The organism is Arthrobacter sp. ISL-28, assembly GCF_018613875.1.
Taxonomy (GTDB): Bacteria; Actinomycetota; Actinomycetes; order Actinomycetales; family Micrococcaceae; genus Arthrobacter.
On record NZ_JAGGPJ010000014.1, the window covers coordinates 56956 to 114102 of the forward strand.

Sequence of the window (57147 nt, forward strand, 5' to 3'; positions counted from 1 at the left end):
ACAGGCCAGTACTGTATGACGGCGTGCCATACTCGGTCCGTGACGACCTCCTATTCGTTCCGCGCCGAACTGTGGCACAACCCCGGGGAAGCCGGCTGGCATTTCATCACGCTGCCGGCCGAGATCGCCGAGGAAATCAGGGAAGAAACTGTCCTGTTCCGGACCGGCTTCGGTTCGGTGAAGGTGACAGCCGACATCGGCGGACATTCCTGGCAGACATCGATCTTCCCCGACAGCAAGAGCAGGTCCTACCTCTTGCCCGTCAAGAAGGCTGTCCGGACCGCGGCGCGCGTCAGCGCCGGAGACGAGGTGGAAGTCCGGCTCGCCCTGCAAAGCGACGCCTGACCGGCCGGCCGGCGGGACGCGCAGGTCCTCCAACCTGCCTGCCTGGCAGTTGGCGACCTTCGGGCCTAGATCAGCTTGAGCGCCTGTTCCAGATCCGCGATCAGGTCGTCCGGATCCTCCAGCCCGACCGATAGCCGCACGACGCCGTCGCTGAGCCCGATGGCCGCCCGGCCTTCGGGGCCCATGGCGCGGTGGGTCGTGGTGGCCGGGTGGGTGATGAGGGACTTGGCGTCCCCCAGGTTGTTGGAGATGTCGATGATCTTCAGCGCATCCAGCAGCGCAAAGGCGGCGTCCTTGCCCGACTGGCCCGCCGTCGTCGCGAGTTCCAGCGTGAGCACCGTCCCGCCGGCCTTCATCTGCTTCGCGGCGAGCTCGTACTGCGGGTGGGACTTCAGCAGCGGGTATTTGACCCAGCTGATGGCGGGCTGGTCCTCAAGCCATTCCGCGAGGCGCAGCGCGGTGGCCGAGGAGTGGTTCACCCGCAGCGCCATGGTCTCCAGGCCCTTGGTGAGCACCCAGGCGTTGAACGCGGAGAGCGACGGCCCGGTGTGCCGCATCAGCTGCTTGACGGGTCCGTCGATGAATTCCTTGGTGCCGAGGATGGCGCCGCCCAGCACCCGGCCCTGGCCGTCAATGTGTTTGGTTCCGGAGTAGACCACCACGTCCGCACCCAGATCACCGCAGCGCTGCAGCAGCGGGGTGGCAAAGACGTTGTCGACGACGACGGTCGCACCGGCAGCATGGGCCAGTTCACTGACCGCGGCAATATCAACGATTTCCTGCATCGGGTTGGACGGCGACTCGAAGAATACGGCAGTGGTGGGCTGGGCGAGCGCGGCGCGCCACTGCTCCAGGTCCGGCCCGTCCACGAACACCGTCTCCACGCCCCAGCGCGGCAGGATTTCATTCAGGATCACGAAGCAGGAGCCGAACAGCGAGCGGGCAGCCACCACACGGTCCCCGGCGGCCAGCAGCGCACCCAGGGCGGTGAACACCGCGGACATGCCGGACGCCGTTGCAAAGCACGCCTCGGTCCCCTCGAGCAGGCGGAGCCGCTCCTGGAACGTCGCCACGGACGGGTTGCCGTAACGGGAGTAGACGAAGCGTTCGTCCTCGCCGGTGAAGGCGCGCTCGGCCGCGGCGGCGGACTCGTACACGAAGCCGGAGTTCAGGAAGACCGGCTCGGTGGTTTCCCGGAAGTTGGTGCGGTCCAGCCCGCCGCGGACCGCCTGGGTCTCGGGGCTCCAGCCGGCGGCGTCTTGATTGAAAGTCACTTAGTTATTTCCCAGGTTTGTTGGCAGGCCGCGGTTCTTCCAGCCGTTGACGGTGCGTTCGCCGTAACGGTCCGGTTCGCCTTCGAAGCCTTCGAGGATGTTGTAGGACGTGAAGCCCGCCTGGGTCGCTGCAACGGCGGCGGCGACGGAACGCTGCCCGGAGCGGCACAGGAAAACGAGTTCGGCTCCGGTGTCCTCCGGTGCCTGCTGCTTCAGCTGCTCGATGAATTCGGGGTTGGCGATACCGCCGGGGAAGGTCCACTGGATGAACAGGGGGTCGTTCTCGGTGGCCTTGGTGTCCGGGATGCCGATATGGGCCCACTCGCCCTCGGTGCGGACGTCCACCAGGATGGCACCCTCTTCGAGCTTGGCCCACGCCTCCTGCGGCGTGAGGTCTCCCGCGTAGCTCATGCGTGCCCCTCGAATGCTTCGGCGTTGAGGTCCTCGTCCGAGTCCAGGTTGACCACGGCCGTTGCCACGGCCGCGTCAGCGGTGGCGACGGCGACGGGCAGGACCACGGCCTGAGCCACAATCACGTCCCTGCCGTTAAAGGCCGCTGCCGGGTTGCCGTGCAGCACGTACCCTTCGGCCAGGGCCGTGGAAATGCGCTCACAGAAGTCGCGGTTGTCCGGCCCAGTGATCAGGCGGTAGGCGAGTTTTTCCTCAGGTTTATCCTGCTGGGACGGCAGGGTGTCGCTGGCGGGGGTGTCCGACATGACGGATCTCCTTCTCTCACGCTTGCAGCTCGAAGTGGTCGATATGCCGAGTATTCACCTGAGGCACCCCGCCGCGAAAGGGAGGGTTGCCGACCGGCCAGTCAGGGCTTGGCGCCGGATCTCATTACTCCCCAAAAACGTAACACCGACGGCGGCGGCACGCACCGCCGCCGCCGTCATCTTGCGTAACGCGCGAAGCCCGCCCCGTCGGTTACAAAGCCCCCGGCCTGGTGCATAATGACGGGAGATGAACCACCGTAACGCCGGATGAAACCAGGCTACTGTGAACGATTCGAGCGCTAATACAGTCGGTCCCATGCTGCACTTTGGTTGGTTCGTGGGACACGGGTTCGGAGTCCAGGGGTGGGGGACCCCGGGCTACGGGATCGGTTACGACTGGAAGAAACCCGCGCTGTACCAGCATGCCGTGCGGGAGTTCGAGCGGGCAGGCCTTGACCTGTTCATCATCGAGGATTCGCTCACCGTTCCGGATACCTACGGCGGAAGCGCCGAAGTCTCGCTGGCGCAGGCGTCGTTCGCGCCGAAGCATGACCCGCTGGCCCTCGTGCCGTACCTGCTGTCCGCCACGGAGCATCTGGGCATCGTGCCCACGGTCAGCGCCTCCTTTTACCCGCCGTTCACCGCTGCCCGACTGCTGGCCACACTCCAGCACTTTTCCAACGGCCAGCTCGGCTGGAACGTGGTGACCTCCGGCAGTGACCTCGCCGCGCAGAACTACGGGCTTGACCAGCAGATCGAGCACGACCTCCGCTACGAGAAGGCGGAAGAGTTTGTGCACGTGGTGCGCAAGCTCTGGCGCAGCTGGGACCGGGACGCCATTCTGGAGGACGCCCAGGCCGGCGTCTTCGCTGACCACACCAAGGTCCGCCCCATCCACCACAGCGGCGAGTTCTTCAAGGTCCGCGGTCCGCTCAACACCGCGCCGCTGCCGGAGGAGCCCGTGCTGGTGCAGGCCGGGGCGTCACCGCGCGGCAAGTCGTTCGCCGGTGGGAACGCGGACGTCGCGATTGCGCTGGCCCGGGGCGCGGACGGCATGAAGGCCTACCGCGACTCCATCCGCGCCGAGGCCGCCAAGGCCGGCCGGAACCCCGGCGACGTCAAGGTGCTGTTCGTGCTCAAGCCCACTGTGGTGGGTTCCCCGGCGGAGGCCGAGGAGCTGCGGGCCGCGCGGAAGGAACTGACGCAGCGCGACATCGACAGCCAGCTCAATTCGATCTCGTATCTCTCGGTCATCGACTTCAAGCAGTTCGACCTGGACGAGCCCCTGCCGGAGCTCAGCACCAATAGCAACCAGGGCACGCTCGAACACTTTTCCAAGGCGGCGCCCCCCGGCTCGACCCTTCGCGAGATCCTGCGGGCCCGCAGCGGCGGCGCCGGGGACAGCATCATCGGCACCGCGGAGGAGATCGCCGACTACCTCGAGGCAACTGGAGCCGCCGTGGGCGGGGACGGCTTCCTGTTCTCCGGCTTCGTGGACCCTGCGACCGTGCACGGGGTGCTGGACAAACTGGCGCCGGTGCTCCGCCGACGCGGCCTGTTGCGGACAAGCTACGGCGACGGCGGCTTCCGCCGGAACCTACTGGACTTCTAGTGCCATGGCCGTGGTCAGAGCGTCAGGGGACCTGTTGCCCGGCGTCCGGCGGGCCACCTTCCTGATCGGCACGGCGCACCTCCGGGCCGCCGACGTGGCGAAGGTCGCCGCCGATCCGTCCGTTGAAGTCCTCCTGAGTGTGGAAGCACTCGAGCTGATGGGCCGCTCCCGCGAAGTGGTCCAGGCGGCCATCGACTCCGGCCACCGGGTGTACGGGCTCAACACGCTGCTCGGCTCTGGCCGGGACACCGCTGTGCAGGAAGAGTCCATCCTTGATTACCAGGTCCAGGTGGTCCGCTACCATCACAGCGGAGTGGGGGCGCTGCTTGCCCCGGAGGAAGTCCGGGCCCTCATCTTGGCGCGGCTCATCGGCTTCACGCGAGGCGGCTCGGGTGTCCGCCCCGAAACCGCGCGGTTCTATGCCGAACTGCTCAACCGGGGAGTGGTTCCGGCCGTCCCGCGCGACGGTTCCGTCGGCTCCTCCGACCTGACGCAACTGGCTGCCGTGGCGGCCGTCGCCATCGGGGAAGGCCAGGCCCTGGATCCCGACGGAAACGTGATATCCGGGGCCGCGGCGCTTGCAGAGGCCGGCCTCGAACCTCTGGTGCTTGCTCCCGGCGAGGCCCTGGCGCTGGTCAGCGCCAACTCCTATTCCATCGGCGCCGGCGCGCTCGAACTCGGCCGACTCCTGCGGCTGGCCGACCTCGCGGACACCGCGCTCGCCTTGTCGCTGGAGGCGACCGGAAGGTACGACGGCGGCGGCAACCTCAGCCCGTTTTCGCCGGCGGTGCAATCGGCCAAGGCGGTGGAGGGCCAGCGAATCTCGGCCGCCAATGTCCGGCGCCTGGTGCATGACGGCTGGCTGGAGGACCCGCAGCGTGAAGTGTCAGTGCAGGATGCCTTGTCCTTCCGCGCCGCGCCGCAGACGCACGGCGCCTTCCGGGCGCAGGTGGCCGCCCTCGCCGAAGCGCTCGAAGTGGAGCTCAACGGCCGCGGGGACAACCCGCTGACGGACCTGGTCTCCGGCCGGATGCTCTCCGGCGGGAACTTCCAGCCCATGCAGCTGGCCCTGGCCTTCGAGGCGCTGCGGCTGGGCCTGGCGCACATGGGCATCAGCAGCGAACGGCGGATCGCCAAGCTGTACCCGCCGCAGCGGCTCATCCGGCAGCTGAACCTGGAGGCAGCCCGGAGCGGGACGCCCCTGGCGGCCGAGGAGCTGCCGGGCCTGCTCTGGTACTCGGCCGCGGGACTGCTGGCCGAACTGAAATTCCTTGCAGCGCCGGCAACGCTGGGCGCGCCCACCCTGTCGGCCGACGTGGAGGACCACTCGACGCTGGCTCCGCTGGCGCTCCAGCAGCTGGAGCGGTCGGCACGCGCCGCCGAAAAGCTGCTCACGATCGAGGCGCTGACGGCCGCCTACCTGCTGGCACAGGCGCAGGAGGCGCAAGCCGGCGGAAGCGACTCGGCAGCGGAGGCGCGGCCCCTGGGCAAGGGGACCGGCGCCGTCGTCGTCCGTCTGTCCGGGCTCCTGTCCGAGCACCTGCCGGCGGCAGCGCTGGTTGAGCGGGGACGGGACATGCTGCGGGAACTGCTCCCGGACCTGCCGGAGCTTCGCCTGCCACCACCGGGCGACGGAGACGATTCAGGAGGAGAAGCATGAGCACCATGACAGGCAGGCACGGTCCGCCACGGCATGCGGGACCTGTGGTGGATCTGGGAGCAGACGCCGGAGCGGTGCTGGCGCGGGTGGGCCGAACGCCGCTGGCGCCCTTGGAGGTGCTGAGCAGGGGACTGGGCAGCACCGTTTTCGTGAAGCTGGAATCGGAGAATCCGGGCGGCTCCATCAAGGACCGGACAGCGCTGAGCATGGTCCGCGCGGCCGAGCTGAGCGGGGAGCTGCAGCCCGGCGGCACGATTGTGGAGAGCACATCCGGGAACACCGGGATCGGGCTGGCGCTGATTGGCGCGCTGACCGGACATCCGGTCGTGGTGGTGACCGGTGATTCCATCTCCTCGGAGAAACTGGCAGCGCTGCAGCGCTACGGTGCCCAGGTGGTGTTCACGGACTGGACTGCACCGTCGGACTCCCCGACGAACGCCAGGGCGGTGGCCGCACGCATCACGGCGGAAATCCCGGGAGCGTGGCGGCCGCTGCAGTTCGACAATCCGGCCAACCCGAGGGCGCATTACGAAGGGACGGCACCGGAAATCTGGGAGCAGACGGCCGGGAGGATCACGCACTTCGTGGCAGGGGTCGGCACCGGCGGGACCATCACCGGAAATGGGCGGTATCTGAAGGAGAAGTCGGCTGGCCACGTAGAAGTGATCGGTGCCGATCCTTACGGCTCGGTTTACAGTGGCGGGCACCCTGGCCAGATCCTGGTGGACGGTGTGGGTAACTCCTGGCCCAGGCCCGACTGGCCGAAGGTGTTCGATCCCGGCCTGCTGGACCGCTTCCTCCGGATCCCCAACGACGAGGTGTACACCACCGTGCACAGGCTCCTCAACGAGGAGGGGCTGTCGCTCGGGCCGTCGTCAGGGCTCACGGTGGCGGCGGCACTCCGTGTGGCCCGGGCAGCGCCGCACGGATCGGTGGTGGTGGCCATCGCGCCGGACACCGGCGCGAACTACATGAGCAAGGCCTTCAACCCTGTGTGGCTGGCCGACAACCGCATCCGCCTGGCCGCGGACCTGGCCGAAGACTAGGTCTGCTGTCAGGAAGCGGGGCCGCTTGCCGCGGTCTCACTTTCGGACCGGATCCAGGCGTTCCAGTCCAGCGGATGCACCGAGGGGCGGCCCAGGAGGTAACCTTGGGCTGCCGTCATGCCGAGGGCCGTCACTGCCGCGAGTTCCGCGTCGGTTTCCACGCCTTCCGCGGCGAGTTCCGCGTCGATGGAGCGGGCAAGCTCGGCCATGGCGGCGACGCGGAGAAGCTGTCCCTCGGAGGTATCGATGTCCTCGATGAACCGGCGGTCCAGCTTGATGACGTCAGGGCGCAAAACGAGGACCTGGTCCATGGATGTAAACCCTGCGCCGCCGCCGTCGACGGCAAGGCGCAGTCCGCGCTGGCGCAGCGGAGCCAGGCCCGCCGCCAGCGAATCGTACTGGTCAAGGGGGACCTGTCCGGTCAGCTCGATGATGATCCGGTCCATGGCCAACTGCGAGTGCTCCAGCAGACCCTGGATCCGGGGATCCAGGCAGGTGGCCGGCGTGAGGTTCAAGGCGATGAAGAGGTGTTCGGGGACGGACTGTGCCGCCGTGAGCGCCCGGAGCAGGGCGGCGATTTCGAGGTCGGCGCCCAGGCCTACGGATTCTGCTTCGCTGAACCAGTGATCGGCGCTCGCGCCGTCGTCGCTCACGAACCGGGTGAGGGCCTCGACGCCGATCAGATGACCCTCCGGAAGCTGCCGGACCGGCTGGAACGCTGTCATCAGCATCTTGTCGCCTAGCACGGCTTCGATCTTGTTCCGGCTGCGCCTCGTGAAGGGAACCGGGGCGGGCATGGCCACGGGGCGGGCGGGCGAGGGCTCCTTAGCTCCACCCTCCGCATTGGCGTGCGCCGTGGTCACAGTGAGGTGTTCCAGGAGGGCGCGCTCAGGATCGTCGGGATGCGCAAGCACCAGGTCACGCAGGCGCGCCCTGGTCCATTCGCTTTCCGGGTCAGACTCCGCCAGCAGCACATCGATAATTTCCTGGGCCTGCCAGCGCACGCTTATTTCACCCACGTCCCCTGGCAACGCTGCCTGGGCCCCCAAGCCCTCGGATAGTGAGTTTGTCAATGCTGGAAGGGAGGGTTCATCCCTGGACATCGGCTATTCCTTTGTGGCTACTCGCTCCGGCTGAGCCCGGAACCCGGCAATGCTCCGCGGGCATCCCCTCAGGATGTTGCGGCCCAAGCCGTTCAAGAAGAGTACAACGGCGATGGCCAACTTGTCTGTTATTTTCGGAATCCACCTTTCCGGTGCAACTTTATGCGGATGATCAGGGCAGCGGCCTTCGATCAAGGTTCCTCGTGGCCGGGCCCTGGATGACGGTGCCGTCAGCGGCGAACCGGGAACCGTGGCAGGGGCAGTCCCAGCTCACGTCGTCCGTATTGAATCCGACCGTGCAGCCGAGGTGGGTGCAGATGGCCGAGAAGGCCTGAACATTCCCGTTGGGGTCGGTGTAGACGGCTGTCGGCCCGCCGTCCAGGGCGACCACCGTCCCTGCTCCGGGCGCCGGGATCGTGAGGCTGCCCGGGCCTCCTGGCTCTGGCCCCGCACTGGCCTGCGCAGGAGCGGCTTCCTTGATGACATCCCGTGCCCGGACAGAGCCGCGCTCGGTGTCCATCATGACTGGGCCGCCGCTGTCCCGGAGGCCCACGGCACGGGTCTCCTCGAACACGAAGCTGCCGTCCCCGTCCACGGCGCCGGCCAGGCCTTGGAGGCATTTAAGTGCGTGGAGCTGCGCCTGGCCGTCGAAGCGGACGGCGCCCCGTACCGGAAAGGGCAACGGAACGTCGATGGTAAACGAAGAGGGCAGGCCGAGCCTCGCAGCGAGGTCCGCTTCGGTCCTGACTCGATCCAGGGCGGCCTGCGACTCTGCGTAGGTGTAGTTGGCCACTCGCCGGAAGCCGCAATCGATGCGTTCCTCTGACACTGTGCGGGCTATGTGCTCGAGCGCGGCCTGATTGGCCTGCCCGTATGTCCGCGCCGTAGCGTTTCCGTGGCTTTCGGCGAGTTCGGAGTACACAAGCCGGTGCAGTGACGTGACCTTGCCGGTGGTGTGCCCGTGACTCCGGTGCCGACGCGCGCTGCCTCTATCACCGCCGCGTTTGAGGGCCAACGCCGCAGTCAGCCCTGCAATGCCGCCGCCGATCACCACAACATCGACCTCGACGTCGGCATCCAACTGCGGATAGCCAGTGGTTCCGGCAGTCGCCACCCAGAGGGACACCGGCTTCCCTTCGGCCGCTCAGTCACGGCCCCACGTTTCCTCGGGCCGAATCTGCCGGCGAGGACACTCACTTGTATGACAAGTCCGGCTCATTGCCGCTGTCGTCCTGCACCCAGGTGGTGAAGTCCGCCAGCGACATGAAGCAGTAGTAATCGCAGTACCGCAGGTTCTTTTTCTCCGCCTTGCTCATGACAGTTATTCGTCACCCGAGGCAGCAAGGATGGCGGCCGCATACCAGCATGGTCAATGACAACCAGGGTTATCCGGTCCATGAGCTCCTCCTGGGCCAGACGAACCTCTAACTGGCTCGGGAAGGAACGGGCGCTCGAAGCTATGCGTTGGCCTGACGCGAGCGCGGCACTGCAACGGCCGGGCCAACAGACCGGCGGACGTTTACTCGACCCAGGCGAACAGCTCGCTGAGCTCGGCCGTCAGCTGCTTCCGGAGCGCCGGGGTGCCGATCTCTTTCCCGTCGATGTGGTTCACCGGAGCCAGCAGCCGGATGCTGGAAATCAGCCACACGGCGTCGGCGTCGAACAGATCCTGCGGTTCCAGCGGACCGTAACCCAGCTCCCACCCGGCCGCCTTGGCAGCGGCGAACAGCGCGCCCTGGGAGGTGCCGGCGAGGATGCCGCTGTCCAGCTGCGGGGTAATGAGCCTCTTGACCGTTTGGCCGGTGTCGGACTCTTCCACCTGTGCGAGCAGAACTGTCGACGTCGGGCCCTCCAGCACCCGGCCGTCGGACGATGTATAGATGACGTCGTCCGCGCCCAGTTTATGGGCGTGACGGAGGGTGGCCATGTTGACGGCATAGGAGAGCGTCTTGGCCCCGAGCAGCAGCCACGGGGCGCGCTCGGCAGCGTCGCTGTCATAGCCCCGGTCCAGCAGGATGACGTCAATGCCGGTTTCGCGCTGCCGCCGGGCCGCCGCCCCGACGGGCGAGACCTGGACCCAGCAGGTGGGGGAGGAGGCGCCCTCGACGCCGCGGGTCACGAGGAGCTTGACCACCGCTTCGTCCTCTTCGGGGGACGCCGGCGGGTTGTCCGAGCGGAACGCCGCGACGCCCGTTTCGATGGCCCGGCGCCACGCCTCCTGGTCCGGAATTTCCAGGTCCAGGGCGCGGGCCGAACCCTCCAGCCGGTCCAGATGCGCCTGGACCTTACGGGTCCGGCCGGCCACGGCGAGCATCGACTCGAAAACACCGTCGCCGCGGGTGGCGCCCTGGTCGGTGGCCATGAGTTGCGGCTGCGTGGGGTCGGCAATCCGGCCGTATTCATAGTCCGGGTCGAGGAACACCAGCACGGTGGCGGAGGCAGGAGAAGTCATGCCTCAAGCTTAGTGCGACCCGTCCCCGATAGGCTGTGCTGGACCGTCCCTTCCGGAATGCCTCCGAGGGAAAGAAGTACGGGGGGTTTCACCTGTGTTGTGGCCATTTCCGCTTGCCGGACCCTTGCCGTCCTGGCTGATCCTGCTGCTCAGCGCCGCGGACCTCATCATCAGGGTGCTCGCCGTGGGCATCATTCCCGGCAACCGCCGGCCCACCACTGCGATGGCCTGGCTCCTGGGCATCTTCTTCGTACCGTCCGTCGGGCTGATCCTGTTCCTGCTCTTCGGTAACTTCCGGCTTTCCCGGCGCCGCAGGGAACAGCAGCAGGAGGTCAGCGAAAGGGTGAGGGCTCGCACCTCGGTATTGACCGGCGTCGGCAGCGAATACCGCGGGCCTGAATGGGTCACGTCCGCTGCCGAACTTAACCGCCGCCTCGGCTCGATTCCCATGGTGGACGGCAATTCCGTGGAGCTCATCCCCGGATACCCGGACTCCATCCGTGCCATGACCGAGGACGTCAGGAAAGCCAAAAGGTTCATCAACGCCGAGTTTTACATCATGAGCACGGACCACGTGACCGATGAGCTGTTCACGGCCCTGGAAGAGGCCGCCAACCGCGGCGTGGAAGTCCGCGTGCTGTTCGACCATATCGGCACGCTGCGGATCAAGGGTTACCACCGGCTCCTGAAACGCCTCAAGGCCAGCAGGATCCAGTGGCGGCGGATGCTCCCGTTGCTGCCGATCCATGGCCAGTGGCGCCGGCCGGATCTCCGTAACCACCGCAAGATCATGGTGATCGACGGCGAGGTGGCGTTCACGGGGTCGCAGAACCTGATCGAGCCGTCCTACAACAACCCCAAGCACCGCCGGGTGGGGCGTGAATGGGTGGAGCTGATGGCCCGGCTGCGCGGCCCCATCGTCCCCACACTCAACGTGGTCTTCGCCACCGACTGGCTCAGCGAGACGGACGAATCCCTGGAAGCCCAGCTGCAGGCCCAGATGGAGCTTCCGGCCGACACCTCGCCCGGCAACGTCACCGCCCAGGTGGTTCCCAGCGGGCCCGGGTTCAGCACCGAAAACAACCTCCGGCTGTTCAACACGCTCATCTACTCCGCCCAGCACCGGATCTCGATCTGCAGCCCGTACTTCGTGCCGGACGATTCCCTGCTGTATGCGATCACCACCGCGGCGCAGCGGGGCGTCGATGTCGAGCTCTTCGTTTCCGAAAAGGGCGACCAGTTCCTGGTCCACCATGCGCAGCAGTCCTACTACCGGGCGCTGCTTGAAGCTGGGGTGCGGATCTACCTCTACAAGGCGCCGTTCGTGCTGCATGCCAAGCACTTCACGATCGACGATGAAGTGGCAGTCCTCGGTTCCAGCAACATGGACATGCGCTCGTTCTCACTGAACATGGAGGTCTCCGTTATGCTGCTCGGCGCGGAGATCGTGGAAAGCATGCGCGCGGTGGAGGACACGTACCGCGACATCTCCCACGAACTCAAACTCGAGGACTGGATGCGCCGGCCGCTCGCCGCGAGATACGTGGACAACGTGGCTAGGCTGACGGCCACGCTTCAGTAGCCCCAGGCCAACCCGGCGCCCACACCTGAGCGCGAACTGGCAGCTGATGCCCTCAAACGGCGGATTTGCGGGGGTTAGCTGCCAGTTCGCGCAGGGAATTCCGAGCCCAGCGTGGACAGTACCCCGAACGCCTTGGTGCGGATTTCCTCGTATTCCTCCTGCGCCGCTGAATCGGCCGTGATGGCGCCCCCGACGCCGAGACTGAGTTTCACCGTCGGACCGCCGGCCTCTCCCGGCGCGGCATCCCCGGCAGGGTCCGCGGCGCCGGCGTCGTTGCCCGCCACCTCGTCGGGCGCCTGGATCACGAGGGTGCGGATGGCGACCGCCAGATCCGTGGCCCCGTTAAGGGAGAGGTACCCGATCGCCCCGGAGTAGACCCCGCGCGGCCCACCCTCCAGCCGGTCCAGGATGGCCATGGTGCTGATCTTGGGCGCGCCGGTCATGGAGCCGGCAGGAAAGCAGGCGGCCACGGCTTCGGCCCGGGGCGACCCTGGCGGGAGCTGGGCGTCGATGGTGCTCACGAGCTGGTGGACCGTGGCGTAGCTTTCGATCTCGCACAGCCGGCTGACGATCACCGAACCGGGCTCGGCGAAGTGGCTGAGATCATTCCGGAGCAGGTCGACGATCATGATGTTCTCCGCCCGGTCCTTCAGCGACGTTGCCAGATCATGCCGCAGCGCCGCGTCCAGCTGCGGATCGGCAGCCCGGCGCCGGGTGCCCTTGATCGGCTCGGCGCGCATCGCGCCGTCGGACGCTATCCGCAGAAAGCGCTCCGGCGACGTGCTGGCCACCGTCAGCCCGCCGAACCGCAGGTAGCTCGCGAACGGCGCCGGATTCCGTTTGCGCAGGGCAAGGTACGTGGGCCACGGGGCGAACGCCCCAGCCGGGACCTCCGCGGTGAGCGTGGTGGTGAGGCAGACCTCGTACGAGTTCCCCTCGGCGATCTCGTGCTGGGCTTCGGCGATCTTACGCTTGTAGCTCGCCTCGGAGTCGCGGCTGGTGAATGCCGGGACGTGTCCGACGGCGCTGCTGCCGCCGGCTTCGGCATCAGGGGCACCCTGCGGGCCGGTGCCGGTGCCGCCGCGGATTTCGGTCGCTGCCATCACGGCGTCCCGCGCGCTGGCGAGCCAGCCCCGCGCGTCGGGGGCGTCGAGGGCCAGCAGCCAGGCCGTGCCCTCGGCGTGATCCAGGACGACCGCCCGGCCGGCGAAGATCAGCGCCGCATCCGGGGTGTCTGCCGAGACGTCCGAACCGCCGGTTTCGCGCTTGAGCTCATAGCCAAGGTAGCCAAGCCAGCCCAGGGTGAAGTCGCAGGGGTAGCCTTCGGGGCCGCGGACGGCCTTCCGTCCCCATACGGTCTCCAGCCAGCGAAAGAAGGTGCCGGGCACTTCCACGGTGGCGCAGCCGGCGGTGATCCGGTTGGTCCCCGAGCGGTGCCGGACCAATTGCCCGAACGTGCCGCCGTCGTCCGCCAGAATGCTGAAGCGGCTGCGCTCTCTGGCGAGTGCTCCGGCGACGCTTCCCTGAGGCGCGGGCGGGACCAACGAGGAGTCCAGCCAGACGGCATTCGCGGACGACCCGTACAGGGACCCGAAGAGGGCTGCGGCGTCCGGCCGGGCCTCGATCCGCTCGGCCACGAGCCGGAGGCCGCGGCGTGCGGACAGCTCAGGAACCAGCACGGTGGCGAGGGCCGGGAGGTAGGTGAGTGCCTGCAGGACGTCAGCCGGCGCGGAGTCGTCGGCGCGGTTCAGGACCCGGATGTCCGCGTGTTCCAGCACGTTGTCGGAGGCGAGGAACTCCGTTTCCTGCGCGGCCCACTGGTCCCAATAAGGTTCGTAGGTCTGGCCGTCGCGCGCCAAGGCCCGGGAGCGGCGTTCGTGTTCGGGCGAGTCGGCCCAGATGACGGCGTCCAGCAGCGGCCGCGCCGCCGCCGCGGCGGCCCCCACCCCTTCCACGATGACGATCTCGGCGGGAAGCGTCACCCGGACGTCGCCGTCGTAATGCTTTTCCCAATCCCAGCTGACCCACGTGGCCGGCTCTCCCCGCCGCAGGGGTGCCAGCACTGTGCCGACATATCGCTCGACTCCGGCGGTGAGCCCGTTCCAGCCCGGATAGATATCCTCAAGATGGAAAAGCGCGACCTTGTGGTGGTTCCGAAGCCGGGCCGCGAGCTCTATGGCCAATGTGGTTTTGCCTGCGCCCGACCGCCCGTCAATGGCGATGATCACAGGTGCGGGGGTCATGAAATAGAGCGTACCTGCTGGCTGTCCTGAAGCTTGAGCCGGGCGTCATCCGCAATGGCCGCACGGACAAACTGAACGATGCCCGGAACAGCCGCCTGGACTTGCTCCCACACAGTCTCAAAGTCGTTGTGGTCCCCGTACCAGGGATCCTCGATGCCCTGGTCCAGGGGGTCCTTCGATTCGAGGGCAGGATCAAAACTGCGCAGCATGCGGATTCTTGCCCTCGTCTCATGATCAGGAGCCGACGCCCGGAGCCAGCCATAGTGGTCCACATCCAAGGCCAGGATCAGGTGACGTTCCGAATACCACTCCGGCCGCCATTCCCGGGCGATGTGCCGGTCGGAGAGGAGATTGTGGGCCGTCAGTTTCCGCGCCGCCCGGGGGTCTATGGGCCGCCCCGCCTCATAGGCGGTGGTTCCGGCGGAGTCGACGATGACGGCGTCTGCCAGCCCCGCCGCTGTGAAGGCTTCCGCCAGTATCAGCTCTGCCATCGGGGACCGGCAAATGTTGCCGGTGCAGACCGCGATGATCCGGTAGGGGCTCGACGTTGAGGACATATTGCCAAGCATGGAGGACGCTAACACTGCTTGGCTAGTAAGCAGTCTTATTGTTCGCAACATTTCGTCGGATTGCGTGGGGCGGGGGTCCCGGGAAGGGGTAGCTCAACCGTAAGAGGTTGCTCAGTGGCCTTCAGTCAGGGACCTTTTGGTCAGTGGGTCTTTGTCAGTGGATCAGTGCCAGCAGGATGCCCACGGCCACGAACAGGACGCCGAAGACCCTGTTGAGGATGGTCTGTCCGTGCGTGTTGTGCGTGAAGCGCTGGAATGACTTCGCTGCCGCGGCGAAGAAGAACCACATGACCAGGATGTCTATCAGCACCACGGTGCCGGTGAGGACCATGTACTGCGGCACCAGAGGCTGTTCCGGCCGGATGAACTGCGGCATGAACGCCAGGAAGAACACGATGGCCTTGGGGTTGAGCAGGTTGACCCAGAGGCCCCGGCGGAACATGGACGAGGCGGGCTCGTTCCTGAGCGCCGCTGCCTTCTCCTGGTCCAGGTCCGGCTTGTGCAGGAACTGCCTGATGCCGAGATAGACGAGGTAGGCGGCGCCGGCGTACCGGATGACGTTGAAAGCCACGGGCGATCCCGCCACCAGCACCCCGACGCCGAGCGCCACGATCACGACATGGACGATCAGTGCCGCCTGCTGGCCGAGGATTCCCCAGATGGAGCGCCGGAACCCGGAAGTCAGCGAATTGCTCATGGTGTTGATGGCGCCCGCGCCCGGGGTGAAGCTGATGAGGACGCCGGCACCAGCAAGGGCCAGCCACAGGGAGAATTGCACCAACCAAGCTTAGTGCGAATCGAGCTTGGTGCGGGATGGCCGGGCCGCCCGGTCCGGCGAAGGCTCAGGCCCGGGCGATGATTTCGCCGTTGGGGATGAGGAACCAGCCGTCGTCGGTGGAGCCCCAGCGGTGCCAGCCCGCGGAGATACGCGTGAGGTCGGCCTCCTGCGCGAAGCCGTACTCGAGGGCCTGCTCAGCAAAGGCCGAGTGCAGCACCCGTTCACCCCACACCCGGGCCTGCCAGCGCCGTTGTTGGCCGGTGGCGTAAAGCCAGTTACTGCTGCTGGGGGCCACATCGGTAAATCCGGCGGCCTGTGCCCAGGACACCAGGCGGCGTCCGGCGTCGGGTTCGGCCCCGTTCCGGCGGGCAATCCGCTGGTAGAGATCCATCCACTCATCGAGTTCGGGGATGGGCGGGTACCAGCTCATGCCATGGAAATCGGCGTCGCGCACGGCCACGATGCCGCCCGGCTTGGCCACCCGCCGCATTTCCCGGAGCGCTTCTACTGGATCGGTCAGATGCTGCAGCACCTGATGCGCGTGAACGACGTCGAAGGTGTCGTCCTCGAAGTCGAGGTCGTAGATGTTGCCTGCCACGAACTCGACGTTCCCGACGCCCCGGTCGGCTGCCAGCTCCCGGGCGTGCGCGATGACGTCGGGGGAGCGGTCCAGCCCGGTCACGCTCCCGGGGGCCACCAGCACGGCGAAGTCGCACGTGATGCTTCCCGGACCGCAGCCCACATCCAGCACGCTGACCCCGGGAGTGAGATGCGGGATGACGAAGGCCGCGGAATTTTCCGCCGTCCGCGAGGCATGGGCGCGGACCACCGATTCGTGGTGGCCGTGCGTGTACACATCGTCTGGCTGCTGGGCACTCATAGGGAAACGCTACTCCTCCTTCTTCAAATCAAAACGGAATACGCACCGATCCCCCAAGTAGGTGGCAGTAGGTGCCGTTCTGGGCCTCAGCACAGGTCCGGTCCCAAGGGCGCATGGGGCGCTCAGGATCCGGAGGCTGCTGCGGACGTCTCCGACCTCCACCACTCCACCGTCGTCCGGGCCGCGGCGGCCAGCGGCGTCGGGCCCAAGGCCAGTGCCGCCTCGCTGGCTGCGGAGCCCATCACGAACGGCCGCTGAAACTGGTAGAGCATCTTGGAGGATGGCCGACCCTCAGAAGCCCCAGACGCCCCGCGAGCGGGCCCGCACCCGGACCATACAGCAGATTATCCAGCTGGGCCGGGAGCATCTTGCCATGCATGGAGCGGCCGCACTCTCGCTGCGTGCCGTCGCCCGCGACCTCGGCGTGGTTTCCTCCGCCGTATACCGCTATGTTGAGAGTCGGGACGAGCTCCTGACGCTTCTGCTCATCGATGCCTACGGTGAACTGGGCGATCATGTGGACGCCGCCGTTGAATCCCTCCCCGCCGGCGACTTCCGGGGCCGCTTCACTGCCCTGGCGCACGCCGTCGGGAACTGGGCGCTGAGTGAGCCGTCGCGGTACGCGCTCCTGTTTGGGAGCCCGGTGCCCGGATATCAAGCGCTGGCAGAGCGGACCACCGTCCCCGGCACGCGGGTGGTCTACTGCCTGATGGAAATCCTCGACGCCGCCTATCGGGCCGGGAAGTTAACAGAACCTGAGTCCGCTGCGGTTGCTCCCGCCTTGGCGGCCGACCTGGCTGTGATCCGAGACGGGCTTGGGTTGGCTGTTCCCGATGAACTTCTGGCCCGGGGCGCCCTGGTATGGACGTCGATCTTCGGAGCCATCAGTTTCGAGGTCTTCGGACAGTAAGGCGCCGACACCTTTTCAGCCCGTCACGAACTGTTCCAGCATCACGTGGACATCCTGGCGGGCGTCGCCGGATTCGACTGACCGGGCCAAGGGGTGGCCCGGCACCGCAGGTACCTGGCCGGATTCCTGACCCCGCCATCGCCCGCATCCCAGGGCACCCTGTTGCCGCCCGCCCCCGCTGAGTAGACTGCCAGTGCGTCCGGCCGGGCGCGCTCAGTCCTCCCAAGGAGTGATCAAGCGATGACCGAAAACAGCGAGTCCACCGCCGCAGGAAAGGCCCACACCAGCAGCAGGAACCCGGCGCTGGAAGGCGACAGCGGACAATACGTGGAAGGCGACTATGGCGATGCCGGCGTGGTGGGCGACGAAGCTGCCGCCGCCGACGAGGGCGAATACGCGGAGGGTGACTACGGCAATGCCGGTGCCGTCAGGGCTGCATCCGATGAGGTCGAGGAGGGTGAATATCCCGAGGGTGATTACGGCAAGGCCGGAACCGCGGGCCAGGAACGTCCCGGTGGCGAAGGGGGCGAATATCCCGAGGGCAATTACGGCGCTACCGGAACGGCCCGGGAATCTGAGGCTGCCGATGACCTCAAGGACGAACTGGCGGACGGCCAGATCAACGCGCCCAGGAAGGACGACGGCGGCACCTCTTCCGGCGGGTAGGAGCCTCCGGGATAGACGGCGCGTGTGAAAGAACCTTCGGCAGGTTCACGAACAGCGAAACTGTGCTCGCGCCGTCGTCGTGGCCTCCGGTCTTCCGCGAACCTCCGCGGATCACCGGGGGCCATTGTTCGCGGTCCTGTCCTCCAAAAATTCAAACTTGAGCGTACCTGACTCAACTATGGATTGACTTAAGCCGCGGGTTGAGTAAAGTTGAGTGTAGATCGCTCAAGGAGTGGGCGAGCCTCGATCTCGACACGTTCGATCAGCGGGTTGCAGCCTCGATCAGCAGCCTGATGCCGGGTGATGTCCAGGACCGGGGCCACACAGTTTCCAAGGAAAGAAGGAAGCAACACATGTCACGTGCAGTAGGTATTGACCTCGGAACCACCAACTCCGTCGTCTCCGTTCTCGAAGGTGGCGAGCCCACCGTTATTGCCAACGCTGAGGGCGGCCGCACCACGCCGTCCGTCGTTGCGTTCTCTAAGTCCGGCGAAGTCCTGGTCGGCGAGATCGCCAAGCGCCAGGCCGTCAACAACATCGAGCGCACCGTCGCCTCCGTCAAGCGCCACATGGGCACCGACTGGAGCGTCGCGATCGACGACAAGAAGTACACCCCGCAGGAAATCTCGGCGCGTATCCTCATGAAGCTGAAGAACGACGCCGAGTCCTACCTCGGGGAAAAGGTCACCGACGCGGTGATCACCGTCCCGGCCTACTTCAACGACGCCGAGCGCCAGGCCACCAAGGAAGCCGGCGAAATCGCGGGCCTCAACGTCCTCCGCATCGTCAACGAGCCCACGGCGGCCGCTCTGGCCTACGGCCTGGACAAGGGCAAGGAAGACGAACTCATCCTGGTCTTCGACCTCGGTGGCGGTACGTTCGACGTCTCCCTGCTGGAAGTCGGCAAGGACGAAGACGACTTCTCCACCATCCAGGTCCGCGCCACCGCCGGTGACAACCGCCTCGGCGGCGACGACTGGGACAACCGCGTTGTGGAGTACCTGCTCAAGCAGCTCAAGGTCAAGGGCATCGACCTGTCCAAGGACAAGATTGCCCTGCAGCGCCTGCGTGAAGCCGCTGAGCAGGCCAAGAAGGAACTTTCTTCCTCCACCAGCACCAACATTTCACTGCAGTACCTCTCCGTCACCCCGGACGGCCCGGTCCACCTGGACGAACAGCTGACCCGCGCCAAGTTCCAGGACCTCACCAAGGACCTGCTGGACCGCACCAAGAAGCCGTTCCACGATGTCATCACGGAAACCGGCATCAAGCTTTCCGACATCGACCACATCGTGCTCGTGGGCGGTTCCACCCGCATGCCCGCCGTTTACGAACTGGTCAAGGAACTCGCCGGCGGCAAGGAGCCCAACAAGGGCGTCAACCCGGATGAGGTTGTGGCCGTTGGCGCCGCGCTGCAGGCAGGCGTGCTGAAGGGCGAGCGCAAGGACGTCCTCCTGATCGACGTCACCCCGCTGTCCCTCGGCATCGAGACCAAGGGCGGTGTCATGACGCACCTGATCGAGCGCAACACGGCTATCCCCACCAAGCGGTCCGAGACCTTCACCACGGCTGACGACAACCAGCCGTCCGTGGCCATCCAGGTCTTCCAGGGCGAGCGTGAGTTTACCCGCGACAACAAGCCGCTGGGCACGTTCGAACTGACCGGCATCGCTCCGGCTCCGCGCGGCGTCCCGCAGATCGAGGTCACCTTCGACATCGACGCCAACGGCATCGTGCACGTCTCTGCGAAGGACAAGGGCACCGGCAAGGAACAGTCCATGACCATCACTGGCGGCACCGCGCTCTCCAAGGAAGACATCGACCGCATGGTCCGTGACGCCGAGGAGCACGCAGCCGAGGACAAGGCCCGCCGCGAGGCGACCGACACCCGCAACACCGCCGAGCAGCTCGCCTACTCGGTGGACAAGCTGATCGCGGACAATAAGGACAAGCTGCCCGAAGAGGTCAAGACCGAAGTCCAGGCCGACGTCGACGCCCTCAAGAAGGCTCTCGAAGGTACCGATGACGCAGCCGTGAAGACCGCGTTTGAGAAGCTGCAGGCTTCCCAGACCAAGCTCGGCGAAGCCATCTACGCCCAGGCCGGTTCCCCGGACGGCGCTACCGGCGCTGCAGGTGCCGAAGGGGCCGCCAGCGGCGCCGGGGGCAAGGCTGACGAGGACATCGTTGACGCCGAGATCGTTGATGAAGAAGAGAAGAAGTAACTATGCCTCATCACGGTAACGAAGAGGAGAGCTCTTCCCGCGATCAGGGAAATAAGCGCGACGAACCGGTCATCCGGGACCACCGCAAGGTGGACCCGGTGACCGGGGAGGCCCGCCACCCCGAAAGCGAGAAGCATGCCGCCCCGGCAGCCGACGCCTCCGTGGATTCCGACGGCGACGCCCTCGCCCAGGCGGAGGAAATCCTCAACCAGGTGGAGGTGCCGGCCGAGGAATCGGTGGCCCAGGGAACCGAGGCAGCCGCTGCGGCGGAGTTGAAGAACGACTTGCTTCGCCTTCAGGCGGAGTACGTCAACTACCGCAAGCGTGTTGAACGCGACCGCGCCGTGGCAGGGGAAATGGCCGTCATTGGCGTCCTGAACTCGCTGCTTCCGGTGCTGGACGACGTCGACGCCGCCCGCCAGCATGGTGACCTCGTGGACGGCCCGTTCGCTGCAATCGCCGCCAAGCTGGAGAACGCGCTGAAGACGTACGGCCTGGTCCGGATCGATGAGACCGGCGTGGAGTTCGACCCCACGATCCACGAGGCCCTCATCCAGCAGCCCGGCGAGGACATCGAGGTTGACACCGTCAGTCAGGTGCTCCGCTCCGGCTACAAGTCCGGCGAGCGAGTCCTCCGCGCAGCGCAGGTTATCGTGGCTGTTCCGGCCTAGTCACCGTACGCCTCCGCGAATGAGGGGGCCCGCCCCTACGCTGGGCGGCTCAGGATCTTCGATCCTTAGCCGCCCAGCTCCGGCAGCGGATATTGGCCTTCCCAACACTCGCAAGCTCGTGTCGGGGCCCTCGGCCAGATCCTTAGCCACTCCCGGCCCCCTCATCCGCTCCGGCGGCGGTAGTCTCGCCTTAACGCTTTTGTACTTTGAAAGGAAACGCCATTGGCTAGCCAGGACTGGGTGGACAAGGACTTTTACGCGATCCTTGGCATCGCCAAGGACGCTTCCGACGCTGACATCAAGAAGGCCTACCGGAAGCTCGCGCGGCAGCACCACCCGGATACGAACTCAGGCAACAGCGCTTCGGAGAAGAAGTTCAAGGACATCTCCGAGGCGTATTCCGTGCTGTCCGACCCCGACGAGCGCCAGCAGTACGACGCCATTCGGGCCATGGGCGGCGGAGCCCGCTTTGCTCCCCACGGCGCCGGAAGCACGGCGAACGGCGGATTCGAGGACCTTTTCGGCGGGCTCTTCACCGGCGGCGGCGGCCGTCATTCCGGCGGCTTCAGCACCGCCGGCGGCATCCCTCCGGAGTTTGCCGACCTGTTCGGCGGCGGCTTCGGCGGCGGCCCCGCAGGCTACCAGCGCGCTCCGCAGAAAGGCGCTGACCGCACGGCGACCACCAGCATCTCCTTCGCCGGTTCCATCCGCGGCACCACCATCGGCCTGCGCGAGCCGGACGGCGAAGTCATCGACGTCCGGGTTCCGGCCGGCATCAAGGACGGCCAGAAGGTCCGCGTCCGCGGCAAGGGCCAGTACGGTCCCGCGGGCAACGGCGACCTCATGGTGACGGTCAACGTCAAACCCCACGACTTTTACACGCGCGACGGCGACAACCTCCGCATCCATGTGCCGGTCACCTTCCCGGAAGCTGCATTGGGCGCCGACATCGAAGTGCCCACGATCGACGGCGACCATGTCCGCGTCCGTGTTCCTGCGGGGACGCCCTCTGGGCGTACCCTCCGGGTCAAGGGCCGGGGCGTGAAGACGTCCAAGGGTGCCGGTGATCTGCTGGTGACGATCGACGTCGCGGTTCCGAAGAACCTGAACAAGGATGCCGAGGAGGCTGTGAAGGCGTTTGCCTCCGCCACCGCCGGTGCGAATGTCCGCGAGGGCCTGGCCGCCAAGGCCCGGCTCTAGAAACGGGCGTCAGCCGTGGATATTAACTTCGATCAGCCGATCTTCGTCATTTCGGTGGCAGCGGAGCTGGCCGATATGCACCCCCAGACACTGCGGCAGTACGACCGGCTGGGCATCGTTTCGCCCAGCCGCGCGCCGGGCAAGTCGCGCCGGTACTCGCAGCGTGATGTGAACATGCTGCGCGAGGTGCAGCGCCTGTCCCACGAGGGCGTCTCGCTCGAAGGCATCAAGCGCATCCTCGACCTGGAGAGCCAGGTGGCCGCGCTGCAGCGGAGGGTGGGCGAACTGACCGAGGAACTGGACCGACGTCGGCAGGCCCTGGAATCACGGATTTTTGCCGCCGGGGCCGCCGGCGATGTGGTCAGCCTGGCACGCGGCCAGCGCCCCCGGCCGCGGTCCCAGGCCGTGGTGGTGTGGCGCCCGCACGGCAGGGAGTAAAAGAGCCGGCCATGAGCTATGTCCAGGACTTGGGCGAGGTGGGTCGCGGCGACGTCGCCATGGCCGGCGGCAAGGGCGCCAACCTCGGCGAGCTGACCCAGGCCGGATTCCCCGTTCCGCCCGGCTTCGTGCTGACCACCGCAGCGTATGCGGGCTTCGTCGAGGCCAACGGCCTCACCCCGCGGATCCTCGAACTTGCCGCCCTTCCCCCCGGTGGCGGGGACGCGGACTATGATGCCGCCGCGCAGCGGATCCGGGTGCTGTTCACCGGCGGCGTGATGCCGGAGGAGATCGCACGAGAGCTGCGCGAGGCCTACGGCCGGCTGTCCCGGAGGGCAGCCGCCCCGGTGGACGGCGGCGCTTCCGATGTGCCGGTGGCGGTCAGGTCCTCAGCCACCGCCGAAGATCTTGCTTCGGCCAGCTTCGCGGGACAGCAGGACACTTACTTGAACATCCGGGGCTTCGGGGACCTAGCGGCGGCCGTCATTGACTGCTGGGCGTCGCTGTGGACTGCCCGCGCCATGGCGTACCGCGCCCGTACAGGGCTCGATCCCGCCACGGTGCGCTTGGCAGTGGTGGTCCAGCAAATGGTCGAGTCCGACGCCGCCGGGGTCATGTTTACCGCCAACCCCTCCAACGGCCGCCGCGACCAGGTGGTGATCAGTGCTGCCTGGGGGCTGGGCGAATCCGTGGTCAGCGGAGCCGTCACCACGGACGACGTCGTGGTGGACCCCGGCACAGGCCGCGTGGAGTCGAGGCGGACCGCGGACAAGGAGGTCATGACCGCCTACTCGGAAAAGGGCACCAGGGAGCAACCGGTTCCTGAACAGCAGCGCCGCCAGCCAGTCTTGGATGACGGTGCGTCGGCCGCACTGGCACGGCAGGGAGCTGCCATTGCCGAGCATTTCGGCGCGCCCCAGGACATTGAATGGGCGGCGTCGGCCGGCGAGTTCTTCATTGTGCAGTCCCGCCCGATCACCGCGTTGCCCGAACCCTCGGGCGAAACTCCGACTGAATGGCCGCTGCCGTATCCGAAGGGCCTGTACTTCCGCGCGAGCATTGTGGAACAGCTCCCCGATCCGCTCTCACCGCTGTTCGCCGACCTCATCGACGGTTCGGTGACGCGGTCGATCAGGGCCCTTCTGTCCGAGGCCGTGGGCCGCGACGTTGTGCGGGAAGGGGACGTCTCCCTGCCCACGATCAACGGCTACGCCTACTACTACTACAGCTCCAGCGGAATGTGGCGGGTGATGGGCAAGTCCTTGACCGCGGTGCGCGCCTTCGCCCGAGGCAAGGCGCACATGGGCATCAAGGGTTGGCGGGACCATTCCCACCCCCGCTACCGCGGGCTGGTGCGGCGCTGGGCCGCCAAACCGCTGAAGGACCTTCCGTCCTCCGAGCTGCTGGGCGGGATCTCCGCGCTGCTGGACGCCGGAACCGCCTATTACACGGCGGTGCAGTCCGTCATCCCGATCGCGGCAACGAGCGAGATTCTGTTCTGCGCATATTACGACCGGCTGGTCCGCCGTGCCGGCGACCCGCCCGGGCAGACGTTCCTGCTCGGGTACGACAGCGAGCCCATTCGCGCTGAGAAGTCGCTGTATGACCTCGCGGCGTGGACCCGTGGACGTCCGGAGTTGGCCGCAGCCCTGACCTCAGGGCCGGCCGAATCGATTGCCGAGTCCCTGCGGACGGGAGACAGGCCAGCCGGCGTGGACGCGGGGGAGTGGGAGCAGTGGCGTACGCGGTTCCAGCGGCATCTGGACCGGTTCGGGCATGCCGTGTACAACCTTGACTTCGTCAACCCGGTGCCTGCCGACGATCCTTCGGCCCTGCTGGAAACCTTGAAGTTCTTCCTGCGAGGGGAGGGCAACGACCCGCATGAGCGCCAGAAGCTTTCGGCCAGCCGCCGGGAGGACCAGAGCCGGGCAATCCGCGCCAGGCTCGGCCCCGCCCGCCGCGCCGTGTTTACGCGGCTGCTGCGCTGGGCGCAGAAAGGGGCGCCCGTCCGTGAGGATGCGCTGGCAGACATCGGGTTGGCCTGGCCGCTGATGCGGCACATGCTGCTGGAGCTTGGCCGGCGGCTGGTCGGGTCGGGCATCATCGCCGAACCCGCCGACATCTTCTGGCTCCGGCTCGACGAGCTCCGCAACGCCATTGGGTTCGGCCTTGCCACCCCAGGCACAGCCATCACCGGTGCCGAACGGCCGGTACGGGCTGACGCCGTGGAGCAGCGCAAGATGGCATGGCGCGGCCAGCGGAAGGCCGCCGCGCCGCAACTCCTGCCCGAGAGCCGCTGGGCCGAGCGGGCCTTCGGAAGTATGATGCCGGCCCGCTCCCAAGACCAGCACGGTGACACCTTCTCAGGAGTCGGCGCCAGTTCCGGGCTGGTGACCGCGCCGGCGCGCCTCCTCGGCGGCCCCGAGGACTTCGCGAGCATGCGGCCGGGCGAGGTCTTGGTTGCCCGCATGACCACGCCCGCCTGGACGCCGCTGTTCGCCATGGCTTCGGGAGTGGTCACCGATGTGGGCGGACCGTTAAGTCACAGCTCGATCGTTGCTCGGGAATACGGCATCCCGGCCGTTCTCGGCACGGGCGTAGCCACTCAGCGGCTCGCGAGCGGTCAGCGGGTCAGGGTCGACGGCGACGCCGGGACAGTCACGATTGAGCGCGTCGGGGCGTGACTGCGCCAGGATTCAACCCTTGGTCTCAGACAGTCACCGGCTTAGGGCGTCAGCGTCCGGACCGGTGAACCGTCAAGCCACGCAATGACGTCCTCGAACGCACCGCCGTAAAAGGCCCGGTAGCTCTCAGCCGTGACGTAGCCCAGATGAGGAGCGAGGACAGTTCGGGGTGCGGTCAGGAGCGGGTGTCCGGACGGCAGCGGCTCCTGGTCGAACACATCCAGGGCCGCCCCGCGGATCCAGCCTTCGTGCAGTGCCGTGACGAGCGCACCCTGATCGACGAGCGGGCCGCGGGCAGTGTTGACCAGGACGCCGCCGGGGCCAAGGAGCCGCAGCTCGCGTGCTCCGACTGTTCCCTCCGAGCGTGCCGACAGGCGCAGGTGCAGGGACACGACGTCAGACTCGCTGAAGAGCTGATCCTTGCTGACCTTGCGTGTGCCGGCGGCGGCGGCCGTCTCCTCGGTCAGGTTCTGGCTCCAGGCCAGCACGTCCATGCCGAAGGCCCGCCCGTAACCGGCAATGCGCTGGCCGATCTTGCCGAGGCCGACGATTCCGAGCGTCTTGCCGGCGAGCTCAAAGCCGACCGTCTTCTGCCAGATGCCTGAGCGCAGCGAGTTCTCCTCCGCGGTCAGGTTCCGGGCGAACGCCAGCAGCAGTGCCCAAGTCAGCTCCGGCGCGGCCGTGGGTGAACCGCCCGTACCGCACACCGTGACGCCATGGTCGTCGGCGGCCTGCAGGTCGATGGAGGCGTTCGCAGCACCGGTGGTTATGAGCAGCTTCAGCTGCGGCAGCTGCCCGATCACTGCGCGCGGAAACGGTGTGCGTTCCCGCATCGCGATGACAATGTCAAAGTCCTTCAGCGCAGCCACCACGTCGGCCGCTGAGGCGTAGGGGTGGCGAAAAACAGTGACGCTGACGCCGCGTTCCTCCAGGGAGCCCCATGGAGCGAAGTCACCGGCCACTCCTTGGTAGTCATCGAGAATGGCAAGGCGGCGTTGGTTCATGGCTTTAACGTAGCGGACCGTTGCGGGAGGGTCAGAACCGGCGGGATTGGCCGGCGCCGCGGGAGGCGCCCGGGCCGGGGCTGTGCCTGCGGGGGCGTCGGAAGACGCTCACTCCGTCGCTCTGGAGAAACAGTGCCCGTCCCTGGCCGCCGTCCTGGATGAGCCAGATGACGCTCCCGTCGGGAGCCCGCATATCAATCCGGCCCGAGGCAATGGGACGTCCTTGGCAGTGAATCTCCACCTCGGCAGCAATGGAGAGCGTGGCCCAGTTGGCCACAGGTTCGGGGGCCAGTCGGCGTGAACGGGCACGGGCGTCAGCGGTGGAGGCGGTCATGGTGGTCCTTTCAGAGTACGGATGCGGCAGGCCGGGGTTCGGATCCCAACGGATTCCGACCCCGGCCTGCCCGGAGCTGTTGCCAGGTCAGCGGCGCGCGGCTCGGTCTGAGATGCCGCCACACCGCCCTCAGGTGCCGGCTTTGACCGCGAGTACCGGGCAGGAGGCTTCGAGCAGAATCTGCTGAGCCGTGCTGCCCATGATCAGCTTTCCGACCGGAGTGCGCTTCCGGAGGCCGATGACGATCAGGTCGGCGCGGTATTTCTCTGCGGCATCCAGCACCTCGTTTGCGGCATCATGTCCCCGGACCGGCTGCAGGACGAGATGTTCCACGCCCTCCCTTTCCAGCCGCTCGGTGACCGCGGCGAGGTCCTCGGCCGGGACGTACCTTTTGTCCACCAGTGCGTCGCCCCGTGAGGAATTGATGATGACGAGCCGGCTCTGGTTTCGCTGGGCCTCGATGATCGCCCGGTCGAGGGCTGCCGCGCCCTCCGCGGTGGGAACGTAGCCGACGACGATGCTCACTGTTTCTCCTGTCCGTGGTTGACGTGCGTGACCTTGGGTGCGTCCGCGTTCTCCTGGCCGTCGCTGACATCAGCCTGCCTGTGGCGGGTTGCCGTCGGGCTGTCCACGGACGGGCTCTCTGCCGCTGAGCGGTCCGCCGTCGAGCGGTCTCCAACCGGGCCGCCGGTGACGGGACCGGCGGCTGCCACCCGAGTGGGGCGGGCCCGGCGCCATGCCTTGAACAGCAGCGGCCAGACCAGTACGAGGGCCACGATGATGTAGACCACGATGGCGATCGGCTCGCTCCAGAGGCCCGAGACGTCGCCAGCGCTCAGCTGCAGGGTCTTCCGCAGTTGGCCTTCAACACGCGGTCCCAGGATCACGCCGAGGATGAGCGGCAGCACGGGGAGTCCGAAACGCCTCATCATGAATCCCAGTGCGCCCAGGACCAGCAAAATCACCAGATCGAACGCCTGCAGGTTGACCGAGTATGCACCCAGGGTGGCGAAGAACAGGATGCCCGCGTACAGGTACGGGCGGGGCAGCCGGAGCAGCTTCGCCCAGAGCGGTGCCAGCGGAAGGTTCACCAGCAGCAGCAGCGTGTTGCCGATGAAGAGGCTGGCGATCAGTGCCCACACCAGGGGGCCCTCATTTTCGAACAGCAGCGGACCCGGCTGGATGCCGAACTGGACGAAGGCGGCAAGCATGACGGCCGCGGTGGCGTTCGTGGGCAGACCAAGCGCGAGCATCGGGGTCAGGGTGCCGGCCGCCGCGGCGTTATTGGCCGCTTCCGGGCCGGCGACGCCTTCAATGGCACCCTTGCCGAACTCCTCGGGATGCTTGGATAGCCGCTTCTCCGTCACGTAGGAGAGGAAGGTGGGGATTTCGGCGCCACCTGCGGGCAGGGCGCCGAAGGGGAATCCGTATGCGGTGCCGCGCAGCCAGGGCTTCCAGGATCGCTTCCAGTCCTGCTTGCCCATCCAGGGCCGGCCGACCGGGATGATCTGCAGCGGTGTGCGGCGCAGGTGGGCGGCGACCCACAGTGCCTCGCCCACAGCGAAGATCGCGACCGCAATGACCACGATGTCCAGCCCGTCAGCCAGCAGGGGCTGGCCGAACGTGAGGCGTCGCTGCCCGGTAACGGAGTCGATGCCAACCAGGCCGATGGCCAGGCCGAGGCCCAAGGAAGCGAAGCCGCGGAGCCGGGACTCACCCAGGACGGCGGTGACGGCCAGCAGGGCAAGGATCATGATGGCGAAGTAGCTGGGGGAGCCGAGGCTGACAGCGAAATCAACCACGATGGGGGTGAAGACCACGAGCAGGGTGGTGCCGATGGTGCCGGCCACGAACGAACCGATGGCCGCCGTCGCGAGTGCCTGTGCGGCCCTGCCCGCCTTTGCCATCCTGTTGCCCTCGATCGCGGTGATCACGGACGACGATTCGCCGGGGGTGTTGAGCAGGATCGACGTGGTGGACCCGCCGTACATGCCGCCGTAGTAGATGCCGGCGAACATGATGAACGCGCTCGTCGGTTCGAGGACCGTGGCCACCGGAAGCAGCAGCGCCACGGTCATGGCCGGTCCGATGCCGGGCAGGACGCCGACGGCGGTGCCCAGGATGACGCCGATCAGGGCGTACAGGAGGTTCATGGGGGTCAGCGCCGTCGCGAACCCGTCCATGAGTGAGGACAGGATGTCCATCTAGAGAATCCCTTCAAGGAGCCCGGCGGGAAGGGGGATGCCCAGGCCGAGGTAGAAGCCGTAGAAGGTCAGGAGAGCCAGGGCCAGGGAAATGAGTCCGTCACGGACGTAGTGGCGGCTTCCGAGTGCCCAGACGCTGCCCCAAAAGAGCACCGTTCCGGAGATGACCCAGCCGGCCCAGTCGATCAGCAGGATGTTGGCGATGAAGGCGCCGGCCAGCGGGAGAATGGTCTTCCAGTCGGCCGGATGGGTCAGGTCGATGTCTTCGCCGCCTTCGGCCTCGCCGTGGCCGCCGCGGAGGACGTTTACGGCCAGCCACACGGAGCAGACGAGCAGGAGTGCGCCCACGATGATGGGCACAGTCTTGGGGCCAACCGGGTCCGACTGGGAGTAAGGCGTGACCAGGCGCGCTGCGTCCAGGAGGACCAGGGCGCCGGCCGCCCCGAGCAGGGCGGCTACGCCCAGCTCGGAGCGGCCTTTGAGGCGGGAGGCCAAGGAGGTCACGTCAGGCCAAGCTTGGTCAGGACGTCGGCGACTCGCTTGTCCTGTTCGGTGAGGAAGGACTTGAATTCGTCACCGGTGATGAAGGCATCGGACCAGCCGTGGGTCTTCAATGCTTCCTTCCAGGACGCCGAGGCGTGCATCTTCTCCAGCGTGGCAATCAGTGTGTCGCGGTCGGCGTCGCTGATGCCCGGAGGAGCCACGATGCCGCGCCAGTTGGTGAAGACCAGGTCGATGTTTGACTCTTTGAGCGTGGGGGCGTCCACGCCTTCAAGCCGCTTCTCACCGCTGGTGGCCAGGACCCGGATGTCTCCGGACTTGATCTGCTGAAGGAATTCGCCGGCTCCGGACGCTGCGAAACCGAGCTTGTTGCCGAGGATCGCGGGAAGAAGGTCACCGCCGCCGTCGTAGGAGACGAAGTTGACCTTGGTGGCGTCGATGCCGACGGCACCGGCGAGCTGCATAGGCAGAAGGTGGTCTGGACCGCCGGGCGATGAGCCGCCGCCGACGCTGACCTTTGAGGGATCCTTCTTCCAGGCGGCCATGAGGTCGTCGATGGTCTTGTACGGGGAATCCTTGGAGACCATGATGGCGCCAGGCTCTTCGATGAGCCGCGCCAGCGGGGTGGTCTCGGTCAGTTTCGACTCGGACTTGTTGGTGTAGCTGGCTCCGACGACGCCGAGGCCCATCAGCATGGTGAGGTCGCCGTTGCCCTTCTCGTTAACCACCCGGGCGAGGCCCACAGTCCCGCCGGCGCCGGCGAGGTTGAAGACCTCGGGGTTCGTGGCGAGCTTCTCGTCTTCGAGAACCTTTGCCGCCGCGCGTGCCGTGGTGTCGTATCCACCGCCGGGCGTGTTGGGCACCATGATGCGCAGCCCGGTGACGGGGCCGCTGTTTCCGCCGGTAGTGGCGGGTCCGGCTTTAGTGCCGCCGGTTGCTCCGCAGCCCGAGGCCATCAAGGCGATGCCTGCCGCGACTGCCGCTACGCGCAATGCGCTCAATCCGCGCATGTTGTTCCTCTTCTCGTTGATCCGTTTGATCGGTGTAGTCCGATGCTAGGACCGAAAGTGACGCGGCTCACTCTTGTGTAACCAGAAAAAGTTAAGTTCATTGCGTTCACGTTTCCGGGACGACACGGGTCCCAATGGCGGGCCCGGTTCAGGGGAGTGCGTACACACGGCGGGCGTTGCCGTGTGCGATGAGTTGCACGATCTTGCGGGCGTCCGCCTCTGACCAGTCGTCGTCGTCGATCCATCCACCGACAACCTTGGTGATCGCATTGCGCCATAGTCTCGCTCCGAGGTAGTGGAGTTCGGCTGGGCCGAATGCATCGGAGGAGTAAAGGATTTTTGTGAAAGGAGCCAGTTCGAATGAGCGGGCCACCAAGTCCCGGCTCCGTGACCCTGTGAAATTCACGGCAAGGCCCACGTCGATATAGACGTTTTCGAAGGCGTGGGCCAAATAGCCGGCCTCGCGTTCGAATGGATAGCAGTGGAGGAGCATGATCGGTGTGTCTCGGACTTCGGGGGACCTGAGAAAGTCCAGGAGGTACAGGGGATTGGTTTTGTGGAGGTCCAGATCGCGGTCACCGAAGCCGACATGGAACTGCAGCGGAAGCTTCATTGACACGGCGGTATAGATCCCGTGGGCAATAAGTGTCACATCGGTGAGCTTCGCCCTGGTGCCGCCGCCTAGGTTCTCCCGCCAGCGGCGGGCTGCTTCAGTGACCGCAGCCGGGGTCGGTCGGCTGAGGTTTTGGTCGAATCCTGCGCGGTAGGCGAGAACTGTTTTGACGCCCACAGCGCTGAGGGTGAGGTTTTGAAGCCGCTGGCCGAACTCTTCGACGTAATCTGCCGGGTTGGCTATCTCCCGGATCAGCTGCTCGGCGACCACTTCCAGTCGTACGATCTCGTGGGTTCGTCCACCGGAAACATCGGCCATGCCGTCCAGGCCGAGGTAGTCAGCGGTAGTTAATCCTGTATCGATCAGCCAGTCGCTCACCCCGGCAGCGCGGGTCATGCGCCGGCTGACCTCGAGTTCGGCAAGCTCGGAGCGCCGGTTCCAGTAGTCCGCCGGTGAGGCATGTCGTGGCAGATCAAGGATGCCGCTGCACCAGCGCCGGATGGCGAACCCGATTTGCGTGTTATAGGTGTCCCTGGGGTTGGCCAGGGGTTCGTTGTTCCCCTCATTGAGTGAGTTTTGAAAGCGTTCCTCACCACCATCGGTGAGGAACGCGCCATGCACGTGGTGGTCGATGAGGCGGACTTGTTCTACGAAGGCCGGGAAGCTACCGCCCGCCATCAGATCGACCAGGCAAGCCGAAAGCGTTCGGCAAGCTCGTCCGGCGCGAGGTCCGCGGAGGTCCGCTGTTCATAGCGCCGGACGGCCACGGTGGCGTCGACGACGGCGTCTCCGAGAAGTCCGCGTGCGAGGCGTGACGTGTCGAGCGTGTCGATGATGGCGGCGGGGGAGTTTGGGAGCATCCGAATGTTGGCCCGGTGCCGCTCGTCTTCGGAAAGCCGTCCCGGGTCGCCGGGGACCGCTGCCGGAAGCTTGCGCCCGCTGCGGATTCCCTCAAGGGCAAGTGCGAGGATGGCTGCGGAGGCCAGGTACACGTTTGCAGACGGGTCGACGATTTTCACTTCGACGTTGGCTCCGTGGGGGTTGCTCCTGCCCTCGTTCAGAAAGCGCACTGAGGCTTCCCGGTTTTCCAGACCCCAGCACAAGTAGGCACCCGACCACGTGCCGGGCGCCAACCGGCTTCCGGACAAAACTGATCCTGTGAGGAATCCCTGGATATCGGGGAGTCCTGCGATGATTCCTCCGATGGCCGCGCCCCCTTCGCCGGAGATGCCGTACGGTCCGCTGCCGCCGGAGAACAGCGGCAGGCCGTTCTTTTGGAGTGAAAAGTGCTGGTGAGCACCATTTCCGACGGTGCCGGGAAAGGGCGATGGGGAGAAGGAGGCCTGCATGCTGTGGGCTCTGGCCGCGATGCCAACCATGATCTTGGCAAGGACCACGGTGTCGGCGGCATGAACGGGCGAGGCAGGGGGAAGCGAAAACTCGAACTGGTTTCTGCCGTACTCGGCGTGGATTTGCTCAATGGGAATGCCGGCCTGGTTCATCGCTGACAGCAGGTCATCGAGGAATTCCGATCGGTCCAGAAGGCCGGTTGCCCCATACGGAACCCATGACGTGGTTTCCAGCGCTGAGCCGTCCGGAGAGGTGAGGAAGAATTCAAGCTCGTGGCCTACGAGTGCCTGGTATCCGGCCTGGTTGAGACTGCCGTCGACGCCGGCCAGAAGGCCGCGGGCACAGGCCGGAGACGGCGCTCCGGCTTGTTCGAACAGGCTGGCGGGTGCCCACGCCCAGCCTCCCTGCAGCACACGGAGACCCGTGATATCGATCTTGAGGCGCATATCGCCAACGGGCGTGATGCTGTCCGTGAACGCTATCCCGCCGTCGATGGTGAACACATGCCAGACAGGGGCAGCACCCATCCCAGCCTGATGGAAGGTTCCGAGCCGCGCTAGCGGAACGCTCTTGGCCAGGGTGATGCCCGAAGCATTCACCACCGTGCCGATCACAGTACGGACGCCGGCCTCTTGGAGTTCGCGTTGTGCCCTTGCTACGGCGGATTCGTCGGCTGATGTGATGCGAGTCATGCGCCTATCATGCACGCGCGGTACGGCAGGAAAACAGCACCAGGGAGCAACCACAGGTGCGGTATAGTTCACCCCACCGCGAGGAAACGGCGCGGAATCGCGGGGACGGCGAACCGGGCCGCCTGCTCGCGCACGACGGCGGCCCACGCACACAGAAAGACAGCACCACATGACTCGACGGCGAGGAATGTCCCTGGCGGGGCAGTATCTCCGCCTGCAGCTGCTGATTGTGCTGGCCGTGCTGGTGGCCGTGGTGGCGATCTCGCTGGCGCAGTCCGCCGCGGCCTTCGAGCGGATCGAAGGGGGCCGTGCCCTGTCGGCAGCCGAGACTCTTGCCGCGAATCCTGTCGTCCGCAGCCTGCTCGCCGATGCTCAGCCAAGCGTCGGTACTGCGCTGCCCTCCGTGGCTGAGTCGGTGCGGACAATCTCAGGTTCCTCGCGCGTTGCCCTGGCGCGGGCCGACCGGATGGTGGTGACGTCGTCGGACCCATCGCAGGAGGGCCGTGAGATGGTGCTCGGCGACAGTGTCGTGATGACCGGACGGGCCTGGACCGGATTGGTGGACACCGGGGGAACGGAAGCGGTCTCTGCCCACGTGCCCGTGCTGGACGACCGCGGGAAGATGGTGGGCATCGCTTCCGTGGGGAGGAATTTCCCTTCAGCCCTGGAACGGCTCGGGGCCGCCGTGCCGAACCTGTTGACGTACGTGGGCGTGGCCAGTGTGCTGGGTGTCGCGGGTTCGCTGCTGCTGGCCAGGAGGGTCAAGAGGCAGACCCTGGGCATGGAGCCAGATGAGATCACCGGCCTCGTGGAGAACCGGGAAGCCATGCTTCATGGGCTCAAGGAAGGCGTGGTGGCGCTGGATCCCCAGCACAGGATCACGGTGGTCAACGACAGTGCACGGCGCCTGCTCGGACTGCCGGACGACTGCGTGGGAAAGGATCTGGGCAGCCTCTCCGTGCAGCCGGCCCTGAAGGAAGTGCTGACCCAAGACCAGCCAGGTCCGGACAGGCTGGTCCTGGTCGGTGAGAGCCTGGTTGTGCTGAACCGGATGCCCATGCGCTCACACGGCCGGGTCATCGGCTCGGTGACCACGCTGCGTGACCGGACGGAACTGGCGTCGCTCGAGCGCGAGCTGGGCACGACGCGGACGGCCACGGACACCCTTCGCGCCCAGGCCCATGAATTCGCCAACCAGCTCCACACGATCTCCGGCCTGATCCAGATCGGCGAGTATGACGCCGTCGTCCAGTTCGTCAACGGCACGACGTCGAACCGTACCCGCCTCAACGAAGAAGTGACCAGCCGGATTGAGGACCCCGCCTTGGCCGCCCTGCTCATTGCCAAATCGAGCCTCGCCGCCGAACGCGGCGTTTCGCTGGAGCTAGCGCCGGAGTCCCGCCTGGGCCGGGTGGATGAGGAACTGTCCCGGGACCTGACCACCGTGGTGGGAAACCTCGTGGACAACGCCCTCGATGCGGTCACGAACACGGCCAACGCGGAGGTTGAGGTCATCATCGAGGAGGACGACGGCGCGGTGAGGGTTGTGGTGAGCGATTCCGGGTCGGGGGTCCCGCCTGACGTCATGGACGATATCTTCCGCCAGGGGTTCAGTACCAAGAATTCGTCCGACGGCGGCCGCGGCTATGGCCTGGCGCTCGCCAGGGTCGTGTGCCAGCGCCGCGGCGGCCGGCTCACCGTGCACAACGACGGCGGCGCGGTGTTCACCGCGGAACTGTTTCCCGTGGAACAGAACGGCAAAGGAAGGCAGCCATGATCAACGTCCTTATCGTCGACGACGACTTCATGGTGGCCAAAGTCCATGCCGGCTTCATCCAGCGCACGCCCGGTTTTCAGGTCGTGGGGGTGGCCCACACCGGCGCCCAGGCGATACTGGAGACGCATCGGCTGCAGCCGGACCTCGTCCTGCTGGACATCCACCTTCCCGATATCAACGGGCTGGACCTGATGCACCAGCTGCGCGAAGCGGCGCCGGAGCTGGATGTCCTGGTCATCAGTGCGGCCAGGGAAGTGGAGACGGTCCGGCGGGCACTGCGCGGCGGGATTGTGCACTACCTGATCAAGCCGTTTTCACAGACGGACCTGCAGGAGCGCCTGGAGCATTACCGGAATACGTACCAAAGCCTGACCTCCTCGAAGGATGTTGCGGAGCAGGCCGATGTCAACCGCGTGTTCGGGCTGGAGCGCGGGGACCGGCCGCTGCCCAAGGGGTGCAGCGCCGAGACACTGCAGGTGGTGGAGCGCGCATTGCACGCCGCCGAGGGCGACGTCTCCGCGGCCGAACTGGCCGTGCTGGTCGGAACCTCGCGGGTGAGCGCCCGTCGCTACCTGGAGTACCTCAACGACGAGGGGCTGGTGGACGTTACCCTGAAGTACGGCGTCGGGCGTCCCGAGCGGCGGTACGTGTGGAAGGCAGGATGATGTCGGTCAGAGTGCAGTCCGTCGTGTCCTCACGGTTTCAATGCCTTTCAGCGCCCCGGCAGTGACCTGATCGACCTCGGCGGTGCCGTCCACGGAGAAAAGAAGACCGCGTTGGGCGTACTGGGCGACGACAGGCCCTGTTTCTTCACGGTAAAGCTGCATGCGGTGACGGATGACAGCTTCGGTATCGTCGCTCCGCCCTTCGATCCGGGAGCGGAGCAGTAACCTGCGGACGATCTCGTCCTCATCAACGGTGATTTCCAGAACGGCGTCCAGGGTATGCCCGATGCTTTTTAGTATGTGGTCCAGATCTTCCAACTGGCTGAGAGTCCGCGGGTAACCGTCAAGGAGGAAACCGTTCTTCGTGTCCTGCTGCCGGAGCCGCTCCTGCACCATGGCCGTTGTGATGTGGCTGGGGACGAGGTTTCCGGAATCCAGGTATTCCTCCGCTTCGATACCCAACGGCGTCTGGCCGGCCAGATGGGTGCGGAACATGTCCCCGGTGGAGATCCCCGGGATGCCCAACTGTTCGCTGAGCCGGTGCGCCTGGGTGCCTTTGCCTGAGCCGGGAGGGCCGATGATCAACAGCCTCGTCATGGCTTTGTCCGTTCTGACTGTTGGATGGCGCGATTGGGTTCGCGGCTGGTACTTGTTGCCCGGATGGCAACCATGACACGCCTGCCGGGAGGGGGTCAAGCATCACTCAAGCGTCGGCGCCGCCTCGGTCCGGACTGCGTACTGCGGAAAATCCGGGTAGTTCCGGCATGAAAAGACGGGTAGTGGCCTCGCGTGACGCCAGGGCACGACGGCCCGTTGAATGAGTCCTGGCAGGACAAATTCAACTCAACGGGGGGCAACAACATGATCCATTCGCGAAAGCCGGTGGCGTCCTGGCACGGATTGGCGCCGTCGCGCCCTGAGCGGTCCGGGAGCAGGCCATGAGCTCCGGGCTGGCGTCGGCCGTGCAGTTCGCAGGGTCCCTGCCCGGCTCGATTCTGCTGACACTGGGACAAGCCCTCGTCGTCGCGTGCGTCTGTTTCGACATGGTCCGCGAGCTGTCCGTGCCCCGTTCCCACGGCCGCTACGTGGCCAACACCATTTTCCGGACGCTCGCGCCGCCGGCAATTCTGGTCATGGCATTCAGCGTCCTGATCGACGCGGCGGCGGGCGCCTGGTCGGGCGTCAGTGCCGGGATGTTCGTGCTCGTCGTCGTGACCTACCGATGGCGCACCTCCTCCGATGAGGACAACTGGTGGAAGGGCAAGGGCAAAGCATTGGGCCGGTGGCTCCAGAAGCGTGCTTCGGTTTCTTCCCTGACTGCCCCGGCTGCAGCCTGACGCGGGACTTTCCGCCCTGGTCCGCGGGACCTTCCCCCCTAGTCGTTGAACAGGCCAGCCAAATCCTCGGCCGTCAGCGAGCCGCCCGAGAGCGCGTCGCCTTCCATAACGTCGGCGAAGAGCTGTGATTTCTTAGCCTTGAGCGCCATGACCTTCTCCTCGATCGTGTCCTTGGCCACCAGCCGGTAAACCATCACGTTCCGGGCCTGGCCGATGCGGTGCGTGCGGTCCACGGCCTGCGCCTCGGAGGCCGGGTTCCACCACGGGTCCAGCAAGAACACGTAGTCGGCCTCGGTCAGGTTCAGGCCGAAGCCGCCGGCCTTGAGGCTGATCAGGAACACCGGGGCCGCGCCGTTCTTGAACTCGTTCACCACGTCAGTACGGTTCCGGGTGCCGCCGTCGAGATAGCAGAACTCGATGTTCTCCTCGACCAGGCGCTCGCGGACCTTGCCTAGGAAGCCGGTGAACTGGCTGAAAATCAGCGCCCGGTGGCCTTCGGCCACTAGGTCCTCGAGCTGCTCGAACAGCACGTCCAGCTTGCTGGACCGCACGCCGGACAGCGTCGCGTCCACCAGGGAGGCGTCCAGGCTCAGTTGCCGCAGCAGCGTCAGTGACTGGAAAATCGTGAAGCGGTTCTTGTTCACGTCGTCGATCAGGCCCAAGATCTTCTGCCGTTCGCGCTGCAGGTGTGTCTGGTACACCTTCTGGTGCCGCGGGTTCAGCACCACTTCCAGGATCTGCTCCTGCTTGGGCGGCAGATCGTGAATGACCTGCTCCTTCGTCCGGCGCATCATGAGCGGGCGGACCCGACGGCGGAGCTTGTCCAGCTGCCCCTTGTCACCGTTCTTCTCCACCGGCTTCTGGTAGTACTCGGCGAACCGCTTGGGGCTCGCAAAGAGCCCCGGCGCCACGATCGAGGTCAGTGCCCAGAACTCCATCAGGTTGTTCTCCAGCGGCGTGCCGGTGATGGCCAGCTTGAAAGCGGCCGGCAGTTTGCGGGCGCACTGGTACGCCTTGGACTGGTGGTTCTTCACGAACTGGGCCTCATCCAGCACCAGCCCGGCCCACTGCCTCGAGGCGTAGGCGTCGTAGTCGATCCGGAACAGCGCGTAGGAGGTGATGATGATGTCTGCGCCGGCCATCGCGTCCACCGGGTCCGCGCCGGTCTTCGCGAACGTTTCACCAATGGCCCGCACGGTCAGGCCCGGCGCGAAGCGCGCGGCCTCCGCCTCCCAGTTGCCCACGACGCTCGTGGGCGCCACTACCAGGAAGGGGGTTCCGCCGTCGGGCGTCGTGGTCCCTGCAACGGGCGCGCCGACCCCGGCGGCGTGCTCTTTCGCGGCACACATCAGTGCCAGCGCCTGGACGGTCTTGCCGAGGCCCATGTCGTCCGCCAGCACTCCGCCCAGCCCGTGACGGTAGAGGAAAGACAGCCAGTTGTAGCCCTCCAGCTGGTACGGGCGCAGTTCGGCGTTCAGCGTGGCCGGCAGCGGAAGGCCCTTCACTCCGCCCTCAAGCAGTCCGCCCACCGCCTCGCGCCACGCGGCGGCCTGCTCGTCCACGATTCCCAGCTGCGCCAGCTCGTCCCACAGTCCGGCCTGGAAACGGCTGATCTGCAGCGGGGCGTCCTTGTTGTCCTGCAGGGCGCGGGCTTCATCGATCAGCGCCCGCAGCTGATGCAGCTCGGGAAGGTCCAGGGAGAAGTACGCGCCGCTGGGAAGCAGCATCCGCGTCTGGCCAGCCGCCAGCGCCGAAAACAGCGCCGCGAATGATACGGGCTGGCCTTCAAGGGTGATCACGATGCCGAGATCGAACCAGTCCCGCTGGTCCGTCGCTTTCGTGGAAATCGCCACCACCGGGGCTTCCTCTGCCTCGCGGTAGTCAGCCATCTCACCGGACGTCTCCACGGACACACCGGGAGTGTCCTGAAGCCGGGGGAGGACCTCTTCGGTGAAGGCGAGCGTGTCCAGCCCGCTGAGTTCAGCGGTGGCCGCAAGCCGCGGCGTACCCCAGCCGCCCGTCGCCGATTCGCCCAGCGCCGGCACCACATCCCAGGGCTGTCCCACGGCTTCGAGGATCCGCGCCTCGGCCGGGTCGTCGCGGTAGCCGTGGTCACCGGGGTGCCGCCACAAGGGCTGCGCGGTGACGAGGTTCCCGGATTTGTAGTGCCACTCCCAGTGCAACCGGACGCGGTGGTCGGCGCCGTAGTTCGCCAGCAGGGACAGCGCAGGGACGGCCAGGGTGGGCAGTTCCACCGACTCGTCGGACGCCGTCACCCGGGCTGCCTGCTTGAGCTTGGGGTAGAAGCCCGTGAGGAAGCGGCTTTCGTCCCGGGCCGGAATACGCAGGGTGCTGCCGGCCGTCACGAAGGTCAGCAGTTCCTCGCTCAGCCCGCTTTCGAGCGGTGCCAGCGTAATGACCGTGTCCGCGGCGACGCCAGGCAGGGCGTCCCCGCCGGACGTCAGGAAGATGCCGTGCGCCGGCCGGCCGATGGTCCCCACGGAGGCCGGATCCACCTCCACCCCCTCGACGGTGATGGTGGGAGCAAGCTCCAGCCCGCCGCCGTCGGACGTTTTGGGCCCCCCGCCGTTTTCAGCCGCTTGCTCCGCAACCGCCGGGCCCTCGACGCTCGAGCCGTAACGGCTCAGATTAAGGCCGACGGCGGCAGGCGACTCTGCGACCCGCACCGGCTCCTGCCCGCGGCTGTGGACCAGGGCGACTCCGATCTTCTTGGCCTCGTCCAGCAGGCTCCACAGGTTCTTGCCCGCGAAGGAGTTCATCCCCAGCCAGAGGGCAGTCGAGGACTGCACCCGGTTGGCGGCGGAGGTGTGGGCGGCAAGGAAGGCCTGCATCCACTCCACGTGGGCCTCGTTGCATTCACGCCGGAAATTCAGGTAGCTGAGCGTGTTCCACGAAACGTCGCCGCGGATCCACTTGCCCTTGGCCCCCATGATCACCGGGCGGGCCTTCAGCTGGCGGACACTGCGCAGCGGATCCCGGCGGCCAGTGTAGGAGAAATGCGGGGCCGGCTCCTCCACATCGAACTGGAGGGCCAGCGGGATGCCTCCCGTGGACTGGGTGATGCCGGGCTGGGAAATCAGCGGGCTCAGGGCCTGCTCCCAGTCGGCGAGCTCGAGCCCTGACGGCTCACGGGACAGCCGGGAAACCTCCGCCGGAGCCAGCAGCTTCACCCGGATGGCCGGATTGTCCTCCGCGGCGAACAACAGTGCGGCCACATGCTTGCAGTCCTTCCGGACCGGGCAGCTGCAGACGCCGACCGTGCAGCTCCAGCCGCCCGCTTTCCGCACCAGTTTCGCGGTCGTGGAGTATGGCACGTCGGCGCCGCCGCGCACCTTTCCCAGCATCAGCCCGGTGGCGGCGTCGAACGAGATCCCGGAGACACGGCTCCCCATGGCATAGGCGAGTCCGGCCGCGAGGGAGCGGTCGTTGATCGCGGGGGTCTGGATTGCCAGTGCCGCACTCTCGTCCTGTTTGGATGGCATGGTGCGCGCTACTTTCAGCAGGTCAAAAATCTGCAGGTTATCTGATCCATCTTAGTCAGCCGGGGGCAGCCCTGAAACTTCGGCGATTGTTCACCGTGCAGTTCTCCGCGGAAAGTGCCGGTGCTACCGTGGAAAGTGATCGACAGGACATTTGACCCACGGTTCAAAAGGAAAGGAGATCGAAATGGTTGAGCGGGGAAACACCACCCACGGCCCTGCCCTGGACGACAAGATGCAGCAGGAAACCCAGGGGCTGCGCCAGGGCGGCAGGTCAGGGCATGCGGAGGAGTGGCGGGAAACTGAGCCACTGCCGGATGACACAGACAGCCAGGAAGTCAGGGAAGCTGTTCGGGAAAATCTGCCGGAGGGTGGCCCTGAGCCCACCGACGTCACCGAGGAACGCGGCAAGGATGCGTGAGCGCCATGTCCATGACACTTTCAAAGTATTCGAAGCTCTTTGAGGCCGGCGGCACCTGGTGCACGGTATTGACGGACGCCGGAACGGGCACTGTTGACTCCCTTGAGGCGGCAGACGTCAGGCCTGCCCACATTCGGGATGAACTGCTTGCCGCGGGTGCCCGCAAGGAGGACGCCAAGGCGGTGGAAGACGCCGTCCGGCCGATGGAAGGCGTGCCCAACCCGGTTGCCCGGTTTGTCATCGCCCATGATGGCCATGTTGAAGTCGACGAAGTAATGACCGGCGAACGCGTGGACAGCCCTTATGTCAACGTCGGAGTGATCCCGGATCTGCTGCCCCTCCTCCGGCACAGCAGCGCCGACATGCCCTTCGTGGCTGTCAGCGTGGACCGGACCGGAGCGGACATCACCCTCGCCCACGCCCCGAGGCCCTTCGGCGCCGGGGATACCTCCACCCAGACAATGCAAGGCATCACCGAGAACCTGAAGAAGGTACCCGGCGGCGGCTGGTCCCAGGGGCAGTACCAGCACCGGACGGAGGAAGTGTGGCGGAAGAACGCCGACGAAGTGGCCGCAGAGATTGACCGGCTCGTTGAAGCCGAGCGTCCTGCCGTCGTTGCGATCGGCGGTGACATCCGGGCCAGGGACCTCGTCCTTAGCCAGCTGTCGGATGCAAGCCGCGCCCTTGCCGCCACGGTGGAATCGCACACGAGGGCCGGAGGCGCCGATCCGGAGGTCATGCGGGCCGCCGTCGAACGGCTGCTGGCTGAAGTCGAAGCGCGTTCCCAGCAGCAACTGCTGGAAAAACTCGCGGAGGAGAAAGGGCACAACAGGGGGAGGGCGGCGTTCGGTGTAGGGTCCGTGGTGCACGCCCTGCAGCAGGCGCAGGCCCAGACTCTCGTGCTCAGCAATGAGCTGACGGCAGATCCGGGCACCGGCAACACTGCCACGGAGCCAGCGAGCCGCTCCGTACGGAACATGCTGGTTCTTGCTGCCAGCCCGTGGGTGGCGATCGACGAGTCCGAAGCCCTTGGCGCAGAGGTTCTTGGTCAAGCCCCTGCCGCTGCTGCCCTGCTCCGGGCTGCAGTGCTCACCGACGCCGAAGTTGAGCTCGTGCCGGCAGCCGCCATTCCGGGCAAGGCCAGCGCCGCGGCGCTGCTGCGGTGGAATACCGGACCGGCCGTGCCCCGCTAGGGGTAGGGCATTTGGAGCGCACGACGGCGGGAGGTCGCCCTCAGGGTGGCCTCCCGCCGTCGTGCTGCTCTACTGCGGCGTGCCCGGTCCGCCGGGATTTCGCCTCACGTTCACCTCCTCCCAACCTGCGGGCCGACGGCGGCGGGTACGTTGAGACTGTCCTGAGCACAATCAGCCTCTGCAGTAAGGATTCCCCATGATGTCCAACGAGTACCCTGTCGTTTTGACCGTTGAAGGCGCCGCCGCCGGCAACGAGGAGGTTGTTGATTCAAACGTCTCGGTGGTGAACGCGATGTACCAGGAGCTGCTCGACTCCCAGGAAATAGCCCCCAACGCCCTGCGCAGTTACTTCGTGGACTTCTATCTCACCCAGTCGCTCGGCGGCGGCTTCGCGCAGTACATCTTCACCGCACCGGAGCGGGAAGAACTGGACGCCTATGTCCGCGAAGGCCTTGAAGCCATGGGTGCGACCGCCCACCTCGAGCTGTTCAACCGCACCGTGGACACCTTCGATTCCCTCTCTGAGGAGGAAGCCGAAGTCTATCTGGAGGGCGAATGGGACGCAGAGGCCGACGGTGAACTTCCGCAGGCCGTCCAGGCCATGGAAGACCTCGACGCAGAGTTCGAATCGCTCCTTGAAGCCGAAGACGCGACCGGCCTCAACGCGGCCTGGCTCCGCGGCCAGGAAGGCCTGCTGATCCTGACTGAGGATGAGCTCGCCGTCCACATTTCCCAGCGCGTGGCCCAGATCCCGAACCTTGAGGAACGCCGGTTCGAAGCCGAGCAGGAAGCCCTCGAAAACGCGCCGGAGTTCGAGATCATCATCCGCGAACTGTGCGACATCGCTGGCCAATCGCTGCAGAAAATCACCATGGGAGACCCCAATTACGACCACAACGGTGAGACCGTCCTGGCCTGGCATTTCAGGACGGACGAGGGCAACTTCCTCATGATCGAGGATGACGACGAGGCCTTCATGCTCGATCCGGAAACCAAGGAAATCGTGGCGGCTCTGGAGTTCGAGGACGCGGACGAGTCCCTGCTGGACGCGTAGCAGCCGGCGCCGCCGTCGGCCGCCGCCGGCTGCCCGCCGCCGTCGGCCTTCCCCCACCCGCCGCCGCCCGCCGCGCCCGCCACCCGCCGCCTGCCGTTTCGACGGTTCCCTGCCGGCTCGACGCTTCGCAGCATCGAGTGGGCACGGAACCGTCGAAACGGCGGGCGAGCCCGGGGGCCTACCTTCGCTGAGATGCGCAGGCCCTTCCTGTTGACACTTGCAAAACGTTTTGTGTACTCTGGATCACACAAATACAAAACGTTTTGCAAAGGACAGTCGATGGCGACGAAGGTTGGAATACGCGAGGTGGCGAAAGCCGCCGGGGTCTCAGTGACCACCGTTTCGCACGCGCTCAACGACGCCACCAGCTTCCGGGTCAAGGCGGAAACCCAACAGCTCGTCCGGGATGTTGCCAAGGACCTTGGCTATGCTCCCAACCGGCTCGCCAGCGGACTGCGTAACCAGCGGTCCCAGATCCTCGGGCTCGTCAGCGATGAAATCACTACCACCCCATTCGCGGGCGCCATGATCCGCGGAGCCCAGGACGCCGCCTATCAGCGCGGCTATGTGGTGATGGTGGTGAACTCGGGCCTGGACAGCGAGCTGGAAACCCGCGAAATCAGCATGCTTCAGCAGCACCAGGTGGACGGCGTGGTCTACGCCAGGATGTACCACCAGAACGCCCGGCTTCCCACGGAACTGGCGGGACTTCCCACCGTTCTGTTGGATGCCGTCACTGATGATGGTGCCATTTCCTCGGTTGTCCCGGATGAGGTAGGCGCGGCCGAGACAGCTGTTGATGCTCTTATTCGGGCCGGTCACACCCGGATCGGGATGATCAACAATGTGGACGACATCCCCGCTACGCACGGCCGGCGAACGGGCTTCCTTAACGCTCTGCGACGGCACGGCCTGGAGCACGACCCCCGCCACTTCGTCATCGCAACAGCGCACACTCAGGGAGGCCGTGAGGCTGCGCTGGACCTTCTCGCCCAGCCTGACCGTCCCACCGCCCTGTTCTGCTTCAGCGACAGGGTGGCCATGGGCGCCTACCAAGCGGCCATGGCACTCGGGCTGCGCATTCCGGAGGACGTCTCGATCGTGGGGATCGACAATCTGGAAATCATCGCGGACGCCCTCTGGCCCGGGCTCACCACGGTCGCCCTTCCCCACTACGACATGGGGCGCTGGGCCGTTGACCGCATCCTGGACGACATCGAGAATCCAGGGACGCCGGCAGTCCAGACGCAGCTGGCGTGCCCTTTGATTGAACGGGGGTCGGTGGGCCCGCCACCGGCTTAAGCCGCAGTCTGCCCGGGTAGCGAGGCCGGTGACCCGCCCGGGCAGCACACCACCAACACACACACCAACCACCAGTTCCGCCACCCGGGATCCGCGCATAAAAAGGGACGCAGCCGTTGCACCGGCCGCGCCCCTGCCGGACCCGGGGCAATCATCCACGCACAAATTCAGCAGAAGGATTGACCATCATGAACAAGCGATTCACTCGGATCCTGGCCACCAGCATAGCCGCGGCGGCACTCATGGGCACCCTGGGCGCCTGCGGCAAGGGCAGCTCATCGGCCACGACCGAAGGCTCCAAAGAGATCACCATGTGGACCCACGCCGCCGGAAACCCGGCGGAACTGGCGGCGACCCAGTCGATCGTGGACTCTTATAACAAGAGCAGCGGCGCCAAGGCGCAGATCAAGGTGCAGGCTTTCCCGCAGGAGTCCTACAACGATTCCGTCGTTGGGGCCGCGTCAGCCGGGAAACTTCCCTGCATCGTGGACATTGACGGGCCCAACGTCCCCAACTGGGCCTGGGCGCAGTACCTGACGCCACTGAAGCTATCCGTGGACCTTTCCAAGAACCTGCCCAGCACCGTTGCCAAGTGGCAGGGCGAGACCTATGCGGTTGGGTACGGCGACGTCGCTTTGTCCATGTTTGCCCGCAAATCTGATCTCGCTGCGGCGGGCGTCCGGGTCGCCACCGTTGAGAAGCCATGGACGAAGGACGAGTTCCAGGACGCGCTGACCAAGCTCAAGGCCCTAGGCAAGTGGGAATACCCCCTGGACATGGGCACGGCGGGCGCCGGTGAGTGGCTGCCTTACGCCTACTCGCCGTTTCTGCAGTCCTTCGGCGGAGACCTGATCAACCGCAAGGATTACCAGTCGGCTGACGGAGCCCTGAATGGTGACAAGGCCGTCGAATGGGCGAAGTGGTTCCGCGGTCTGGCGGACCAGGGCTTCATGGCCAAGAAGAGCGGCAAGGACTCCACCCAGGACTTCCTGAACAACAAGAGCGGCATCCTATACACCGGTTCCTGGGCAGGGGACAAGGCCCGCAAGGCACTCGGCAAGGACCTCGCCGTCATGCCCACGGTGGACCTTGGCAACGGTCCCAAGATCGGCGGAGCTTCCTGGCAGTGGGGCGTGACCAGCGGCTGCAACAATACGGAGGCCGCCATGGACTACCTGTCCTATTCCCTGAAGCCGGAAAACGTGGCTGCCGTCATCAAGGCAACGGGAGGCATCCCCGCCACTGATGAAGCCGCGGCCCTGATTCCCGCGTTCGCCGAGGGTGGTGCCAACCGTATCTTCATGGAGTTCTCCCGCGAGTACGCGGTGTTGCGTCCGGAGACGCCCGCCTACCCCTTCATCGCCACGGAATACGGCAAGGCCGTCCAGGACATCCTGGCCGGGGCCGACCCCAAGACCGTCCTGGACAAGGCGGTCAAGGCGATTGACGCCAACATCAAGTCCAACGGCGGCTACAAGAGCTAGCCGGCTGCCCAACGGAGGACGACGGCGGTACTCAACTGCCGCCGTCGTCCTCCCGCCGGCACTGACTGTCAACGGAGACTCCCATGACAACCACCCAGCTTCCCACCCCGCGCCATGCCGCAGCCCCCGGGCCGGTGGCACCGGTCCCTTCCGTCGCCCCGCACCGCCGCCGCCCAGGTTATCTGCGCGAACAGGTCAGCGGCTGGGGGATGATCGCGCCGGCCGCGGTCCTCCTCCTCGCATTCGTGTTCCTTCCCGCGATCCTTGGCTTCGGCCTCGCATTCACCAACGCCCGCCTGATTTCGCCGCGGCCCGTGGAGTTCGTCGGCACGGACAACTTTGCACGGCTCTTCACCGATCCCACGTTCTGGCGCGCGCTGCTGAACGTTAGCTACTTCGCCGTCGTGGTGGTGCCGGTCCAGTCCTGCCTCGCCCTGGCCATGGCGCTGCTGATCAACAAGAAGTTCCGCGGGGTGAACTTCTTCCGCACTATCTACTTCCTTCCCGTGGTGACGTCCATGGTGGTGGTGTCCCTGCTGTGGCTGTTCATGTACCGCAAGGACGGCCTGATCAATGAGATTCTTTCCACGGTGAGCTTCGGCCTGATCGAGGGCGCCGACTGGCTCAACGATCCCGCCACCGCCATGCCGGCCATCATCGCGCTGTCCATCTGGCAGGCCGCCGGCTTCCACATGATCATCTGGCTCGCCGGCCTGCAGAGCATCTCCGGCGAACTGTACGAGGCGGCACAACTTGACGGCGCGAGCCGCTGGCACCGGTTCCGCTACGTGACCTGGCCGGGGCTCAAGCACACCCGCAGCCTGGTCCTGGTGACCATCACCATCCAGGCACTCGGGCTCTTCGACCAGGTCAGCGTCATGACCCAGGGCGGACCGCTCGATTCCACCACCACCATCATCTACGAGGCCGTGCGGTCCGGATTCAAGCAGCAGGAAACCTCCTACGCCTCGGCCATCTCGCTCGTATTCTTCGTCCTCGTGCTGCTGATCTCCGCGGTGCAGCGCTACCTGACCCGAGAGAAGGACTGACGTGAAAAACGCAATTCGCCTCAGCAGTGCAGGCGCCATGGCAGTGCGGATCCTGTTCGCCGCCGTCGCCGCCTTCCCCATCGTGTTCATGCTGGTGTCGTCGCTCAAGCCGGACCAGCAGATCTTCGGTGACATGTCCTCGGTGGCCGCGTTCCTGCCGATTGGCAACATCTCGCTGGACAACTACGCCGCGGTGTTCGACCGGGTCCCCGCCGCCCGATTCCTGATCAACTCCATCGGCGTTTCCGCCATCACGGTGGTGCTCGGCATCTTCATCAACAGCCTCTGCGCCTTCGCCCTGTCCCGCATGCAGGTCCGCGGCAAGCGTCTGGTCTTCACGGCCATCCTCGCCACCCTGATCGTCCCCTTCCAGACGCTGGCGCTGCCGCTGGTGTGGTGGGTGAACCAGCTCCCGTACTTTGAGCTCAACGGCTTCAGCCTCGAGATCTCGAAAGGCTGGCTGGACACATACCAGGTCCAGATCATCCCGTTCATTGCCAACGCTTTCTCCATTTACCTCTACCACCAGTACTTCGAGTCCATCCCGAAGGAACTGGACGAGGCCGCGAGGATCGACGGCGCGGGCTGGTTCAAGATCTACCGCCAAGTGGTCATGCCGCTCGCCGGGCCGGCCACCGCCACCGTGGCGATCCTGACCTTCCTGCCCGCCTGGAACTCCTACCTCTGGCCGCTCATGGTGGTCCAGTCGGAGGAGCTGCGCCCGGTGATGATCGGCATCCAGTACTTCTTCCAGCTGAACGTTTCCTGGGGCGAGGTGATGGCCTACGCCTCCCTCATCACGGTTCCCGTGGTGGTGCTGTTCATCGCCTTCCAGCGCTCGTTCATCAACAGCATCGCCTCCAGCGGCGTCAAAGGCTGACCGGCTTTTCCTAGTTCGAAAGACAAATACCTCCATGAACCCAACAGCCGAACTCGGCTGCCGGTACCGGCCCGTATGGCACTACGCCGCGGAGCGCAACTGGCTCAACGACCCCAACGGACTCGTGTACTCCAACGGCGTCTACCACCTCTTCTACCAGCACAACCCCTACGGCGACGTCTGGGGCAACATGTCCTGGGGCCACGCCACCTCTGCTGACCTGCTGACCTGGGACGAGCAGCCCGTCGCCATTCCCTGCGACGAGCAGGAAGCCATCTTCTCCGGCTCGGCCGTGGTGGACATCCATAACACCAGCGGGTTTGGCGTCGGGGGAGTTCCCCCGCTCGTGGCCATCTACACCAGCGCCTACGCGCCTGGCTCACCCCTTGCCGGGCGGCAGGCCCAGTCGCTTGCCTACAGCACGGACGATGGCGCCACCTGGGCCAAGTATGCGGGGAACCCGGTGCTGGACCGGGCGTCCGCGGACTTCCGTGACCCCAAGGTCTTTTGGTACGACGGCGAGTCCGGCAGTTACTGGGTGATGGTCGCCGTTGAGGCACTCGACCACGAGGTGGTCCTGTACAAGTCCGCCGACCTCAAGGCCTGGGAGTACCTGAGCACCTTCGGTCCTGCGAATGCCACCGGCGGGGTCTGGGAATGCCCGGACCTGTTCGAACTGCCCGTGGATGGCGACCCTTCAAACACCCGGTGGATCCTCGTGGTGAATCTCAGCCCCGGCGGCATCGCCGGCGGTTCCGGCGGCCAATACTTCATCGGAACGTTCGACGGCGTGGCGTTCCGTTCCGACACGACCGTCACCGAGGGCCTGCAGTCCGATGACAGCCGAATGGCCGACTACGGCTGGCTCGACTGGGGCCGGGACTACTACGCGGCTGTCTCCTTCAGCAACGCCCCCGACGGTCGGCGGCTCATGATCGGCTGGATGAACAACTGGCAGTACGCAGCGTCCACGCCTTCGGAGGGCTGGCGCAGCGCGATGTCGTTGGTCCGGGAGGTCCGGCTGGTCTCCCGCGGCGGGCGTCCGGTGCTCGTGCAGGAGGCTGTGGATCCCGTTGAGTCCCACGGACGGGAGCTGTGTGCGCTGGGCCGCCGGACGCTGGCCGACGGCGTTACCTGGCTGCCGGCGGAATCCTCCGGCGATGTGCTCCGGATCGATGCCGAGTTTGAGCCCGGCGCCGGCGGAAGGATCGGCCTCGTGCTGGGCTCCGGCGGGGAACATGCCGTGGTGGCCTACGACTCCGTCATCGGAGAACTCACTCTGGACCGGACGGCGTCAGGCAACGTCGACTTCCACGAGACGTTCGCGTCGGTTGAGCGGGTGGCCGTTCGGCTGGAGGACGGCCGGCTTAAGGTGCGGGTTTTCGTGGACCGCTGCTCGGTGGAGGTCTTCGCCCAGGGCGGCATGGCGACCATCACGGATCTGGTGTTCCCCCGGGACCCAAGCACCGCCGTCGGGCTCCTGGCAGAAGGCGACGGCGGCATCCTCGTGAGCCTCACGGTGACCGGCTGAGCCTCGGGCCGTCCGCCGTTTCGACGGTTCCCTGCCGGCTCGACGCTTCGCAGCATCGACTGTGCACGGAACCGTCGAAACGGACCGGTTAGCTGTTCTGCTCCAGGGCCGTCTCCAAGAGGCCCAGGAGCTCTTGATCCACCTGCTCGACGGCGGTGAGCCGGACTTTGCGGTCGAAGAAGTCGCCGCCGCGGACGCGCGCTGGTTCGAGACGTCCCCCAATGGGCATCTCGATCCGCAGCGTCACGTCCACGGCCGTCTTGCCGGCGCGTGTCACCTGGGCGAACTTGCGCCGCCGGCTGTGCAGCGAGACGTAGCCTTTGCGCATCTGTATTTCCACGCCCTCGATGGCTGCGGCCCAGGCCAGGAGGGCGTCAGCTATGGGCCGCAGGTGCGGGTGGCCGTCGTACTGGCCATCGATAAGTTCGTCGGCGTCGCGCAGCATGAACTCGGGATAGCCGAACATTTCCCAGGACACGGCATATTGGGCGTACCCCGTGATGCCATGCTCGCCGCGCATCCAGTCCCGCAGTTCGGCGTCGTTCTTGAGTCCAGCGGCCCGCCCCTGTTCGGCCCACCAGCTGACGCCGTGGCCGGACTTCCTGAGCAGCAGCGCCTGGTTGCTGTCCACCATGGTCTGCCAGGTCTTGGCAGCAGATCTCAGGTCAGGTGTGTTCGCCATGCTCCGATGGTAGTGCCGGCGCCCGGCTGGCGGACGCCGGCGTCTCCAGTTGCAGTGCCCTACTTGATCATCTTTCCGTCGGGTGCCACGAGGTACCAGACGTTGCCGACGCCCTGACCGGTGACATCACCGGGAGCCTTGTCCTTCTCCCAGAGATAGACCGGCATTCCTTCGACGGTCACCTGCTTCTTGCCGTCGGGTGTGTCAATGGTTCCGACCTTTCCGGTAACTCCCTCAACCTTGGGAGTCTCGTTGGTCGTGAGTACCGGCGGCCAGGCCACGAGGCAGTCCCCGGTGCAGTTGCTCTTGCCGGAATCCTTGACGTCCTTGGTGAAGTAATAGACGCTCATGCCCTTGCCGTCCACCACAATCTCGCCTTTGCTCGACGACGCGGTCTTGAGGTCCACCGTGGCGGATTCTGTGGCCGTCGCGGTGCCGGTTTCGGTGGCAGTTGGCGATTCCGCCGCTGTGGTTGTTGGTGCAGCCGGGGAGGGCGACGTGCCGGTTCCGCCGCCACAAGCGGTCAGCGACGCGGCAAGGGCCAAAACTGCAAGGCCAACGCTCAATTGCTTGTTCATGTGCTGCTCCTTAGCTCAGGCCGGCAACTGGGATCCGGCGCTATTTGAGATGACGCACAAAGGTGAAGAATGGTTCAAGGATTCGCTGACGGACCTGATGAACTTCTTGGGGGCCGTCTGCGTCATACATGCCAGGAAGGCCGGTTCAAAAGGCCGGCGGATCGAGTCACAGCCGGGAGGTCCTGGTGCCGCTTGACGAAGATGTGGTTGCTGCCATCTACCGGGAGCACGGCTCGGCGTTGCGCCGGTTCATCATCAGTGCCTCGCACGACCCCCAGCTCGCAGACGACATCGTCCAGGAAACGGTGTTGCGTGTTTGGCAGCAGGCGCCGACCATAACCGGCAGCATGCGCAGCTACCTGTTCCGGACAGCCCGGAACATCCTGATCGACAACTACAGGAAATCCCAGCGCCGCCCGCAGGAGGCCGAAGAGCGTGATGTTGCAGATCCGGCGGAGGCCACAGGCAAGGTCGACGAGCTGCTGACCAAGGTGCTGATGGAAGAGGCCCTGCTGCGGTTGAGCATGGAACACCGGGATGTGCTGGTGGCATTGCACTACCGGCGCTTCACGGTGAGTGAGGCCGCCGTCCAGCTGAACATACCGAGCGGCACGGTGAAATCCAGGGCCTTCTACGCGGTGAGGGCCTTGCGGACAATTCTTGATGAAATGGGTGTGGAACGGTGAACGGCAAGGAACTCCATGAGTTGCTGGGGGCATACCTGCTGGGAGGCCTCGACGACGCAGACAAGGCGCGCTTCGAGGAACATGTCAGGCAGTGCACAATATGTCGGGATGAGCTGGCGGACCTGGAGACCCTGCCGGGCCTCCTGAATGCGGTGCCGGTGCCCGATGCCGTGGCGCTTGCTGTCCCCGCGGCCCGCGCACCACACCTTGGCGAACCGGCGCTCACCGTACCGCAGCCTCTTTTTGACGAGCTGGCGGCCCGCCGTCGTCATTCCCGACGGCGGTTGACCGCCCTTGTCGGGACTGTGGCCGCGGCATGCCTGGCACTGGGGTTCGCTGCGGCACCCCTTCTTGACCCGGCCAACAAGCCTGATGCCAGCTACTCGGTCCAAGCCGACACGGGTATCCAGGTCACGGTGGGAATGGTCAAGAAGAACTGGGGCACCGAGCTGGCCGTGGACGGAAAGAGCCTCCCGAACAAGGGAACGCTGTCACTGTGGGTCAAGGACCGTGCGGGAGCGGAGGACCGCGCCTGCGCCTGGATGGCGACGCCCAGCGGAAGAGTGAGGGTGACCAGCGCGACTCCGCTGCAGTACGCGAACATTGCCAGCGTCGAGCTTCGGAACGATCAGCACCAGACAATTGCGGTCATCGCCGTGCCGGGTGGTTAATGGCCCGCGACCTTCCTTTGCTTGGTTAGCGAGATGCACTCATCCGGGTTTCGCAATAGTCTGGCTGGGTGGATACAGGCACCGTGAACTCCGGCGAACAGGTTGATAGGCAGTCGCGCATTCTCGAAGCGGCGCTGGAACTGCTGTCCCGCCACGGCATCTCAGGTGTCAATATGCGCGCCGTGGCGCGCGAAGCCGGCGTCGCACTAGGGCTCGTGAACTACTACTACGAAGACAAGTCGAGCTTGATCCGTGCGGCCCTGCACCGAATCGACGAACACGACCTTATGCTTGTCGAGCCCGATCCGGCCTCGCCCCCGGACGAACAGCTCCGCAAGGCCCTCCGGCGCGTTGCGAACCCGGAACTCCTGACCACGCGGTATCTGTCCCTGCGTCTCCACCTTTGGGCTCTCGCGCAGGCCCATGAAGACTTTGCTCTAATTAATGCGGCGGCGTTCGAGCGGTATCTCGATGGGCTGGCGGCGCTGATAGGCAATGCCAAACCCGAGCTTTCCCGCGATGAGTGCAGGGAGCGAGCAGCCGACGTCGTCGTCGTGCAAAACGGCATGTGGCTAACAGCGCTCCTTGGCGTAGACAAGGCATCCATCCAGAGAAGCATCGCCCGCACGGAGCAGATCGCCTTCGCCGCTTCCCAGGAAAACGGGCACGGCCTGGGCGCCAGGTCCCACTAGTCCCAAACTCCCTTCATACCACTCCATCCGTCGGCAGCCCGGCTGTGTACGTTCCTGAACATTTGTTCAAGCAAAAGTCTTGAACACTTGTTCAACATGGACTAATCTGCATCGTATGACCCACGACACACCAGTCCACCTCCCGCCTCGGGTAAGTCGAGTCGGACGGCCCGGCGCCTGTGCTTCTTGGGGGCATTGCGCCGGGCTTGCTGCCGCTGGGAATGCTCCCGGTCGGCGGGAAGTACTAGCGGATAGGGGTGTCCCCGCTCGCGGGCAGCCATAACTGCAGCCTCATGGCTGCTGCTGCACGGGCGAAGTCAGTGCCGTCATGCCGGACCACTACGAGGTGTACCTGAAGTTCCTGCACCAGCACCGTGACGCCCCGCCCTGCATCATGGTCGCCGAAAACGTCCCGTCCAAGGCGGACTGGGAGACCGACTACAAGACGGTTGACGAGCCCGTCGCCGTACTACTAAAGGAAACACCATGACCGATACCGCATCCACCCTGTTCATCAACGGCTCGTGGGAGCCGGCCGCGTCCGGCGCGGTGCGCAAAATCCGCAACCCAGCCGACGGCGAACTCGTCGCCACGGTGTCCGAGGCCGGTCGGGAAGATGCCGAGCGCGCCATCGCTGCGGCCCGTGCGGCCTTCGACACCGGCGTCTGGACCTCGGTCCCGGCACCCGAGCGCGGCGCCTTCCTGCTCAAGGTCGCCGCGGAACTGCGCGAACGCCGCGAGAAATTCGCCCGCGCCGAGTCGCTGGACACCGGGAAACGGATCACCGAAAGCCGGATTGACGTAGACGACATCGCCGCCTGCTTCGATTATTTCGGAAGACTCGCCGGGCAGCAGTCGGGCCGCGTGGTCGACGCCGGGGACCCCACCGTCGTTAGCAAGATCGTCTACGAGCCGGTGGGTGTCTGCGGCTTGATTACGCCGTGGAACTACCCCCTGCTCCAAGCCGCGTGGAAGATCGCGCCCGCGCTGGCCGCTGGCTGCACCTTCGTGCTCAAGCCCTCCGAGCTGACCCCGTCCACCGCCATCCTGGCCATGCAGCTGCTGCAGGACCTGGGCCTACCGGACGGCGTCGCCAACCTCGTGACCGGCCCCGGCGCGGAGGCGGGCGCACCGCTCTCGGAACATCCCGCCGTCGACCTGGTCTCCTTTACCGGCGGGTTGGAGACCGGCAAGCGCATTGCCGCGGCCGCCGCCGGCACAGTGAAGAAGGCGGCGCTGGAGCTCGGCGGCAAGAACCCCAACGTGGTGTTCGCCGACGCGGACTTCGACGCCGCTGTCGACAATGCGCTGAACGGGGCGTTTGTTCATTCCGGGCAGGTCTGCTCCGCGGGGGCACGGCTGGTGGTCGAGGAATCGATCGCCGAGCGCTTCGTCGACGAGCTGGTCCGACGCGCGCAGGGCATCTGTCTCGGCGGCCCGTTCGAAGAGGCTGCCGAAACCGGGCCGCTGATTTCCGCGGCACACCGGGACAAGGTCCACGCCTACGTCCAGCGCGGTGTGGAGGAGGGTGCGCGGCTGCGGTGCGGCGGCGCCGCTCCTGAAGGGGAGAAGTACGACGCCGGTTTCTACTACCAGCCAACCGTCCTGGACCGCGTGCGCAAGGGAATGTCCGTCGTCGTGGATGAAGCCTTCGGCCCGGTGGTGACCGTCGAGACCTTCCGCACTGAGGATGAAGCAGTGGCGACCGCCAACGACACTATCTACGGGCTGGCCGGGGCGGTCTGGACGCAGGACGCCGGCAAGGCGCAGCGCGTGGCCGGCCGGCTGCGGCACGGCACCGTCTGGATCAACGACTACCATCCCTACCTCCCGCAGGCCGAGTGGGGCGGCTTCGGCCAGTCCGGCGTCGGCCGCGAGCTCGGCCCAACCGGACTGGCCGAATACCAGGAAGCCAAGCACATCTACCAGAACACCAGCCCACAGGTAACGGGCTGGTTCGCTGACCACGGCAAGGAGAACTAGATGCACACCGATAACGTCGAGAACCTCAACGACCGAGAATTCGACTACATCATCATCGGCGGCGGATCCGCCGGATCCGCAGTCGCCGCCCGGCTGAGCGAAGACCCGGCCCTGTCCGTGGCGCTCGTGGAGGCCGGACCGGATGACCGCGGCGTACCAGAGATCCTGCAGCTCGACCGCTGGATGGAGCTGCTGGAATCCGGCTACGACTGGGACTACCCGGTCGAACCGCAGGAGAATGGCAACTCCTTCATGCGACACGCCCGTGCCAAGGTCATGGGTGGCTGCTCAAGCCACAACTCCTGCATCGCCTTCTGGGCCCCGCGCGAAGACCTGGACGAGTGGGAGTCCAAGTACGGCGCGACCGGCTGGAACGCTGAGACCGCCTGGCCCCTGTACCAGCGGCTGGAGACCAACGAGGACGCCGGCCCGGACGCGCCGCACCACGGCGACTCAGGCCCGGTGCATCTTATGAACGTGCCCCCGGCGGATCCCGCCGGCGTCGCGCTCCTCGATGCCTGCGAACAGGCAGGCATTCCACGCGCGAAGTTCAACACCGGCACCACCGTGATCAATGGCGCTAACTTTTTCCAGATCAACCGCCGCGCGGACGGCACCCGTTCCTCCAGCTCGGTCTCCTACATCCACCCGATAATCGAGCGCGAGAACTTCACGCTGCTGACCGGCCTGCGCGCCCGCCAACTGGTGTTCGACGCGGACAAGCGCTGCACCGGCGTCGACGTCGTGGACTCGGCGTTCGGCCGGACCCACCGGCTCTCCGCGCGGTGCGAGGTCGTGCTGTCCACCGGCGCCATCGACTCGCCCAAGCTGCTCATGCTCTCCGGCATCGGCCCCGCCGCGCACCTCGCCGGGCACGGCATCGAGGTCCTGGTCGACTCCCCCGGCGTCGGCGAACACCTGCAGGACCACCCCGAAGGCGTCGTGCAGTTCGAGGCCAGGCAGCCGATGGTGCAGACTTCGACGCAGTGGTGGGAGATCGGTATCTTCACCCCCACCGAGAAAGGCCTGGACCGCCCGGACCTGATGATGCACTACGGCTCCGTCCCGTTCGACATGAACACCCTGCGGTACGGCTACCCGACCACCGAGAACGGCTTCAGCCTCACTCCAAACGTCACGCACGCCCGCTCCCGCGGCACTGTCCGCCTGCGCAGCCGGGACTTCCGCGACAAGCCCGCGGTCGACCCGCGATACTTCACTGATCCAGAGGGTCACGACATGCGCGTCATGGTCGCGGGTATCCGCAAGGCTCGTGAAATTGCCGCCCAGCCTGCCATGGCCGAATGGGCCGGCCGAGAGCTCTCGCCCGGCGTCGAGGCGCAGACCGACGAGGAACTGCAGGACTACATCCGCAAGACGCACAACACCGTTTACCACCCCGTCGGCAGCGTCCGCATGGGGCCAGCGGACGACGACATGTCGCCGCTCGACCCCGAACTGAGGGTCAAGGGCGTCACGGGCCTGCGCGTCGCCGATGCCTCTGTCATGCCTGAGCACGTGACGGTCAACCCCAACATCACCGTCATGATGATCGGGGAGCGCTGCGCGGACCTCATCCGCGCCAGCCGAACCGGCGAAACAACGTCGGCGGAGGCGGAACTCAGCGCGTCCCTCGCCTGACCGGCAGCCCGCCCACGGCGGGATCCGTCGCTGGTCAGGCGAACCCGGTGGAGGGTGCATCATGGCCCCCTCCACCGGCGTTCCCATATCAATCATTTGAGCAGTTAGGCCCTGTGGTAGACGCGCCCGGGGAGTTAGTGGTGCACGCTTCTCCCTAGGCTTCATAGGTTAGCCAACGCTGTTTCGGGTGATGTCACGGGCGCGCGGGGATGGTGCTCCGGCGGCATTATTCTTGAACATTTGTTCATTTACAAGTCTTGAACACCTGTTCAAGGTAAAGTAATCTGCATCATATGACCCAAGCCACACCTAACGGAGTTCGCGCGAAAGCGCTTCGCGGCCGATGCCCGGTTCCTGGCCCCGAGTACCGTGAGGCCAGGCACTGGCAGAACATCGAGCCCGTACACGGCGGCTGGGTCGGCTCATCTCCCGGGGAAACGGGTCCGGGCGCAGCCAGCTAGGCAACATCAATGGGGGGAACGGCCGAGGCACACAAACTGTGCCCGGCGGTAGATTTCACCCGCGTCCAATGGCGGCCGCGGATCATCACCATCGTGCTTTTCTGACTTAGGAGTTCAGATGTTAGAACCCAGCAAATTAGGATCCGGTAAGAGCGATGCAAGCGGCATGGACGAGTTCGGCTACGCCCAGACTCTGGACCGGAGCATCGGCAAGTTCGCCAGTTTCGCCGCCGGCGTCAGCTACATCTCCATCCTTACCGGTGTTTTTCAACTGTTCTACTTTGGTTTTTCCATGGCCGGCCCGGCCTATGCGTGGTCTTGGCCCCTTGTCTTCGCGGGCCAGCTGATGGTGGCGCTGTGTTTTGCTGAACTTGCCGGCCGCTACCCGGTGGCGGGATCGGTTTACAACTGGGCCAAGCAGCTCTCGTCCGGGACGTTCGCGTGGCTGGCCGGCTGGCTGCTGCTGATCTCCTCGATCGTGGCGCTTGGCGCCGTGGCCCTGGCGCTGCAGCTGACCCTGCCGCAGATTTGGTCAGGTTTCCAGATCATCGGAGACGGAACGGGCCCGTACGACTTCGCCGTCAACGGCGTCCTGCTGGCCAGCATCATGATCTTTATCTCCACCCTCATCAACGCCTTCGGCGTGAAGCTGATGACCAGGATCAACAGCATCGGCGTGTTCGTGGAGCTCGCCGCTGCCGTGCTCCTCATCCTGGCCCTTGCCTGGCATGTGGTGCGCGGGCCGGAGGTCCTTTTCAACACCGCGGGCTTCGGCGAGGACAACGACCTAGGCTTCTTCGG

At 66.0% G+C, this 57147-nt stretch carries 53 protein-coding genes, 1 pseudogene and 1 riboswitch (1 of these 55 only partly in view); of the genes and pseudogenes, 30 read left to right on the top strand and 24 right to left on the bottom strand.

Going from position 1 to position 57147, the window contains the following annotated elements:
- The first annotated feature begins 39 nt into the window (after nt 1–39).
- On the top strand, nt 40–345 hold the full coding sequence (locus tag J7E80_RS11020) for a DUF1905 domain-containing protein (RefSeq protein WP_311380805.1): 306 nt from the start codon (nt 40–42) through the stop codon (nt 343–345).
- A gap of 65 nt (nt 346–410) precedes the next feature.
- Here J7E80_RS11020 and J7E80_RS11025 read toward each other — a convergent pair whose 3' ends face one another.
- The 3 genes from J7E80_RS11025 to J7E80_RS11035 are packed head-to-tail and all read right to left on the bottom strand — an operon-like array spanning nt 411 to nt 2335.
- Nucleotides 411–1619, bottom strand: a complete 1209-nt coding sequence (locus J7E80_RS11025; RefSeq protein ID WP_215051493.1) for an O-succinylhomoserine sulfhydrylase — start codon at nt 1617–1619, stop codon at nt 411–413.
- Nucleotides 1620–2030, bottom strand: coding sequence for a rhodanese-like domain-containing protein (locus J7E80_RS11030; RefSeq protein WP_215051494.1), 411 nt, complete (start codon nt 2028–2030; stop codon nt 1620–1622).
- Nucleotides 2027–2335, bottom strand: a complete 309-nt coding sequence (locus J7E80_RS11035; protein ID WP_215051495.1) for a DUF1737 domain-containing protein — start codon at nt 2333–2335, stop codon at nt 2027–2029. Before J7E80_RS11035 ends, J7E80_RS11030 begins: the two co-directional genes overlap by 4 nt.
- A gap of 13 nt (nt 2336–2348) precedes the next feature.
- A riboswitch (SAM riboswitch) is annotated at nt 2349–2464 on the bottom strand.
- A 187-nt stretch (nt 2465–2651) separates the two neighbouring features.
- Between J7E80_RS11035 and J7E80_RS11040 the strand changes: the two genes are divergently transcribed.
- From J7E80_RS11040 to J7E80_RS11050, 3 genes are read left to right on the top strand one after another with little or no spacing between them, the layout of a single operon-like run.
- Complete coding sequence (locus J7E80_RS11040) at nt 2652–3947, top strand: NtaA/DmoA family FMN-dependent monooxygenase (RefSeq protein WP_251036740.1); 1296 nt, start codon at nt 2652–2654, stop codon at nt 3945–3947.
- A 4-nt stretch (nt 3948–3951) separates the two neighbouring features.
- Nucleotides 3952–5607: an aromatic amino acid ammonia-lyase gene (locus tag J7E80_RS11045; RefSeq protein ID WP_215051497.1), complete on the top strand. Its 1656-nt coding sequence runs from the start codon at nt 3952–3954 to the stop codon at nt 5605–5607.
- A complete protein-coding gene (locus J7E80_RS11050) occupies nt 5604–6653 on the top strand; it encodes a PLP-dependent cysteine synthase family protein (RefSeq protein WP_215051498.1) in 1050 nt (349 codons plus the stop codon). Before J7E80_RS11045 ends, J7E80_RS11050 begins: the two co-directional genes overlap by 4 nt.
- Nucleotides 6654–6661: 8 nt before the next feature.
- Here the strand turns inward: J7E80_RS11050 and J7E80_RS11055 are convergent, their stop codons facing one another.
- The 4 genes from J7E80_RS11055 to J7E80_RS11065 form a co-directional block, all read right to left on the bottom strand.
- Nucleotides 6662–7672: an EAL domain-containing protein gene (locus J7E80_RS11055; RefSeq protein WP_311380806.1), complete on the bottom strand. Its 1011-nt coding sequence runs from the start codon at nt 7670–7672 to the stop codon at nt 6662–6664.
- 256 nt (nt 7673–7928) lie between these two features.
- The gene (locus J7E80_RS11060; RefSeq protein ID WP_311380807.1) at nt 7929–8882 is read right to left on the bottom strand and encodes an FAD-dependent oxidoreductase; all 954 of its coding nucleotides are present in this window, start codon (nt 8880–8882) and stop codon (nt 7929–7931) included.
- 67 nt (nt 8883–8949) lie between these two features.
- On the bottom strand, nt 8950–9072 hold the full coding sequence (locus J7E80_RS24280) for a hypothetical protein (protein WP_285291841.1): 123 nt from the start codon (nt 9070–9072) through the stop codon (nt 8950–8952).
- Between the two features lie 203 nt (nt 9073–9275).
- Complete coding sequence (locus J7E80_RS11065) at nt 9276–10208, bottom strand: aminodeoxychorismate lyase (RefSeq protein ID WP_215051500.1); 933 nt, start codon at nt 10206–10208, stop codon at nt 9276–9278.
- Nucleotides 10209–10302: 94 nt separating this feature from the next.
- Here J7E80_RS11065 and cls point away from each other — a divergent pair, with 94 nt between their 5' ends.
- The gene (gene cls / locus J7E80_RS11070) at nt 10303–11790 is read left to right on the top strand and encodes a cardiolipin synthase (RefSeq protein WP_215051501.1); all 1488 of its coding nucleotides are present in this window, start codon (nt 10303–10305) and stop codon (nt 11788–11790) included.
- A gap of 74 nt (nt 11791–11864) precedes the next feature.
- Here cls and J7E80_RS11075 read toward each other — a convergent pair whose 3' ends face one another.
- The 5 genes from J7E80_RS11075 to J7E80_RS11095 form a co-directional block, all read right to left on the bottom strand.
- On the bottom strand, nt 11865–14033 hold the full coding sequence (locus tag J7E80_RS11075) for a chorismate-binding protein (RefSeq protein ID WP_215051503.1): 2169 nt from the start codon (nt 14031–14033) through the stop codon (nt 11865–11867).
- Complete coding sequence (locus tag J7E80_RS11080) at nt 14030–14590, bottom strand: low molecular weight protein-tyrosine-phosphatase (protein ID WP_215051504.1); 561 nt, start codon at nt 14588–14590, stop codon at nt 14030–14032. Before J7E80_RS11080 ends, J7E80_RS11075 begins: the two co-directional genes overlap by 4 nt.
- Nucleotides 14591–14756: 166 nt before the next feature.
- Nucleotides 14757–15380: a LysE family transporter gene (locus J7E80_RS11085; protein ID WP_215051506.1), complete on the bottom strand. Its 624-nt coding sequence runs from the start codon at nt 15378–15380 to the stop codon at nt 14757–14759.
- A gap of 64 nt (nt 15381–15444) precedes the next feature.
- Complete coding sequence (locus J7E80_RS11090) at nt 15445–16260, bottom strand: methyltransferase domain-containing protein (RefSeq protein ID WP_215051507.1); 816 nt, start codon at nt 16258–16260, stop codon at nt 15445–15447.
- A 122-nt stretch (nt 16261–16382) separates the two neighbouring features.
- Nucleotides 16383–16532, bottom strand: a complete 150-nt coding sequence (locus tag J7E80_RS11095) for a hypothetical protein (protein ID WP_215051509.1) — start codon at nt 16530–16532, stop codon at nt 16383–16385.
- A gap of 8 nt (nt 16533–16540) precedes the next feature.
- On the opposite strand from J7E80_RS11095, the pseudogene J7E80_RS11100 reads away from it, so the two are divergent.
- From J7E80_RS11100 to J7E80_RS11130, 7 genes and pseudogenes are all read left to right on the top strand, one after another.
- Nucleotides 16541–17251: pseudogene (locus J7E80_RS11100) on the top strand (TetR/AcrR family transcriptional regulator).
- A gap of 159 nt (nt 17252–17410) precedes the next feature.
- Entirely contained in the window at nt 17411–17836 is a 426-nt protein-coding gene (locus tag J7E80_RS11105) for a hypothetical protein (RefSeq protein ID WP_215051511.1), read from the top strand.
- Nucleotides 17837–18189: 353 nt separating this feature from the next.
- The gene (gene dnaK, locus J7E80_RS11110; protein ID WP_215051513.1) at nt 18190–20058 is read left to right on the top strand and encodes a molecular chaperone DnaK; all 1869 of its coding nucleotides are present in this window, start codon (nt 18190–18192) and stop codon (nt 20056–20058) included.
- Nucleotides 20059–20060: 2 nt separating this feature from the next.
- Nucleotides 20061–20729 carry a nucleotide exchange factor GrpE gene (locus J7E80_RS11115; RefSeq protein WP_215051516.1) on the top strand — a complete coding sequence of 223 codons (669 nt, stop codon included), beginning with the start codon at nt 20061–20063 and terminating at the stop codon, nt 20727–20729.
- 222 nt (nt 20730–20951) lie between these two features.
- Nucleotides 20952–21929 (top strand): DnaJ C-terminal domain-containing protein, encoded by a 978-nt coding sequence (locus J7E80_RS11120; protein ID WP_215051518.1) that lies wholly within the window; start codon nt 20952–20954, stop codon nt 21927–21929.
- A 15-nt stretch (nt 21930–21944) separates the two neighbouring features.
- Entirely contained in the window at nt 21945–22367 is a 423-nt protein-coding gene (locus J7E80_RS11125) for a heat shock protein transcriptional repressor HspR (RefSeq protein ID WP_215051520.1), read from the top strand.
- An 11-nt stretch (nt 22368–22378) separates the two neighbouring features.
- On the top strand, nt 22379–25051 hold the full coding sequence (locus J7E80_RS11130; RefSeq protein ID WP_215051522.1) for a PEP/pyruvate-binding domain-containing protein: 2673 nt from the start codon (nt 22379–22381) through the stop codon (nt 25049–25051).
- A 41-nt stretch (nt 25052–25092) separates the two neighbouring features.
- Here J7E80_RS11130 and J7E80_RS11135 read toward each other — a convergent pair whose 3' ends face one another.
- The 8 genes from J7E80_RS11135 to J7E80_RS11170 all read right to left on the bottom strand — a co-directional run bounded on the left by J7E80_RS11135 (nt 25093) and on the right by J7E80_RS11170 (nt 32759).
- Nucleotides 25093–26055 carry a D-2-hydroxyacid dehydrogenase family protein gene (locus J7E80_RS11135; protein WP_215051524.1) on the bottom strand — a complete coding sequence of 321 codons (963 nt, stop codon included), beginning with the start codon at nt 26053–26055 and terminating at the stop codon, nt 25093–25095.
- Between the two features lie 31 nt (nt 26056–26086).
- Entirely contained in the window at nt 26087–26389 is a 303-nt protein-coding gene (locus tag J7E80_RS11140) for a hypothetical protein (protein ID WP_215051526.1), read from the bottom strand.
- Nucleotides 26390–26518: 129 nt separating this feature from the next.
- Entirely contained in the window at nt 26519–26914 is a 396-nt protein-coding gene (locus tag J7E80_RS11145) for a universal stress protein (protein ID WP_215051528.1), read from the bottom strand.
- A complete protein-coding gene (locus J7E80_RS11150) occupies nt 26911–28593 on the bottom strand; it encodes a tripartite tricarboxylate transporter permease (RefSeq protein WP_215051531.1) in 1683 nt (560 codons plus the stop codon). The genes J7E80_RS11145 and J7E80_RS11150 overlap by 4 nt, the downstream gene beginning before the upstream one ends.
- On the bottom strand, nt 28594–29097 hold the full coding sequence (locus J7E80_RS11155) for a tripartite tricarboxylate transporter TctB family protein (RefSeq protein WP_215051532.1): 504 nt from the start codon (nt 29095–29097) through the stop codon (nt 28594–28596).
- Entirely contained in the window at nt 29094–30104 is a 1011-nt protein-coding gene (locus J7E80_RS11160) for a tripartite tricarboxylate transporter substrate binding protein (RefSeq protein WP_215051534.1), read from the bottom strand. Before J7E80_RS11160 ends, J7E80_RS11155 begins: the two co-directional genes overlap by 4 nt.
- Before the next feature lie 148 nt (nt 30105–30252).
- A complete protein-coding gene (locus J7E80_RS11165; RefSeq protein WP_215051535.1) occupies nt 30253–31395 on the bottom strand; it encodes an amidohydrolase family protein in 1143 nt (380 codons plus the stop codon).
- Entirely contained in the window at nt 31395–32759 is a 1365-nt protein-coding gene (locus tag J7E80_RS11170) for a glutamine synthetase family protein (protein ID WP_215051537.1), read from the bottom strand. Before J7E80_RS11170 ends, J7E80_RS11165 begins: the two co-directional genes overlap by 1 nt.
- Nucleotides 32760–32946: 187 nt before the next feature.
- Here J7E80_RS11170 and J7E80_RS11175 point away from each other — a divergent pair, with 187 nt between their 5' ends.
- Together J7E80_RS11175 and J7E80_RS11180 are read left to right on the top strand one after the other, a co-directional pair.
- Nucleotides 32947–34536 carry a sensor histidine kinase gene (locus J7E80_RS11175; protein ID WP_215051668.1) on the top strand — a complete coding sequence of 530 codons (1590 nt, stop codon included), beginning with the start codon at nt 32947–32949 and terminating at the stop codon, nt 34534–34536.
- Nucleotides 34533–35201 (top strand): response regulator, encoded by a 669-nt coding sequence (locus J7E80_RS11180; protein ID WP_215051538.1) that lies wholly within the window; start codon nt 34533–34535, stop codon nt 35199–35201. Before J7E80_RS11175 ends, J7E80_RS11180 begins: the two co-directional genes overlap by 4 nt.
- 6 nt (nt 35202–35207) lie before the next feature.
- Here J7E80_RS11180 and J7E80_RS11185 read toward each other — a convergent pair whose 3' ends face one another.
- Nucleotides 35208–35798 (bottom strand): adenylate kinase, encoded by a 591-nt coding sequence (locus J7E80_RS11185; RefSeq protein WP_215051540.1) that lies wholly within the window; start codon nt 35796–35798, stop codon nt 35208–35210.
- Between the two features lie 341 nt (nt 35799–36139).
- Between J7E80_RS11185 and J7E80_RS11190 the strand changes: the two genes are divergently transcribed.
- On the top strand, nt 36140–36538 hold the full coding sequence (locus J7E80_RS11190; RefSeq protein ID WP_215051542.1) for a hypothetical protein: 399 nt from the start codon (nt 36140–36142) through the stop codon (nt 36536–36538).
- Nucleotides 36539–36576: 38 nt separating this feature from the next.
- Here J7E80_RS11190 and J7E80_RS11195 read toward each other — a convergent pair whose 3' ends face one another.
- Nucleotides 36577–40041, bottom strand: a complete 3465-nt coding sequence (locus J7E80_RS11195) for a DEAD/DEAH box helicase (RefSeq protein WP_215051543.1) — start codon at nt 40039–40041, stop codon at nt 36577–36579.
- A 184-nt stretch (nt 40042–40225) separates the two neighbouring features.
- Between J7E80_RS11195 and J7E80_RS11200 the strand changes: the two genes are divergently transcribed.
- The 8 genes from J7E80_RS11200 to J7E80_RS11235 all read left to right on the top strand — a co-directional run bounded on the left by J7E80_RS11200 (nt 40226) and on the right by J7E80_RS11235 (nt 48952).
- A complete protein-coding gene (locus J7E80_RS11200) occupies nt 40226–40459 on the top strand; it encodes a hypothetical protein (RefSeq protein ID WP_215051545.1) in 234 nt (77 codons plus the stop codon).
- A 5-nt stretch (nt 40460–40464) separates the two neighbouring features.
- Entirely contained in the window at nt 40465–41652 is a 1188-nt protein-coding gene (locus J7E80_RS11205) for a Vms1/Ankzf1 family peptidyl-tRNA hydrolase (protein ID WP_215051547.1), read from the top strand.
- A gap of 196 nt (nt 41653–41848) precedes the next feature.
- The gene (locus tag J7E80_RS11210; protein ID WP_215051549.1) at nt 41849–42706 is read left to right on the top strand and encodes a hypothetical protein; all 858 of its coding nucleotides are present in this window, start codon (nt 41849–41851) and stop codon (nt 42704–42706) included.
- 279 nt (nt 42707–42985) lie between these two features.
- Entirely contained in the window at nt 42986–44008 is a 1023-nt protein-coding gene (locus tag J7E80_RS11215) for a LacI family DNA-binding transcriptional regulator (RefSeq protein WP_251036742.1), read from the top strand.
- Nucleotides 44009–44196: 188 nt separating this feature from the next.
- Nucleotides 44197–45492, top strand: coding sequence for an extracellular solute-binding protein (locus J7E80_RS11220; RefSeq protein WP_215051551.1), 1296 nt, complete (start codon nt 44197–44199; stop codon nt 45490–45492).
- Nucleotides 45493–45575: 83 nt separating this feature from the next.
- Nucleotides 45576–46541 (top strand): carbohydrate ABC transporter permease, encoded by a 966-nt coding sequence (locus J7E80_RS11225; RefSeq protein WP_215051553.1) that lies wholly within the window; start codon nt 45576–45578, stop codon nt 46539–46541.
- Between the two features lies 1 nt (nt 46542).
- Nucleotides 46543–47421, top strand: a complete 879-nt coding sequence (locus tag J7E80_RS11230; protein WP_215051555.1) for a carbohydrate ABC transporter permease — start codon at nt 46543–46545, stop codon at nt 47419–47421.
- Nucleotides 47422–47455: 34 nt separating this feature from the next.
- Complete coding sequence (locus J7E80_RS11235) at nt 47456–48952, top strand: glycoside hydrolase family 32 protein (RefSeq protein WP_215051557.1); 1497 nt, start codon at nt 47456–47458, stop codon at nt 48950–48952.
- An 88-nt stretch (nt 48953–49040) separates the two neighbouring features.
- On the opposite strand, the gene J7E80_RS11240 is transcribed toward J7E80_RS11235, so the two are convergent.
- Nucleotides 49041–49634, bottom strand: coding sequence for a DUF5655 domain-containing protein (locus J7E80_RS11240; RefSeq protein WP_251036743.1), 594 nt, complete (start codon nt 49632–49634; stop codon nt 49041–49043).
- Nucleotides 49635–49693: 59 nt separating this feature from the next.
- Nucleotides 49694–50212 carry a hypothetical protein gene (locus tag J7E80_RS11245; protein WP_215051558.1) on the bottom strand — a complete coding sequence of 173 codons (519 nt, stop codon included), beginning with the start codon at nt 50210–50212 and terminating at the stop codon, nt 49694–49696.
- Between the two features lie 185 nt (nt 50213–50397).
- Here J7E80_RS11245 and J7E80_RS11250 point away from each other — a divergent pair, with 185 nt between their 5' ends.
- The 7 genes from J7E80_RS11250 to J7E80_RS11280 all read left to right on the top strand — a co-directional run.
- Nucleotides 50398–50898 (top strand): sigma-70 family RNA polymerase sigma factor, encoded by a 501-nt coding sequence (locus tag J7E80_RS11250; RefSeq protein WP_215051560.1) that lies wholly within the window; start codon nt 50398–50400, stop codon nt 50896–50898.
- Complete coding sequence (locus tag J7E80_RS11255) at nt 50895–51569, top strand: zf-HC2 domain-containing protein (RefSeq protein WP_215051562.1); 675 nt, start codon at nt 50895–50897, stop codon at nt 51567–51569. The genes J7E80_RS11250 and J7E80_RS11255 overlap by 4 nt, the downstream gene beginning before the upstream one ends.
- Before the next feature lie 68 nt (nt 51570–51637).
- Nucleotides 51638–52261 (top strand): TetR/AcrR family transcriptional regulator, encoded by a 624-nt coding sequence (locus J7E80_RS11260; protein ID WP_215051563.1) that lies wholly within the window; start codon nt 51638–51640, stop codon nt 52259–52261.
- Nucleotides 52262–52589: 328 nt separating this feature from the next.
- Nucleotides 52590–52751 carry a hypothetical protein gene (locus J7E80_RS11265; RefSeq protein WP_215051565.1) on the top strand — a complete coding sequence of 54 codons (162 nt, stop codon included), beginning with the start codon at nt 52590–52592 and terminating at the stop codon, nt 52749–52751.
- The gene (locus J7E80_RS11270) at nt 52748–54244 is read left to right on the top strand and encodes an aldehyde dehydrogenase family protein (RefSeq protein WP_215051567.1); all 1497 of its coding nucleotides are present in this window, start codon (nt 52748–52750) and stop codon (nt 54242–54244) included. The genes J7E80_RS11265 and J7E80_RS11270 overlap by 4 nt, the downstream gene beginning before the upstream one ends.
- The gene (locus J7E80_RS11275) at nt 54245–55885 is read left to right on the top strand and encodes a GMC family oxidoreductase (protein WP_215051568.1); all 1641 of its coding nucleotides are present in this window, start codon (nt 54245–54247) and stop codon (nt 55883–55885) included.
- 579 nt (nt 55886–56464) lie between these two features.
- On the top strand, nt 56465–57147 hold the beginning of the coding sequence (locus tag J7E80_RS11280) for an APC family permease (RefSeq protein WP_251036745.1). Its footprint extends 1015 nt past the window's final position; only the first 683 of its 1698 coding nucleotides appear in the window; the start codon lies at nt 56465–56467; the stop codon falls past the right edge of the window.

Bases quoted from the DNA above. Each gene is read 5' to 3' on its own strand.
- J7E80_RS11080 (WP_215051504.1), bottom strand. From the start codon at position 14,590: ATGTCCTCAACGTCGAGCCCCTACCGGATCATCGCGGTCTGCACCGGC.
- J7E80_RS11050 (WP_215051498.1), top strand. From the start codon at position 5,604: ATGAGCACCATGACAGGCAGGCACGGTCCGCCACGGCATGCGGGACCT.
- J7E80_RS24280 (WP_285291841.1), bottom strand. From the start codon at position 9,072: ATGAGCAAGGCGGAGAAAAAGAACCTGCGGTACTGCGATTACTACTGC.
- J7E80_RS11065 (WP_215051500.1), bottom strand. From the start codon at position 10,208: ATGACTTCTCCTGCCTCCGCCACCGTGCTGGTGTTCCTCGACCCGGAC.
- J7E80_RS11220 (WP_215051551.1), top strand. From the start codon at position 44,197: ATGAACAAGCGATTCACTCGGATCCTGGCCACCAGCATAGCCGCGGCG.
- J7E80_RS11175 (WP_215051668.1), top strand. From the start codon at position 32,947: ATGTCCCTGGCGGGGCAGTATCTCCGCCTGCAGCTGCTGATTGTGCTG.
- J7E80_RS11105 (WP_215051511.1), top strand. From the start codon at position 17,411: ATGACCGAAAACAGCGAGTCCACCGCCGCAGGAAAGGCCCACACCAGC.
- J7E80_RS11075 (WP_215051503.1), bottom strand. From the start codon at position 14,033: ATGACCCCCGCACCTGTGATCATCGCCATTGACGGGCGGTCGGGCGCA.
- J7E80_RS11150 (WP_215051531.1), bottom strand. From the start codon at position 28,593: ATGGACATCCTGTCCTCACTCATGGACGGGTTCGCGACGGCGCTGACC.
- J7E80_RS11225 (WP_215051553.1), top strand. From the start codon at position 45,576: ATGACAACCACCCAGCTTCCCACCCCGCGCCATGCCGCAGCCCCCGGG.
- J7E80_RS11045 (WP_215051497.1), top strand. From the start codon at position 3,952: ATGGCCGTGGTCAGAGCGTCAGGGGACCTGTTGCCCGGCGTCCGGCGG.
- J7E80_RS11275 (WP_215051568.1), top strand. From the start codon at position 54,245: ATGCACACCGATAACGTCGAGAACCTCAACGACCGAGAATTCGACTAC.
- J7E80_RS11115 (WP_215051516.1), top strand. From the start codon at position 20,061: ATGCCTCATCACGGTAACGAAGAGGAGAGCTCTTCCCGCGATCAGGGA.
- J7E80_RS11210 (WP_215051549.1), top strand. From the start codon at position 41,849: ATGATGTCCAACGAGTACCCTGTCGTTTTGACCGTTGAAGGCGCCGCC.
- J7E80_RS11160 (WP_215051534.1), bottom strand. From the start codon at position 30,104: ATGCGCGGATTGAGCGCATTGCGCGTAGCGGCAGTCGCGGCAGGCATC.
- J7E80_RS11215 (WP_251036742.1), top strand. From the start codon at position 42,986: ATGGCGACGAAGGTTGGAATACGCGAGGTGGCGAAAGCCGCCGGGGTC.
- J7E80_RS11135 (WP_215051524.1), bottom strand. From the start codon at position 26,055: ATGAACCAACGCCGCCTTGCCATTCTCGATGACTACCAAGGAGTGGCC.
- J7E80_RS11170 (WP_215051537.1), bottom strand. From the start codon at position 32,759: ATGACTCGCATCACATCAGCCGACGAATCCGCCGTAGCAAGGGCACAA.
- J7E80_RS11185 (WP_215051540.1), bottom strand. From the start codon at position 35,798: ATGACGAGGCTGTTGATCATCGGCCCTCCCGGCTCAGGCAAAGGCACC.
- J7E80_RS11165 (WP_215051535.1), bottom strand. From the start codon at position 31,395: ATGGCGGGCGGTAGCTTCCCGGCCTTCGTAGAACAAGTCCGCCTCATC.
- J7E80_RS11270 (WP_215051567.1), top strand. From the start codon at position 52,748: ATGACCGATACCGCATCCACCCTGTTCATCAACGGCTCGTGGGAGCCG.
- J7E80_RS11195 (WP_215051543.1), bottom strand. From the start codon at position 40,041: ATGCCATCCAAACAGGACGAGAGTGCGGCACTGGCAATCCAGACCCCC.
- J7E80_RS11235 (WP_215051557.1), top strand. From the start codon at position 47,456: ATGAACCCAACAGCCGAACTCGGCTGCCGGTACCGGCCCGTATGGCAC.
- J7E80_RS11030 (WP_215051494.1), bottom strand. From the start codon at position 2,030: ATGAGCTACGCGGGAGACCTCACGCCGCAGGAGGCGTGGGCCAAGCTC.
- J7E80_RS11190 (WP_215051542.1), top strand. From the start codon at position 36,140: ATGAGCTCCGGGCTGGCGTCGGCCGTGCAGTTCGCAGGGTCCCTGCCC.
- J7E80_RS11090 (WP_215051507.1), bottom strand. From the start codon at position 16,260: ATGAGTGCCCAGCAGCCAGACGATGTGTACACGCACGGCCACCACGAA.
- J7E80_RS11140 (WP_215051526.1), bottom strand. From the start codon at position 26,389: ATGACCGCCTCCACCGCTGACGCCCGTGCCCGTTCACGCCGACTGGCC.
- J7E80_RS11245 (WP_215051558.1), bottom strand. From the start codon at position 50,212: ATGAACAAGCAATTGAGCGTTGGCCTTGCAGTTTTGGCCCTTGCCGCG.
- J7E80_RS11200 (WP_215051545.1), top strand. From the start codon at position 40,226: ATGGTTGAGCGGGGAAACACCACCCACGGCCCTGCCCTGGACGACAAG.
- J7E80_RS11265 (WP_215051565.1), top strand. From the start codon at position 52,590: ATGCCGGACCACTACGAGGTGTACCTGAAGTTCCTGCACCAGCACCGT.
- J7E80_RS11205 (WP_215051547.1), top strand. From the start codon at position 40,465: ATGTCCATGACACTTTCAAAGTATTCGAAGCTCTTTGAGGCCGGCGGC.
- J7E80_RS11130 (WP_215051522.1), top strand. From the start codon at position 22,379: ATGAGCTATGTCCAGGACTTGGGCGAGGTGGGTCGCGGCGACGTCGCC.
- J7E80_RS11240 (WP_251036743.1), bottom strand. From the start codon at position 49,634: ATGGCGAACACACCTGACCTGAGATCTGCTGCCAAGACCTGGCAGACC.
- J7E80_RS11095 (WP_215051509.1), bottom strand. From the start codon at position 16,532: ATGCTCTACCAGTTTCAGCGGCCGTTCGTGATGGGCTCCGCAGCCAGC.
- J7E80_RS11040 (WP_251036740.1), top strand. From the start codon at position 2,652: ATGCTGCACTTTGGTTGGTTCGTGGGACACGGGTTCGGAGTCCAGGGG.
- J7E80_RS11180 (WP_215051538.1), top strand. From the start codon at position 34,533: ATGATCAACGTCCTTATCGTCGACGACGACTTCATGGTGGCCAAAGTC.
- J7E80_RS11035 (WP_215051495.1), bottom strand. From the start codon at position 2,335: ATGTCGGACACCCCCGCCAGCGACACCCTGCCGTCCCAGCAGGATAAA.
- dnaK (WP_215051513.1), top strand. From the start codon at position 18,190: ATGTCACGTGCAGTAGGTATTGACCTCGGAACCACCAACTCCGTCGTC.